The organism is Micromonospora sp. NPDC005163 (genome assembly GCF_053599835.1).
In genome coordinates this window covers 1-56179 of sequence record NZ_JBSFYP010000041.1, presented here as the reverse complement: position 1 = coordinate 56179, position 56179 = coordinate 1, and the positions used below count along the sequence as shown (strand labels likewise).

Below are 56179 nucleotides of genomic sequence, written 5' to 3'. Positions count from 1 at the left end.
CGCCTCGGTCTCGGCGACGACCCGGCCGACCAGCCCGGGAGGGGTACGCCGCTGGATCAGCGTGTGCAGCCCCACCATGGTCAGCGGCAGCGAGACGCCGGCCAGCAGCACCGCGGCGAAACCGAGCCGCAGATCGGGGTACGCGAGCGCGAGCGCGGCCGGCCCGAAGAACGCGACCCCGGCGGCCAGCGTGCCGACCTCGCCGAGCCGGCGGACCAGCGCCGGCGAACAGAGCCCACCGAGCAGCCCACCCACGCCCTGCACGGTGACCAGCACACCCACGAACGCGGCGTCCCGGCCCAGCCCCTGGTCGACGTAGGCGAAGATGAGCGACTCGCTGAAGCCCATCACCAGCGACCCGAGCCCGTAGCCGAGCAGGGCACGGCGCAGGGCCGGCTCGCCGGCCAGGTGTCGCAGCCCGGCACCCAGCTCGGCCGGCCAGCGCAGCCGTACCGTCGGCGGCGCCGGCTGCGGGGTGGGCAGCGCGGTCACCACGGCGGCCGCGGTCAGGAATCCGACCACGCCGATCCCGGCCAGCGCCCACCCGCCGACCGCCGCGTAGAGCGCCGCACCGACCAGCGGGCCGACCAGCCGCAGCCCCTGGCGTACGGTCTGCAGCACGCCGTTCGCCTCGGCCAGCAGCTCAACCGGCACCAGCTGCCGGATCAGCCCGCTGAGTGCCGCGCTGAGCGTGATGTGGGACAGGCCGTACAGGGCTGCCACCGTGTAGACGAGCCAGACGTCGCCCGCGTCCCGGACGGTGAACAGCGGGGTGAGCAGCACCGCGGTGACCAGGTTCGCGGCCACGAAGAAGGGCCGGCGCGGGTAGCGGTCGACGAACCAGCCGACCAGCGGCGCGAGCGTCATCGGGGCGACGACGGCGAAGATCGTGGCGCCGGCGAGCCCGTCGGAGCCGGTCAGGTCCTTGACCCAGATCGCGAGCGCGAGCAGCAGGATCGACTCGGCGGTCATGCTGGCCAGCAGGCCCCCGAAGAGCAGACGGAAATCGGATCGGCGCAGGACGGTGCGCATGGGTCCCTCCGGCGGGGATGGCGCGCCCGGGCGGGCGTGGTCGACGGGGCCGCGACCTCGGGGCCCGCCGTGGTCGGCGTACCAAAGGTCCATTTTTCGCAAGACACGCCCCCGCCGGAACCTCCAACGCCGGCCGCGCCGTCCATACTGACCGTGGGGGGCGAATTTCATACAGTTACCGTCGCGTCTGCGGCGGTCGACGGGAAAGAGGACACGTGCCTCCTGCCGCACCCAGCCCGATCCTGCGTCGTCGCCGGTTGGGCACAGAGCTGCGCCGCCTGCGCGAGGCCGCAGGCCTCACCGGCGACCAGGTCATCGAGCGGATCGGCTGGGCCTCCGCGTCGAAACTGTCCCGGCTGGAGAACGGGCGCAGCCGACCCGACCCGCAGGACGTCGGGGTTCTGCTCGACCTCTACGGTGCCGACGCGGCACTGCACGAGGAGCTGCTCGGGATCACCGGCGAGGCCGGTGACATGCGGGGCTGGTTGAAGAACTTCCCGGTGATGACGCAGCAGCAGCGCAGTTGGGCCGAGTTGGAGGCGGGCTGCGCGGAGATCTCCGAGTACAACCCGGTGCTGGTGCCGGGGCTGTTGCAGACCCCCGGGTACGCGCAGGTCCGGATCGTCTCGGCCCGTCAGGTGGCCGAGGGCGCCGGTGAGCCGGAGCCGGGCGAGGAGCCGGAGACCGAGGTGCAGGCACGGCTGGCCCGCCAGACGCTGCTCACCCGGGAGCCCGACGCGCCCCGCTACACCGCCGTACTGGAGGAGGCGGCCCTCGGCCGCCGGGCCGGCCCGCCCGAGGTGCTGCACGAGCAACTTCGCCAGCTGTGCGAGCTGGCGCTGCTGCCCAACGTGACGCTGCACGTGCTGCTCCGGGACACCCAGATCGGCAACTGGTACCTCCCGCCGACCGCGTTCTCCCTCTACCGGTTCGCCGATCCGCTCGATCCGGAGACGCTGACCATCGAAGGGGGGTTCACCGACGTCATGTCGACCGAGGCAATCGCGCTAAATCGCTATAAAGTGGTGTTCGAGTGGCTATGCACGGCGGCACTTACCGCCTCGGACACCCTCTCCTGGCTGATCGAGGCGACGGGACGGCTGACCGAGGCGGTGCCCCCTTCCACAGTGGCGTTCGGGCCGGCAACGGCGCCGCCCCAACGCCGCCGGGCCTCGGGGCGGCTGACGGAACGGTGATCCACGGGGGACCCTCCGTCGGGGCGTGCGGCACCACTTGTCCCATCGGAGCGGTTCACATCAGGAGCAGAACCATGAACGACATCCGCAACACGCCGTCTGTCCCCGCCCACCGGCTGTCGGACGCCCCGTGGCGTACCAGCACGCGCAGCCAGACCTCCAACTGCGTGGAGGTCGCTCCGCTGGGCACCGGCCCGTCCGCGGTCGCGCTGCGCGACAGCAAGGACCGGGGTGGCCCGGTGCTGCTGTTCAACCGGGCGGGATGGCTCGGCTTCATCGCCGGAGCGAAGAAGGGCCAGTTCGATCCGAACTGATCCGGTGACCGGGACGGGGCCGTCGGCGCGCTGCCGGCGGCCCCGTCGCGTTACCCACCGCCGACCCCGCTGACCAGGCATCCGCCGATCGGACGAGGCTCGAAACCAATAGGCGCGTTTCAGTTGCTGGGACGAACACGCGGCGTAACATGGCGATCGAGTACGTGGAACTTCCACACCGACTCATTCGTCGCGGTTCATCCGGAGACCCTCATGCGGTTCCTGATCGTTCGCACCGACATCCGCGCCGTCGCCGACGGGGACATCGCCGCCGCCTGGGCGGACGGCCACCGACTCCGCGACGAGACGACCGCCCCCGAGCCACGCCGCCAGATCGTGCACGCCGAGGACCGGGACGCCGCGCTGCTGCTGGCCCGGGCACTCGCCACGGTCGGCGCGGTCCGCGCCGGCAGGCAACGGGTCAAGGTCCTGCCGCTGGGCGAAGCCCGACCCACGTTCCGACACAGACCGGGCCGCACCAGCACCTGACCCACGAGACGTCCGTCGTGGTCGGAACGGCTCCCCCGCCGCGTTTTCGCCCCAGCCGACCACGACGGCCCGTGTTCCCGGCCCGTGACCGCCGCGGCAACGGCGGCCACGGGCCGGGACCGTGTTCACCGGTCGGCGTCCACCCAGCCGTCCAGCCAGCGGTGGATGAGGAACAGCGCGATCGACGACGGCGGCGGCAGGATCAACTGGGCCCCGTCACCCACATCCACGGTCTTCCCGGCCAGCGCCGCCCCGATCTCCCCCCGGGTGAACCAGCGGGCGTACGCGATCTCGGACGGGTCGACCTGCACCGGATCGGTCGGGTCGGCGGTGGCCAGGAAGCCCAGCATCAGCGAACCGGGGAACGGCCACGCCTGGCTGCCCACGTACCCGACCCGCTCGACCCCGATGCCCACCTCCTCGCGGACCTCGCGCAGCACGGCGGCCTCCGCCGACTCCCCCGGCTCCACGTAGCCGGCCAGGCAGGAGTAGCGCCGGCCGCCCGGGGTCCCCGGCCAGCCGGCGTTGTTGCCGAGCAGGCAACGCCCGTCCGGGCCGTCGACGCCGTCGTGCACCAGCACGATCATCGCCGGGTCGGTACGCGGCCAGATCCGCCCGCCGTTGCGGTCCACCCGGGACCAACCGGCCTCGTCCATCTCGGTCGGTGCTCCGGTGGCCGCCGAGTAGCCGTGCCGGGTGTGCCAGTTGACCAGCGCCAGCGCGGTGGTGAAGAGGCCGGCCTCCCGGTCGCCGAGCAGATGCCCCACCTCGCGCAGGCTGACCGCCCGTGTGCCCGGCAGCACCGGCAGCGGCGTGTCGACCGCAAAGACCGGCACCCCGTCCGGCTCGACACCGAGGAACATCGCGATCGACTCCGACCCGACCGGCACGTCCGCCGCCCCGAACAGCACCAGCGCCGGAGGTGACGCGTCGGTGTGCGCCAGCGTCCGCCCCTCGTCCGTCGAGTCGAGCAGCAGCACCCGGGCACGCAACCACGCCTCGGTCAGCCACCGCGAATCGCCCCGCCGGTGCGCGGCCCGGTCCAGCGTGGACCGGGCCAGCGGTGGCGCCGTCTCCCCACTCACGCCGCACCCTCCGCAGCCGGCGCGGACGTCCGGCTCACTGCCGCACCGGCTCGGTCCGGACCGCGGTCAGCGCGGCCAACCCCGGAGCGACCCGCTCGGCGTCGCCGAGCACCACGACCGCCGCCCGAGCTGGCGCGAGGTGGTGGGCCGCCACCCGCGCGACGTCGTCGGTGGTCACCTTCGCGAGCCGGGACGCGTACTCGGCGAGGAAGTCCAGGCGCAGGCCGTTGCCGGCGTACGCGCTGGTCAACGCGGCCAGCCCGGCCTGGGTGGACATGCCGAGCTGGAGGGTGCCGAGGGCGTACTGGCGGGCCTGCTCCAGTTCCTCGGGCTTCGGCGGCAGCGACGCCAGCCGACCCAGCTCGTACGTCGTCTCCAGCAACGCCGGACCGGTGACCTCGGTGGCCACCTCGGCGCCGGCGACCAGTACCGACCCGGCCACCGAGTGCTCGATCACCGAGTGCGGGCCGTACGTGTAGCCCTTGTCCTCGCGGATGTTCTCCACCCACCGGGAGGAGAAGTAGCCGCCGAAGATCAGGTTGGCCAGTTGCAGCGGGGCGTGGTCGGGATCGGTGCGCGGCACGGCCGGCAGCGCGATCCGCACCGAGGACTGGACCGAGCCGGGCCGGTCGACGAGCAGTAGCGGCCCCGACTCCAGCGGCGGGGTGGCCGGCAGCTCGGCCGTGCGCCCCGCGCCGGCCCAGCCACCGAGGGCCCGCTCGGCCGCGTCCAGGGCCCTCTCCGGCTGCACGTCACCGACCAGCACCAACTGCGCGCCCGCCGGGTGTACCCGCTCCGCGTGCAGGGTGCGTAGCGCCGCCGGTCGGACGGCGCGGATCTGGCCCAGCTCCGGCGTCTGCGTCGCGTACGGGTGGCGGCCGTAAATCCGCTTCAGCAGCGCCTCCCGGGCCAGGTGCGCCGGTTGGCTCTGCGCCACCTGTATCCGGTCGACCAGCCGGTCCCGCTCGATGGCCACCTCCCCGCTGGGGTAGCTGGCCCCGGTCAGCACCTCGGCCAGCAGCTCCAGCATCCGGTCCAGCCCGGTGACCAGGCCGGCGCCGGAGAGCATCAGCCGGTCCGGATCGACGCCCGCCGAGAGGCCTCCGCCCACCTTCTGCAACTCGGCGGCGATCTGCACGCTGGTCATCGATTCGGTGCCGGAGAGCATGGTCTGCGAGAGCATCGCGCCGCGGGCCAGGTGGGCCCGGCCGAAGGGAACCCAGAGCCGCAGCTCGACCAGGGGCACGGCGGGCCGGCGTACGGCGATCACGGTGAGGCCGTTGCGCAGCGTGCGTTCGGCCTGCTTGGGCACCTTGAGCTTGCGGGTGGGGCCGAGCGGGGGCAGCGTACGCGGCCCGGTGGGGACGGTGGTGGCGGCGCTCATCGGGCACCTCCGGCGATGACCTCGACGGCGGCGCGGCGCTCCGGGCGCAGGGTGGCCGCGGCGGCGCGCACCTGCTCCTCGGTGACCTCGCCGACCAGCCGGGGCAGATCGTTGAGCAGACCCGGCTCGCCGCGTTGCTGTTCCAGGACGGCCATCCGCAGCGCCCGGCCGAGCACCGCGTCGGTGTCCCGCAGGAGGTGGGTCGCCATCCGGGCCTGGGTCCGGGCCAGTTCCCCCTCGGTCAGCCCGTCGGTGGCCAGCCGCTCCAGTTCCTCGTCCATGGTGCGCAGCACCTTGTCCACGTCGCCACCGGGCGGCAGGTGCGCCTGGAGCAGCAGCGCGGTCGGGTCGCGCACGTCGAACGGGTCGCCCATGAAGCCGAGGTATCCGCCGAGGCTGGTCACCGTCCGGTCGCGCTGGACCAACCGCTCGACCAGTCGCGACGCGTCGCCGTCGGTGAGCACCTCGGCCAGCACCACGTACGGCAGGTAGGCAGCGAAGTCGGTGACCGGGTCCGGCACCCGCCAGGCGCCGGCCACCGCCGGCAGCGGCGCCAGCGCGTCGGTGTACGAGGTACGCCGCTCGGCGGTCAGGTCGGGCTCGGTGAAGTCGGGTCGCCGCGGCGCCGGACGGGCCGGCACGTCGCCGAAGTGGCGGGTGACCAGCTCGGTCGCCTCGGCCACGTCGATGTCGCCGCTGACCGCCAGCACCGCGCTGCCGCTGGCGTAGTAGCGACGGAAGAAGTCCGCGGCGTCGGCGACGGTCGCCGACTCCAGGTCGTCGAAGGAGCCGTAGCCGTCGTGCGCGTTCGGGAATGTGTCGAACATGACCGGCGGCAGCGTCAGCCACGGGAAGCCACCGTACGGCCGGTTGAGCACGTTGACCCGGATCTCCTCCTTGACCACGTCGACCTGGTTACGCAGGTTCTCCTCGGTCAGCCGGGGGCCGCGCATCCGGTCCGCCTCCAGGAACAGCGCGCGTTCCAGCGCGTTGCTCGGCAGCGTCTCGAAGTAGTCGGTGTAGTCCAGGTGGGTGGAGCCGTTGAAGGTGCCCCCGGCGCCCTGCACGTGCCGGAAGTGGGCCAGCTTCTCCAGGTTCTCCGAGCCCTGGAACATCAGGTGCTCGAAGAGGTGGGCGAAGCCGGTGCGCCCCTCCGGCTCGGAGCGGATGCCCACGTCGTAGACCACCGCCACCCCGATCACCGGAGCACTGCGGTCGGGGGTGAGCACCACCCGCAGGCCGTTGTCGAGGGTGAACCGCTCGACCGGGTACTTCGTCGCTGGAATTCTGGATCTCCGCGCCGCCACGGGATCGACCCTAGCGCGTCGGCACCTCCACCACCGGCGACCTCCGCGGAGCCGCCTCCACCGGATCGGCCACCAGGGGCAGCACCTTCCGGCCCGAACTTCGGATGCCCTAGCAAACTGGTGGGAGATGCCGACATATCTGGGACGCGCTGTCCCGGCATGTGGATGAGTCTTGACGCTGCGTGCGGCCTGCCCCAGTCTTCCTACCAAGTAAGTAGGAATACTGCGGATTGGACGGACGATGAGGCGGCTCCCCCTGCGCCGGATGGTCAGCCTGGCCACCCTCGCCGTGGTCGGCGCGGCGACCCTGGGCAGCACCGCCGCGTGCGGCGACGACAGCGAGGCCGCGGGCGGCGGCTCCGGCCCGGTGACGCTGCGCCTCGGCTACTTCCCCAACATCACCCACGCGCCGGCGGTCGTCGGCGTGGAGAAGGGCATCTTCGCCGAGAAGCTCGGCGCCAACGTGAAGCTGGACCCGAAGACGTTCAACGCCGGCCCGGCCGCCATCGAGGCCGTCTTCTCCGGTGCGCTGGACGCCACCTACATCGGTCCGAACCCGACCGTGAACGCGTTCTCCAAGTCCAAGGGTGAAGCCGTCCGGGTCGTCTCCGGCGCCGCCTCCGGTGGCGTGGCGCTGGTCGTCAAGCCCGGCATCAACGGCCCGCAGGACCTGAAGGGCAAGAAGGTCGCCACCCCGCAGCTGGGCAACACCCAGGACGTGGCGGTCCGCTACTGGCTCAAGCAGCAGGGGCTCACCACCACCAAGGAGGGCGGCGGCGACGTCAAGATCGTGCCGCAGGAGAACGCCCAGACGGTGGAGACGTTCAATAGCGGCGCGATCGACGCCGCCTGGGTGCCCGAGCCCTTCGTCTCCCGGCTGGTCAACGCCGGCGGCAAGGTGCTGGTCGACGAGCGCGGCCTCTGGCCGGACAAGAAGTTCGTCATCACCAACCTGCTGGTCAGCACGAAGTTCCTCAAGGCACACCCGGACGTGGTGCAGAAGCTGGTCGACGGCCAGGTGGCCGCGAACGAGTTCGTCAACAGCAAGCCGGACGAGGCCCAGCAGGCCATCTCCGACGCCATCGGCAAGATCACCGGCAAGCCGCTGGACCTGAAGCTGATCAAGCAGGCGTGGACGACGTTGGAGTTCACCAACGACCCGATCCCCAGCTCCCTCAAGGCCGGGCTCGACCACGCCGTCGAGGTGAAGCTGACCGACCCGGTGGACCTCAAGGGCCTGTACGACCTGACGTACCTCAACAACGCGCTCAAGGCGCAGGGCAAGCCCGAGGTCATCCAGCCATGACGTCGACCACGACGGCGCCGGGGAGCGCGACCACCGCGGTCGCGCTCTCCGACGTGACAAAGGTGTACGGACGCGGAGGGAACGCCGTACTGGCCCTGGACGGCGTGTCCCTGGACGTGGCGCCGGGCGAGTTCGTCTGCCTGGTCGGCGCCTCCGGCTGCGGCAAGAGCACCCTGCTCAACCTGGTCGCCGGGCTGGATCGGCCCAGCGGTGGGCAGATCGCCCTGGCCGGCGACGCCAGCGCCGGGCTGATGTTCCAGGAGCCGGCGCTCTTTCCCTGGCTGACCGTCGACGGCAACGTCGAGGTCCCGTTGAAGCTGCGCGGGCTGCCCCGGGCCGAGCGGCGCGCGCGGGTGGCGGAGCTGCTGCGCACCGTGCACCTGGCCGACTTCGGCCGCAAGCGCCCGCACGAGCTCTCCGGTGGGATGCGGCAGCGGGTCGCGCTGGCCCGCACGCTGGCCCTCGACACCCCGGTGCTGCTGATGGACGAGCCGTTCGGCGCGCTGGACGCGATGACCCGGGACATCCTGCACGACGAGCTGGAACGGATCTGGTCCGAGCGCAAACTCTCGGTGCTCTTCGTGACGCACAACGTCCGCGAGGCAGCCCGGCTGGCCGACCGGATCATCCTGCTTTCCAGCCGACCCGGTCGGATCATCTACTCCACCACTGTGGACATCCCGCGCCCACGGCGGATCGACTCCCCCGAGGTCGCCGCCATCGCCGCCGAGGTCACCGAGCGGCTCCGTACGGAGGTGGGCCGCCATGGCCAGTGACACCCTCACCAGCACGGCGCGCACCGACGCGCAGATCTCCGGCCTCGACGCGCTGGAGATCGTCGGCCGGGAGAAGGAGATCTCCCGGGGCACCCGGGTCTGGGCCGCCACCTGGCCCAAGCTGGCCGCGCTGGCCATCGTCATCGCGGCCTGGCAGTTGGTGGTCTGGTCGGGTTGGAAGCCGCCGTACTCGCTGCCGGGGCCGCTGGTCGTCGGCCGCGAACTGCTGACCCAGGCCCAGGGCCCACAGCTCTGGGAGGGCCTGCTCACCACGCTGCGCCGGGCCGCCGTCGGGTACATCTTCTCGGTCGCGGTCGGCCTGCTCCTGGGCCTGGCGGTGGCCCGGTCCACGGTGCTCCGGGCCGCCATCGGCTCGATGATCACCGCGTTGCAGACCATGCCGTCGATAGCCTGGTTTCCGCTGGCCATCCTGCTGTTCGAGCTGAGCGAGAAGGCGATCTTCTTCGTGGTGGTGCTCGGCGCGGCGCCGTCCATCGCCAACGGCGTGATCTCCGGCGTGGACTACGTGCCGCCGCTGCTCCTGCGCGCGGGCCGCAACCTGGGCGCCCGAGGGCTCAACCTCTACCGGTACGTGATCGCACCGGCCGCGCTGCCGGCGATCGTCGCCGGGCTCAAGCAGGGCTGGGCTTTCTCCTGGCGGAGCCTGATGGCCGGCGAGCTGATCGTGGTCGGCATCTCGCAGACCTCCCTCGGCGCCCAGCTCACCTACTCCCGCGAGCTGTCCGACGCGCCCTGGCTGCTCTCCACCATGATCGTCATCCTGGTGCTCGGCCTGGTCGTGGATGCCGCGTTCGGTGCGGCGGACAAGGCGATCCGGCGCCGCTGGGGTGTGCTGGACCAGGCTGGTCAGTGACGTGTACGTCTCCGCGCGCAGCGACTACGCCCTCCGGGCCATGCTCGCCGTCGCCGCCGCCGCCGCTGCCGCTGCCGCTGAAGGTAGCGGCGGTGGTGGTGGTGGCGACGGTGGTGGTGGTGGTGGTGGTGACCTGGTGAAGGCGGCCAGCCTGGCCGAGGTGCAGGAGATCCCGCTGAGTTTTCTCCAGGGCATCCTGCTGGACCTGCGCCGCGCCGGCCTGCTGCTCAGCCATCGCGGCACCGAGGGCGGGTACGCGCTCGCCCGATCGCCCGACGAGATCAGCGTGGGGGACGTGCTGCGCGCCGTCGGCGGCTCGCTGACCACGGTACGCGGACTGCCGGCCGAGCGGGCCGGCTACCACGGGGTGGCGGCCGGGCTGACCGACGTCTGGCTGGCCGTGCACGGGGCGATCGCCACGGTGGTGGACAGCACGACCCTGGCCGACCTGCTCGCCCGCGACCCGACCGGCCGCGCCCCCGCCGCGTCGTGACCATCCGACACCGACGGGGTGCGTTCGCCAACAGGTTGCGGCGTGGTCGGGCCGGTGCCCCGCCGACCCGACCACGCCTCGTACCGATCCTGACCGGGCCTGCCCCTCCGCCGGCACCGGTCGGTCCGGCCGCTGCTCAGCTCACGTGTGCGACCGTCGGGCCGGAGCCCAGGTCGCCGGGGCTGTGCAGCTCCACCAGACCGGCGGGAGCGTTGCCCACCGGGGTGGCGTGCCAGGGCGCGAAGGCCGCAACCATGGCGAGCAACAGCCCGGCGAGCGCGACCGCGACCACCAGGATCAGTTCGCGCAGCGCCCCCGAGCCGGCTTCGCCCGCCATGGTCACCCCTTCCGTGCCGGGCCCCCGCCCGGCTCCCCCCGCTGGCCAGCTTCGACCAGATGCGGCCGGGGCGCAGTCGGCCAAACGACCAAGCCGAGGCTGATTACCGACTCAAAGGAACACCCGGGCAGCGCCAGAACCGGGCCAGCACCAGGGCCGGGCCAGCGCCAGAGGGCACCTGCTCTGCCACCTTTGCTCTGCTTCAACCCGCGCAACAGCCGGTGTCCGCTATCCGGACAGTGCCCGTTGCGTGGGTTGAAGCAGAGCAAAGGCAGTCACAGAGGGCCGGTTGCTCACCCCGGCACGGCCGCGCGTGCGCCTGCGGCCGCTGGTGCCGCAGACAGACCTGCCACAGACAGAACTGCCACAGACAGACCGACCCGCCCAGCCGAAGCGGAGCGGGTCGGTCGCGGTGCGGGAGATCAGACGGTACGGGGACGGCGCGGGCGGCGGGACCGCCCCGACGCGCGGTGCGCCGGGCGGGCGGCACCGTCGGCGACCGGGCCGCCGGATCCACCGGCGGTGCGACCCCGACCAGCGGGCGCCGGCGGGGCGGCGATGGTCACCGGCACGCCGGAGGGCTCGCGGGCACCGGTCACCCGGGCCAGCGCCTCGTCGCCTGGGCGGACCTGGACCGACTCGGGCCGGATGCCGGCGGTGGCCATCAGCCGGGACACGTCCCGGCGCTGCTCGGGCAGGACCAGGGTGACCACGGAGCCGGACTCACCGGCCCGGGCGGTCCGGCCGCCCCGGTGCAGGTAGTCCTTCGCCTCGGTCGGCGGGTCCACGTTGACCACCATGTCCAGGCCGTCGACGTGGATGCCCCGGGCCGCGACGTCCGTGGCGACCAGGGCGGTCACCTGGCCGTTGCGGAACTGCTCAAGGATCCTGGTGCGCTGCGGCTGGGACTTGCCGCCGTGCAGCGCGGCCGCGCGTACCCCCTTGGAGAGCAACTGGCGGGCGAGCCGGTCGGCGCGGTGCTTCGTACCCATGAACAGGATCGTGCGGCCCTCACGGGCGGCGATCCGGGTCAACGCGTCGGGCTTGTCCACCGCGTCGACGTGCAGCACGTGGTGGGTCATCGCGGTGACCGTCGCGGTGCCCGGGTCGACCGAGTGGGTCACCGGGTTGCTCAGGAAGCGGCGGACCAGCCGGTCCACGCCGCCGTCCAGGGTCGCGGAGAAGAGCATCCGCTGCCCCTGCGGCGCGACCTGCTCCAGCAGCTTGGTGACCTGCGGCAGGAAGCCCATGTCGGCCATCTGGTCGGCCTCGTCCAGCACGGTGATCTCGACCTGGTCGAGCCGGGCGTCGCCGCGGTTGATCAGGTCGTGCAGCCGACCGGGGGTGGCCACGACCACCTCGGCGCCGGCGCGCAGGGCGTCCGCCTGGCGCTGCAACGACAGCCCGCCGACGACGGTGGCGCAGCGCAGCCCGACAGCGCGGGCGTACGGGGACAGCGCGGTGGTCACCTGCTGCGCCAACTCCCGGGTCGGCACCAGCACCAGGGCCAGCGGGCGACCCGGGCGGGCCTTGCGGCCGGCGGTGCGGGAGAGCAGCGGAAGCCCGAAGGCGAGGGTCTTGCCGGAGCCGGTGCGACCCCGGCCGAGCACGTCCCGACCGGCGAGCGAGTCGGGCAGCGTGGCCGACTGGATCGGGAACGGCTCGGTGATGCCCTGCGCGGTCAGCGCGGTGAGCAGCGCCGGCGCCAGACCGGTATGGGCGAACGAAGGAATAACAGAGGTCACGCAGAAGCCTTCCTCGACGCGGCACGTGTCGAGGGAGGGCGCCGAAGACGGCGCTGTCGCCAGCGGAAAAGGCCGCCAGGACTCACAAGCACGAACCGAAGGGGGTACGGGCCGGCCCGCCGCCGGGTCGCCGCCTGCGTAAGCAGGTCGACGACGGGGCGGGCCGGTCCCGTCACCGCCGCACCCGGAGGGCGCGACAGGTAATGCTGGCCGATCCGAAGATCAGAGCGGGCGGATGTTCTCCGCCTGCGGGCCCTTCTGGCCCTGGGTCACCTCGAACTCGACCCGCTGGTTCTCGTCCAGGCTCCGGTAGCCGGAGGACTGGATCGCCGAGAAGTGGGCGAAGACGTCAGCGCCGCCGCCGTCCGGGGTGATGAAGCCGAAGCCCTTGTCAGCGTTGAACCACTTCACGGTGCCAATAGCCATGTGTTTCGTCTCCTTGACGGAACGTCGGACTCGCACTTGTTGCGAGCCCGAAGAGGAGCGCTCCGCGCGGGAATGCGCGAATCGCCTGTCGCTTCTGGTCGCCCCGCCCGGAGAACTCCGGACACAACAAAGAGCGCCTGGGGCCACAATCCCGCCAGGCGCACACAGAGTCTCTGGTAACCAAAACTGCAACCCGTTCAACCTACCACGGATTTTCGCGCCATGGTCAATGTTGGACGGAATCTTCTGGCAGCTTGGCGATCAGGGCCGTGAGCCCGGTCACCTCCAGCAGGTCCGCGGGGCGGACCGTCACCCCGTGCCGGACGTAGTGGAACGCCGCTCCCACCCGGTCGACCGGCACGCCGGCCAGCTCCGCCCATGCCAGCCGGTAGACGGCCAACTGCACCGCAGCCACCTCCGCCGCCGCGCCGGTCGGTTGCGCGCCGGTCTTCCAGTCCACCACGTCGAACCGGCCGCCCGGCCGGGCGAAGACCGCGTCCATCCGCCCCCGCACCACGACCCCGGCGATCACCGTGGCGAACGGCACCTCCACCTCCACCGGCACCCGGTCGGCCCACTCGCTGGCCAGGAAGCGCTCCTGAAGCTCGACGAGCGCCTCGTCCGGCGCGGCGTCCGCGTCCGCCGCGCCGGGCAACTCGTCCACGTCGAGCAGCCGGTCGGCGCCGAACCGCTGTTCCAGCCAGGCGTGGAAGGCGGTGCCGCGGCGGGCGTACGGGTTGGGCTCGGTGGGCACCGGGCGGCGCAACGTGCGGGCCAGCGCCGCCGGATCACGTCGCAACGCGACCAACTGGGTGACGCTCAGCTGCCCGGGCAGGGCCACCTCGACCGCGCCGGAGAGCCGGGTCAACTCGGCCCGCTCGGCCAGCAACAGGTCCGCCTCGCGCTGCCAGCGCGCCACCTCCGGATCAACCTCCGGCTCGACCGGCCCACCGGCGACCGCCACGTCCGCCGAGCCGTCGGTCATCAGGCGGCGGACCAGCGCGGCCGCCTGCGCCAGTGCCGGCCGACGACCGCCCAGCGGGTCGGCCGGCCACTCCGCGCGGAGCACCACCTCGGCGGTCGGGTTGGTCGCGTCCGGGGTCGGCTCCGGCGCCCACGCGTCGACCAGGTGCCCCGGGCCGCCGTCCAGGCAGGCGTCGTACACCTCGCGCAGGAAGAGTGACGGGCCGCGCGGACGCTTGGTCCCCTCCCCCCACCAGTAACCGGAGCAGAGCAGCAGCCGGCGCGGCCGGGTCACGGCCACGTACGTCAGCCGCCGCTCCTCCCTCTCGTCGTGGGCGCGCCAGGCGTCGGTGAAGTCGGTCACCGCCCGGGCCACGGCCCGCTGGTCCGCCGCCTCGTCGAGCGCCAGCTCAGGCAACCCGTCGGCGTCACCGCGCAGCGGGAACGGCAGCACGCCCAGCCCACCCAGCCAGTGGTCGGAGTTGCGCACCGGCCCGGGCCACAGCCCTCGGCTCAGCCCGGCCACCGCCACCACGTCCCACTCCAGGCCCTTCGCGGCGTGCGCGGTCACCACCTGCACCGCGCCCTCCACCACCTCGACCTCGCCCGGGGCGAGACCGCGCTCCTCATCCTCGGCGGCTGCCAGGTAGGACAGGAAACCGGAGAGCGTCGCGCCGGGCGTCTCCCCGCTGAACCGGGCCGCCACGTCGCCGAGAGCGTCCAGGTGACCCCGGGCCAGGCCGGCGTCGCCCGCGCCGTCCCGGCCGGCCCGCACCGCGACCTCCACGTCCAGGCCGATGGTCCGCTCGATGTCCGCGATCAGGTCCGGAAGTGCCTGGTCCAGCCGGTACCGCAACAGCGCCAGCTCCCGGCCGTACGCGCGCAGCCGCGCGAAGCCCTCCGCCGAGTACGCCTGCGCCGGGCCGAGGTCGGCCAGCGCCTCCACCAGGGTCGCCTCGTCCAGCAGGTCGGGGGTGATCGCCGAGGTGTCGTCGGCGGCGACCTGTCGCCGGGCGTTGGCGATGGACCGGGCCCGCCGGTGCAGTGCCACCAGATCGCGCGGCCCGATCCGCCAGCGGGCGCCGGTGAGCAGCCGCAGCAGCGCCGCCCCGTCGGTCGGGTCGGCCAGCACCCGCAGCGTGCAGACCACGTCGCGTACCTCGGGGGTGTCCAGCAGGCCGCCCAGCCCGACCACCTCCACCGGAAGGCCCCGCTCGCGCAGCGCCGACTCGATCGCCGGGATCTGGCTGCGGACCCGGACCAGCACGGCCGTGGTCGGCCGCTGCGCCACCGGGATGTGCTCGGGCACCGCGCCGGGCATCCGCGCCGCGCCGCGCCAGGCGGCGAGCACGCTGTCGGCGATCCAGTTCGCCTCGTCGGCGTACGTCGGCAGCAGCGCGCAGTGCACCGTGCCGCCGGCCGCCCCACCCGGGCTGCGGTGCGGGATCGGGTCCCGGACGGTCTGCGCGGAGCGCAGCTCCGGCACCCGGGCGCCGGCCGCGCGCAGCGGGGTGGACAGCGCGTTCGCCACCCGGAGGATCTCCGGGCGGTTGCGCCAGCTGGTGGTGAGCCCGAGCGCCTCGGCCGGCCGGCCGTCGGCCCGGGCGAACTCGGTGGGGAACCGGTCCAGCGTGCCGGCGCTCGCCCCCCGCCAGCCGTAGATCGACTGGCACGGGTCACCTACCGCGGTCACCGGGTGCCCGCCGCCGAACAGCGCGTTGAGCAGCACCACCTGGGCGTGGCTGGTGTCCTGGTACTCGTCCAGCAGCACCACCCGGTAGCGGTCCCGCTCGATCTCGCCGACCCCCGGGTGGTCCCGGGCCACCCGTGCCGCGCGGGCGAGCTGGTCGGCGAAGTCCATCGCCTCGAAGTCCTCCTTGCGCCGGGCGTACGCCCGCACCAGCGGCAACAGACGCAGCCGGGTCTGCTGGAGGGCGAGCGCCTTGCGCACGTCGGCGTAGACCCGGCCCGGTCGGGACTGCACCTCGGCGAAGAACCGGCCGGTCCAGGCGGCCAGCTCATCCGGGGCGACCAGGTGTTCGTCCAGCTCCCCGGCGAGGGCCAGCACCGCGTCGGTGATGGTGCTCGGCATCCGGTCCACCTCGGACATGTCGCCGTCGTAGTTGCGCACCAGCAGGTCGACCAGCTGCCAGCGGGACGCCTCGGTGAGCAGCCGGGTGGACGGCTCGTAGCCGGCCCGCAGCCCGTGCTCGGTCACGATCCGCCCGGCGTACGAGTGGTACGTGGAGACGGTCGGCTCGCCGGCGAGTGGGTCGTCCAGCGGGTCCCGCCCCTGACGGCCGAGCCGGCGGATCAGCTGGTCGAGCCGCGTTCGTACCCGGTGGGCCAGCTCGCCGGCCGCCTTGCGGGTGAAGGTCAGCCCGAGGATCTGCTCCGGGCGCACGTACGAGTTGGCCACCAGCCAGACGACCCGCGCGGCCATCGTCTCGGTCTTGCCGGACCCGGCCCCGGCGACCACCAGCAGCGGCTCCACCGGGGCGGCGATGATCGCGGCCTGCTCCCGGGTCGGCGCCGGCAGCCGCAGGAGCTTGGCCAGCTCCACCGGGGTGTACCGGGGGCCGGCGTCGGCGAGTCGGGGCGCCGGCGCCGGACCGGTGCCGAACAGGGCGGGCTGGGTCACGGTGACGTCGTTCGTGACTGCGGGAATCGCACGCTCACTCCTCGCCCTCACGGCTGCTCCGGGTGGTCGGCGGCTCGACGACCTGGCGCCCCTGCCCGGAGACCGGGCAGCTGGTGCGCACCGGGCAGACCCGGCATTTCGAGTTCGCCACCGCGGCGAACGTGGCAGCGGCCATCGTATCGGCGGTCCGTCGGACCAGCGCGGTCGCCCAACCAGCCGCCGGTCCCTCGCCGACCGCCGGCTGGTTCTGCTCGCGGGCGTCCTTGGCGAAGGTGCCGAGCTGCACCAGCGCGGCGCCCCCGGACTCGTCGCCGAACTCGGGGAACGCCCCCGCCTCCACCGCCGCCTGGTAGGCGCCGAGCTGCGGATGCTCGGCCAGGTCGGTGCCGGTGACGGCGGTGGACTTACCGGTCTTCAGGTCGATCACCACCAGCCGCCCGTCCTCGTCGACCTCCAGCCGGTCGACCCGGCCGGCCAGGTCGACCGGCCGGTGCGGGTCGTCCAGGCGGACCGCGAACTCGTGCTCGATGGCGAGCAGCCGGCGCGGGTTGGTGGCCAGCCAGCGCAGCAGCTTGTCGACCATCGCCTCGGCGCGTTCCCGCTCCGGGCCGGCCATCCACCGGGCGGCCAACTCGATCGCGTCGAACCGGGCGGCCACGTAGTCGAGCAGGGCGCCCCGGTCGGCGCTGGCGTCCTCGGCGAGCATCGCGGCGGCGTGCACCAGGTTGCCCACGCCCTGAGCGGTGCTGGCCGGGCCGCTGCCGCCGTGCCGTTCCAGCAGCCAGCGCAGGCTGCACCGCAACGCGCTCTCCATCGCCGACGGGGTGACCCGCACCGGTTCGCCGTCATCGATCAGCGGCCGGTCGTCGGAGAGCGCGCGTAGACCCCACCAGTCGTCCGGATGCGCGCCGGGCACACCGGCGGCGGCGAGCCGGGCGAGCTCGGCCGCCGCGGCGCGCCGCCGGAACGTCGGTGCGGCCGGGTCGGTGATCGCGGTACGCAACTCGGCCACCAACGCCGGCAGGGTGAGCGCCCGCGGCGGTCGGGTGACCGGCAGCGCGCCGGGCCGGTCCGGCTCACCGTCCTCCGTCACTTCGCGGTCACCGGACACGGCGTGCGGGGAGCCGTTTCCGGTTGCGCCGTCGGTGACGCCAGCGCCGGCCGCGCCGTCGCCACTGGGCGCGGCCTGCGGCGGACCGCCGGCGGGATCGTTGGTCGGGCCGGTACGTGGACCGGGCGGAGTGGGTGGCCCGTTCGGCGGGGTGGGCGGCGCGGCCGGCGGCGCGGTGGGCCCCAGCTCGTGCAGGAACCGGCTCGGCTGCTCCTCGTGGTCGTCGCCGCCCACCGCGGCCGACGCCACCGCGGTGACCAGCAACCGGTGTCGGGCCCGGCTGACGGCGACGTGGAAGAGCCGGCGTTCCTCGTCCAGCAACGCCGAGGTCTGACCCACCACGTTCGCCGCGGTGGCGCCGCCGACGGACCGACCGGCCAGCACGTCGACCAGTCGCTCCGAGCCGAGCAGGCTGCCGCGCAGGCGCAGGTCCGGCCAGATGCCCTCCTGCACCCCGGCCACCGCGACCAGGTCCCACTCCAGACCCTTCGCGGCGTGCGCGGTGAGCAGCCGTACGGCCGCACCCCGGTCGGCGGTCGGGGCGATGGTGTCGGCCGGCAGGTCCTGACCGAGCACATGGTCGAGGAAGACCTCAGTGCGGGCGCCGGGAAGGCGGTCGGTGAAGCGGGCCGCCGCGTCGAAGAGCACCAGCACGGCGTCCAGGTCCCGGTCGGCCGCCTCGGCCCGCCGCCGCCGGGCGAGGTCCCCCTCACCGGCCTCCGGCCGCCCCTGGCCGATCGCTCCGGCCCAGCGTTCGGCGAGCCCGCTGGCGTGCCAGACGGCCCAGAGCACGTCCTCGGCGGTCGCGCCGGGCCGCGCGGCGGCGGCCCGGGCGGCGGCCAGCAGCCCGGCCACCGCCTGCGCCGGCTCCGCCCACCGCCGCTCGATGCCGGCCAACTCGGCCGGGTCACGCAACGCCTCGACGATCAGCTCCCCGGACGGGCGCCGGTCGCCGCCGGCCAGTGCCAGCGCGCGCAGGCCCTGCCGCAGCCGCCGCTCGGCCAACGGGTCCGCCCCGCCCAGCGGCGAGTGCAGCAGCGCGACGGCCGCCTCCTCGTCCAGGCTGTCCGGCTCCAGCGCGCAGCGCAGCAGGAGCAGCAGCGGGGCCACCGCCGGTTGCAGGTGCAGCGGCAGGTCCTCGCCGTGCACCACGGTCGGTACGCCGGCGGCGTGCAGCGCCCGTTGCAGGGTGGGCAGTTGCAGCGCGGTCGACCGCACCAGCACCGCCATCCGTGACCAGGGCACGCCGTCGAGCAGGTGCGCGGAGCGCAGCGCGTGAGCCAGCCAGGCGGCCTCGCTGGTCGCCGAGCGGAACGTGTGCACCTCGACCACGCCGGTCGGGGCATCCGGCAGCGGGTGCAGCCGGCGGTGCGCCGCCGGACCCCGCAGTCGGCGGCCCAGCCGGGCGATCGCGACGAGCAGGCCCGGCCCGGCCCGGTAGGACGTGGTCAGCAGCGCCTGCGCGGCCGGCGCCCCCGAGGCGGTCCGGAACCGGTGCGGGAAGGTCGTCACGCCGGCCGGGTCGGCGCCACGGAAGGCGTACGTGGAGGAATCCGGGTCGGCGAAGGCGACCAGCGTCTTGCCGCCACCGGCGATCACCGACAACAGGTCGAGCTGGGCGGGGTCGGTGTCGGCCAGCTCGTCGACGTACACGTGGGCGAGCCGGCGGCGCTCGGCGGCCAGCAGCTCCTCGTCGTCGCGCAGCAACCCGGTGGCCGCACGGACCAGCTCGGCCGGGTCGTACGCGATCGACCCCCGGTTGCTGACGTCGCGCAGCGCGAGCACCGCCACGTACTCCCGCAGGAAGCGCGCGGCGGCCGGCCAGTCGGCGCGGCCGAGCTTCTCGCCGAGCCGGGCCAGGTCGGCCGGGCCGATGCCCCGCTCGGCGGCACGCATGAGCAGGTCGCGCAGCTGGCCGGCGAAGGCGCGGGTCCGCAGGGCCGGCCGTAGGTCCGTCGGCCAGCCGACCGGATCGTCCTCGGGCTCCTCGCCCACCACGTCCAGCAGCTCGCGGATGATCAGATCCTGCTCCGGGCCGGTGAGCAGCCGGGGCGACGGCTCGCCACGTTCGGCGGCGGCCCGGCGGAGCAACCCGAAGGCGTACGCCGGGAAGGTGCGCACCAGGGGCTCCCGCAGCACGCGGTGGCCGTCCTGCGCCACCCGGGCCTCGATGCGCTGGCGTAGTGCGGTGGCGCCTCGACGGCTGAAGGTCAACACCAGGATCCGTTCGGGATCGACCCCCTCGGTCACCCGGGCGGCGACCGCCTCGACCAGGGTGCTGGTCTTGCCGGTGCCCGGCCCGCCGAGCACCAGCATCGGCCCGTCGGTGTGCCCGACCACCTCCGCCTGCACCGGATCGACCCGCCGGCCGGCCCCGGGCCCGACCGCCCGCTCGTGCCCGACCGCCCCGACCCGGCCGGTCAGCGCAACCCCACCGGCGGGCACGGCGCCGCCCTCGGCCGCGCCGCTACCGGCGGGCACGGCGCCGCCGACAGGCACGTCCCCGTCCCCCCGCGCCGGCCCCTCGGGCCGCCGCACCAACCGGTACGCCTGCATCAGCTCATCCCATCACGCCCATACGACACCCCACCCCGCCCGGGCCCGCCCACCCTCTCACCCCACCCCACCAGCCCGTCGATCATGGAGTTGGCGGCGCGACACGCCGACGGCAGCGCCGCCAACTCCATGATCGGCGGGGTGGGAGCCCGGGGGCGGGGGTGTGGAGCCGGGGGTCAGGTTAGGTGGGATTCGAGGGCGTCCAGGGCGGTGGGGATGGTGGTGGCGACGGTTAGGAGGCTGAGGCCGGCTGGTTTGAGGAAGTGCTGGTCGGCCAGCGTGCCGAGCCAGTCCAGCAGCGGCCGGTAGAAGCCGTCGGTGTCGATCAGCACCATCGGCTTGGTGTGCAGGGTGAGGGTGGCGGTGGTCCAGACCTCGAACAGCTCGTCCAGGGTGCCCAGCCCGCCGGGCAGGGCGAGGAACGCGTCCGACTTGTCGATCATCACGTTCTTGCGGGTGGCCATCGAGTCGGTCACCAGCAGCTCGTCCGAGGCCAGGTCGGCGACCTCCAGGTCCACCAGCGCCTGCGGGATGACGCCCAGGGTGCGCCCTCCGGCGGCCCGGGCGCCGTCCGCCAGCGCGCCCATCATGCCGACGCAGCCGCCGCCGCTGACCAGCGTGTGCCCGCGCCGTGCCAGCTCCGCGCCGGTCTCGGCGGCCAGGTCCAACCAGCGCTGGTCGAGGGTACGGGAGGAGGCGCAGAAGACGCAGATCGCCGCCATCAGCTCTCCCGCGGCTGCTCGGCAGCCTGCTCGGCGGCGGCCTGCTGGTCAGCGGCGGTACGGGCGACGGCCTCGTCGCGGACCGCCTCCTGCTCGGCGGAGAGCGTCGCCTCGGCCTCGATGATGTGCCGGACCGCCGCGTTGACGTCGTCGGTGAGGCAGATCAGGTCCAGGTCGACGGGGCCGATCTTGCCGTCGGCGGCCATCGTGTCACGCATCCAGTCGAGCAGCCCCTGCCAGTAGGCGACCCCCATCAGCACCACCGGGAACCGGGTGACCTTGCCGGTCTGCACGAGGGTGAGCGCCTCGAACAGCTCGTCCATGGTCCCGAACCCGCCGGGCAGCACCACGAACGCCTGCGCGTACTTGACGAACATGGTCTTACGGGCGAAGAAGTAGCGGAAGTCGATGGCCAGGTCGACCCATTCGTTGATGCCCTGCTCGAACGGGAGCTCGATGCCGAGCCCGACGGAGAGCCCGCCGGCCTCACTGGCCCCCCGGTTGGCGGCCTCCATCACCCCCGGCCCACCACCGGTGATCACCGCGTAGCCGGCCCGGGCCAGCGCGCCGCCCAACTGCTCGGCCAGGCGGCACTCGGCGGTGTCCGGGCCGCTGCGCGCGGAGCCGAAGACGCTGACCGCGGGCGGCAGGTCGGCGAGCGTGTCGAAGCCCTCAACGAACTCGGACAGGATGCGCAGCGCCCGCCAGGCGTCCCTGGTCTTCCAGTCACCCCGCCCGCGCGAGTCCAGCAGCCTCTGGTCCGCGGTGCTGCTCGGAATCGCTCCCCGGCGCAGCGTCACCGCGCCCCGATGCCGCTCCTGTCCGGGACCGCGGCTGGCCTCCCGCCCGTTGCTCTGGCTCATGGAGCAACCGTAGTGGTCCACCCGGCAGTTGCTGGGGCGGGTCGCGGACGCAGAGAAATAGTTCGAGATCTTGGGCAACTATTCGGCTCGCTCGTACGTCTTACTATTCACATACCGGGTATGCCCCGGCGCGCGCCTTCGGGGGAGGAGACAGCGTGATCAGCAACAGCGAGATGATCCGGATCCGTCGCCAGATGCAGCGACGGATCCGAGACGTGGTGGCCGAACGCCGCCGCACCCGCCAACTGGACGAACCCCTCTCCCCCACCCCATCCGGAGCTGATCAAGAGGTTTGCGTCGCCGACAACGGGCCCGGCTGACGCAAACCTCTTGATCACCGGAGCGGGCGGCCGGTGGGCGCCCGGCGCGGGGTCAGACCAGGGCCAGCCAGCGGTGCAGGGTCGCGGCCCCGTCGCGGATCTTGGTGATCTCGACGTGCTCGTCCGGATGGTGGGCCAGGTTGGGGTCCCCCGGGCCGAAATTCAGCGCTGGGATGCCCATGGCCGCGAACCGGGCCACGTCCGTCCAGCCCAGCTTGCCGATCGGCGCCGCGCCGACCGCCGCCAGGAACTCCTTCGCCGGGGCCGCCTCCAGCCCGGGCAGGGCGCCGGCCGCCGCGTCGGTCACGACCATGTCGAAGCCCGCGAAGACCTCCCGCAGGTGCGCCTCCGCCTCGGCGGGGGTGCGGTCCGGAGCGAACCGGTAGTTGACCTCGATCTCACACCGGTCCGGGACCACGTTGCCGGCGACCCCGCCGTGGATCCGCACCGCGTTCATGCCCTCGCGGTAGTCGCAGCCGTCGATGGTGACCCGGCGCGCCTCGTACGTCTGGAGCCGGCGGAGCACCTCGCCGGCGGCGTGGATGGCGTTGACCCCGTGCCAGGATCGCGCCGAGTGGGCCCGTACCCCCGTGGTGGTGACCATCGACCGCATGGTGCCCTGACAGCCCGCCTCGACGATGCCGTACGTCGGCTCCAGCAGGACGGCGAAGTCCGCCTCCAGCCACTCCGGGTACGCCTGCGCGACCAGGTTCAGCCCGTTGTACTGGGACTCGATCTCCTCGGCCTCGTAGAAGAAGTAGGTCACGTCGTAGCGCGGCTCGGGCAGGGTCACCGCGAGGTGCAGCGCGTACGCGACGCCGGACTTCATGTCCGAGGTGCCGCAGCCGTACATCAGGTCGCCGCGCATGGTCGACGGGAAGTTGTTGTTCAGCGGCACCGTGTCCAAATGTCCGGCCAGCACGACGCGCTGCGAGCGACCCAGGTCGGTGCGCGCCATCACCGTGTTGCCGTGCCGGTGGGTGGTCAGGTGCGGTACGCCCCGCAGCACCTCTTCGACGCAGTCGGCGATCGCCTTCTCGTCGAGGGACACGGACTCGATGTCGACCAGAGCGCGGGTCAGCGCCACCGGATCGGCGAGGACCTCGGGGGTCAGCGGGTTCTCCATGGTTCGCACGGTACCTTCAGGCTTGTCAGCGCGAGGAGTGAGCTTGCGAGCCCCGCCGTCGTGAGCAGAGGCCGGTCCGGCCGCGACCGAGAGGTGCAACAGTGACGTCCGCAGATTCCGCCTGGGGCATCGGCCTGGCCACCGTCACGGCCGACGAGCAGGTGCTCGACACCTGGTACCCGACCGGCAAGCTGGGCCTGGGTGAGCTGCCGCTGGTCGCCGGTGAGGACGAGACGGACGTGCTCGACCTGCCGCCGGCCGCGCTCGGCGACCGGCCGCTGCCCGGTCTGCGTACCGTCCAGGTGGTCACCGTGGTCGGCTCGCTGGACGACCCGATCAAGGACGCCCCGGACGCGTACCTCCGGCTGCACCTCCTCTCCCACCGCCTGGTCCGGCCCAACCAGCTCAACCTGGACGGCATCTTCGGCAAGCTGGCCAACGTGGCGTGGACCTCCGCCGGGCCGTGCCCGCCGGAGCGGGTGGACGAGCTGCGGGTGATCGAGCGGGCCGCCGGCCGCCACCTGGCGGTGTACGGGGTGGACAAGTTCCCCCGGATGACCGACTACGTGGTCCCCGCCGGTGTGCGGATCGCCGACGCGGACCGGGTCCGCCTCGGCGCCCACCTGGCCGCCGGCACCACGGTGATGCACGAGGGCTTCGTCAACTTCAACGCCGGCACCGTGGGCACGTCGATGGTGGAGGGTCGGATCGTGCAGGGCGTGCTGATCGGCGACGGCTCCGACATCGGCGGCGGCGCTTCGATCATGGGCACCCTGTCCGGCGGCGGCACGGAGAAGGTGAGCATCGGTGAGCGGAGCCTGATCGGCGCGAACGCCGGCGTCGGCATCTCGCTCGGCGACGACTGTGTGGTGGAGGCGGGCTGCTACATCACCGCAGCCTCGAAGATCAGCCTGCCGGACGGCCGGGTGGTCAAGGCCCGTGAGCTGTCCGGGGTCGACGGCCTGCTGTTCTGGCGCAACTCGGTGACCGGCGCGCTGGAGGCCCGGCCGCGCACCGGCCGGGGCATCGAGCTGAACGCCGCCCTGCACGCCAACGACTGACGGCCCCCGCCGGGTCCGCGGCGCTCGGCCGCGGACCCCACGGGGTACGCCTCAGCGCAGCCGGTACGCCTGGATGATCCGTTCGGTCACCGTGTTGCCGGCGGCGTCCCGGCCGGTGGCCCGCAGGGACGCGTAGCCGGGCCCGGCGGGGTGCCGGACGGTGGCCGTCCAGCCGTGCCCGCCGTGCCGGACCTGGGCGGGTTGCCAGCTCCGGCCGCCGTCGTACGAGACGTCGACGGTCAACCCGGTCACCCGCGACCCGGTGGCGCCGGGCTGCCGCTGCACCTGCACCTGCACCTGCACCTGCACCTGCACCTGCACCTGCACCTGCACCGGGATGATCAGGGTCCGGCCGGCCGGATGTCGGTACGCCCGGGGCCGGGACGTACGGCGGCGGACCCGGACGCGGTGACGGTGACCCGGTCCCCGGAGAGCAGGGTGACGGTGGTGGTCGAGGACGCGGCGTCGGTCGACGTGCGCCCGACGACGTCCGGGGTGGCGGCGGTGGTCGACGGGGCTACCACGGCGACTGCCGGACTGCCCAGCACGAGGGCGACCACGGCTGCCGCGGCCATTCTGCTACTTCGATGCAACGGATCCTCCTTGATGGAGCGTCGTTACGAACAGAGACGCATTGACCACCGTCAGAGTTGCATACCGCGTATGCATAAAGAAGTCGAGAAAATGACGGACCAACCAACCCTTACCCGGTCGGAACGGCATCATCGACGGGTGACCTCCATGAAGGACCGGATGCTCGCCGGAGAGCCCTACCTCGCGGACGATCCCGAGATCATCGCTGACCGGGACCAGGCCGCCCGCCGGATGGAACGCTTCAACAGCAGCTCCGCCACGAACGAGGAGGCTCGCCTCGCGGCGCTGCGCGAGCTCCTCGGCGAGCTGGGCGAGGGCGCCTGGATCCGTCCACCGTTCTACTGCGACTACGGCTGGCAGGTCCGGATCGGGCCGCGGAGCTTCGTCAACTACCACGCGGTCTTCCTCGACGTCGCCCCGATCACCCTCGGCGCGGACGTCCAGGTCGGACCGAACGTGCAGCTGCTCACTCCGACGCACCCGGTGGAACCCGAGCCGAGACGCGACAAGTGGGAGGCGGCGAAGGCGATCACCATCGGCGACAACGTCTGGCTCGGCGGCGGCGCGATCGTGCTGGCCGGGGTGACGATCGGGGCGAACACCGTCGTCGGCGCCGGCGCGGTGGTGACTCGGGACCTGCCCGCCAACGTGGTCGCGGTCGGCAACCCGGCCCGGCCGATCCGCCAACTCAACTGATCGGCGCAGCGCCGGCACGGCGCTCCGGTCAGGGCGAGGGCGGCTCGGGCAGGCGCACCACCAGGTCGGCGCCGTCAGCGGTGCCAGTGACCAGGGAGGCGTTGGACTCGTCGCTGCCCAGCGCCCACGCCCGCGCCTGCTCCAGCGACCGCCCGAACGCCTCGTGCCGGGCGACCAGCCGGCGCTGCCGCACCTCGGCGTCCAGATCGAGGAACCAGGCCTCGTGCAGCAGCGACCGGATCTCCTGCCATGGGAAGTCCGGCAGCAGCAGGTAGTTGCCCTCGGTCACCACCAGCCGGACCGAGGGCGGCACCTCGATGGCCCCGGCCACCGGCTCCTCCAGGGCCCGGCGGAACTCCGGCACGTAGACCGAGGTCGGCTCCAGCCGGTGCAACCGGCGCAGCAGCGAGACATACCCGTTGGCGTCGAAGGTGTCCACCGCGCCCTTGCGATCGGCGCGGCCCAGCCGGACCAGCTGTGACTGCGCCAGGTGGAAGCCGTCCATCGGCACCAGCCGTGCGGTCGGACCGACCCCGGCGACGATCTGCTCGGCCAACGTGGACTTCCCGGCGCCCGGCGCCCCGGCGATGCCGAGCAGTTGCCGCGGACCGGCCTCAGCCAGCACGCGCGCCCGCGCCACCAGCTCGTCGACGGAGAGCACCCGGGCCGGCGGCATCAGTCCAGAACCGGGTCGCTGATGGTGAACCGCGCCCGCACGGTCGCCTGCACGGTCTGTGGCTGCGGGTCCAGCTCCAGCTCCGGCCCGCCGCCGCCCCCGTCGTACGCCGCGCGGGCGAACATCGGCCGATCGCCCGGGCCGGCGTCGGCCAGCTCGATCAGCGAGGTGACCCGGGCGCCCAGCGCCTCGGCGTACTCCCGGGCACGCAGCAGCGCGTCGGTGATCGCGGCGTGCCGCGCCTCGCGGTGGGCGGGGCTGTCCGGGCGCAGCTCCCACCAGGGACCGGCCACCTCGACCTGGTCCTGGTCGGCCAGCCGGAGCATCAGCTCACCCAGGGCGGTGAAGTCGGTGACGGTGACCGTGGTGGTGACACTCCCGTGCCAGGCCACCACCCGCTCGCCCGAACGCCGGGTCTCCGGCCGGACCCGCAGGTCGCCGGTCTCCCGCCGGACCACGACCGGCTCGGAGCTGTCCAGCAGAACCCGGACGGCGGCGGCCCGCTCAGCGAGCCGGGTCAGCGTGGCCTCCCGGTCCCGGTCCCGGGCCGTCGCGGTGACCGAGAACCGGGCCAGCTCGGGCGGCACCTCCCGGTACGCCTCGCCGCGCACCTGCACCACCGGGCCATCCACCGCCATACCTCTGAGCCTAGTCAGCCGAGGGAAGCCACGCGGTGTAGGAGACCGTTGTCGCTCCAACCCGGCACCCGGTCAGGTGCCCGCCCGCCTCGCCCAGCCCCCACAGCCAGGTCACCTCCGCGGAATGGTCGCCGTCGGCCGGGAACTCCCGGTCCCGCCCGGCGTACCGGGGGTCGAGCAGCGCCGACCGGGCCGCGGCGGCCTCCGCGTACCGAGCGGTGAGCGCCGCGGCGTCACCGGCCCGCAGCGCCGCCGCCAGCCCGTCCAGGAATTCGCTCACCTCGGCCAACTCGTGCAGCACCCGGGCCCGGTTGCCGAGCAGCATGTTCGCGGTCCGCTCCGCCGGGGTGCCGGCGACCCGGGTGCCGTCCCGGAAGCTGCCGGCGGCGAGCGCCAGCACCGCGTCGCGCAGCGGCGCCCGCTGCACCGCCCCGGCCAACGCCCCGGCCAGCAGGTGCGGCACGTGCGAGGCGAGCGCGGCCGCCGAGTCGTGCGCCGGCGCGGACATCGGCACCACCCGGGCACCGAACAGCTCCACGAGCAGCCCGGTCAGCCAGCGGAAGGCGTGCGTCGCCGCGCCCGGCGCCGGGCAGAGCACCCAGGCGGCGCCGGCCAACAGCGTCGTGGAGGCGGCGGTCAGGCCGGCGGACTCCGCGCCGGCCATGGGGTGCCCGGGCACGAACCGGTCGGTGAGCCCGAGCCGCTCGGCCGCCTCGGCCACGTCGACCTTGGTGCTGCCGACGTCGGTCAGCACACAGCCCGGCGCGGTCGCGGCGGAGACCTGGGCCAGCGTCCCGGGCAGGGTGGGCAGCGGGCCGCTAAGGAAGACCACGTCCCGGCCGGCCACGGCCTGCTCGACCGTGTCCGGCGCGACCAGCCCCGCGGCCCGGGCCCGGTCGCGGGTCGCCGGGTCGGGATCCCAACCGGCCACGTCCAGGCCGGCGTCGGCCAGGCGCAGCAGCACCGAGCCGCCGATCAGGCCGGTGCCGACCACCGCCGCCCGCACGCCGGCGTACCGCCCGGTCGCCTCGCCGGTCATCACCGGGACCCGGGGTCAGGCCCGCAGCCGGCCGGCGACCGCGGCGACGTGCTCGTCGGACTCGGTCAGCGCCACCCGGACGTGCTGCCCGGCGGTGGGGCCGTAGAAGACGCCGGCCGCGACCAGGATGCCGCGCCGGGCCAGCCAGTCGACCGTCTGCCAGCAGTCCTCACCACGGGTGAGCCAGAGGTAGAGGCCGGCCTCCGAGTGCTCGACCGTGAAGCCGGCGCCGGTGAACGCGGCGGTCAGCACCTCACGTCGGGCGCGGTAGCGCTCCCGCTGCTCGTCGGCGTGCCGCTGGTCCTGCAGAGCGGCCACCATGGCCGCCTGCACGGGAGCGGGCACGATCATGCCGGCGTGCTTGCGGACCTTCAGCAGCTCGGCGACGAGCGCCGGGTCGCCGGCCACGAATCCGGCCCGGTAGCCGGCGAGATTGGACCGCTTGGAGAGCGAGTGCACGGCGAGCACCCCGGCGTAGCTGCCGCCGCAGACCTGCGGAGACAGCACCGAGACCGGTTCGGCCGACCAGCCGAGCGGCAGGTAGCACTCGTCGCTGGCCACCACCGCGCCGCGTTCCCGGGCCCAGTCGACCACCTTGCGCAGGTGCGCCGCGGGCAGCACCCGACCGGTCGGGTTACCGGGCGAGTTGACCCAGACCAGCCGGACCCGGGAGGTCGGCCCGACCGCGGTGAGCGAGTCGGCGCGGACCACGGTGGCCCCGGCCAGCCGGACCCCGGCCTCGTACGTCGGGTACGCGATCGACGGCACCACCACCACGTCACCGGGACCGATGCCGAGCAGGGTGGGCAGCCAGGCGACCAGCTCCTTGGAGCCGATGGTCGGCAGCACGCCGAGACCATCGACCCCGGCGCCACAGGCCCGGGCGACCCACGCCGCGATCGCGTCCCGCAGCGCCGGGGTGCCGGCGGTCAACGGGTAGCCGGGAGCGTCGGACGCGTCGGCCAGCGCCCGCCGGATCACCTCGGGCACCGGGTCGACCGGCGTGCCCATGGAGAGGTTGATCAGGCCCTCTGGGTGCGCCGCGGCCAGGGTGGCCGCGGCGGCCAGGGTATCCCAGGTGTACTCGGGCAGCCGCGACGAGACCGGCGCGGGGCTGTTCAGTGGCCCTCGCCGCGCGGCGGCTGCGCGGCGACGAACGTGGCGTCCTTCTCCACCTTGCCGATCTTCGAGGCGCCCCCGGGCGAGCCCAGGTCCTCGAAGAACTCGTAGTTGGCGCCGGTGTAGTCCTTCCACTGCTCGGGGACGTCGTCCTCGTAGAAGATCGCCTCCACCGGGCAGACGGGCTCACAGGCACCACAGTCGACGCACTCGTCGGGGTGGATGTAGAGCATCCGGTTGCCCTCGTAAATGCAGTCGACCGGGCACTCCTCGATACATGCCTTGTCGAGCACATCCACGCACGGCTCGGCGATGATGTAGGTCACCGGTCTTCTCCTCCGCAAGACACGCCGCGATCTCCCGCGACGGTTAGAGCCTAGTATCTCGCCGGGGAGGGGGTCGATCGTGCTCCGACAGCAGGATGTGGGACACCGGATCGTGGTCCGCCGGATTGTGGGGATTCGCGAAGGCCGGCCGCTCTTCTCGGACGCCCTCGGCGAGCTGGTGGAGCTGAGCGAGACTCATCTCACGCTGGCCACCGCGCAGGGTCAGCTGCGGGTCCCGGTGGCGCAGGTGCACCGGGCCAAGCGGGTGCCGCCGACCCGCCGACCGACCGCCGCCGCGGTGGTGGCCCTCGAACGGGCCGCCGACGAGGCCTGGCCGGCACCGACGCGGGGTCGGCTCGGCGACTGGCTGCTCCGGGCCGCCGACGGCTGGACCGGACGGGCCAACTCCGCGCTGCCGATCGGCGACCCGGACCGGACGCTGCCGGCGGCGGTGGACGCGGTCGAGCGCTGGTACGCCGAGCAGGGCCGACCGGCGCTGATCAACACCCCGCTGCCGCTCGCCGCGCCGGTCGGCGCCGAGCTGGACACCCGCGGCTGGGGCAGCCGCCCGCCCACGCTGGTGCAGACCGCGCCGCTCCCGCTGGTCGACCTCGACCCCGGGGCCGGATCAGCAGCCGCCGGAGCCGACGTCGACCTGGTGGCCGCGCCGTCCACGGCGTGGCTGGCGATCGCCGCCGGGCGCAAGGGTGGCCTGCCGGACGCCGCCCGGCACGTGCTCACCGCCGTGGACCAGGTCCGCTTCGCCCACGTGTACGCGGACGGCACGCTGGTGGCCATCGGCCGGGGCACGGTGACCGGGCAGGGCCGCTGGCTCGGGTTGAGCCTGATCGAGGTGCTGCCGGAGGCGCGCCGTCAGGGGCTGGCGCGGACGGTGATCGCGGCGCTGGCCGACTGGGGCGGCTCGGCCGGGGCCACGCACGCCTTCCTCCAGGTGGAGCAGCACAACACCGCCGCGGTGGCGCTCTATCGGCGGCTCGGCTTCACGACCCACCACACCTACCTGACCCGGGTCGCTCCGCACTGAGCCGGCGCCCACCCCGGACGTGATCAACTCGGGTTCCCGGAAGTCGGGCCGTCCGCTTCGGCCGGACCCCCCGACTTCCGCGAAGTCGAGTCGATCACCGCCGCCGCCGGACGCGGACCGCCCCATCCGGACCGCCTGCCCGGACGGGTCAGCGGCGGACGACCCGGCGCGGCTTGGCGGCCTTGACCTCGGCGTACCGCTTGAGCTGCTGGGAGCGGTAGTCCCGCCCGAGCGCGGTGAGGACCAGGTAGCCGACCACCACTCCGGCGCCGGCGGCCAGCAGGTAGAGCCAGATCTGGGCGAAGAACGTCGCCGCACCGCCGGCGAACGGGTTGTGAGCGATCAGCAGGGGCCCGACCAGCACGGTCAGCGCCATCGCGACCAGCACCACGAGGGCCATGTCGGCCGCCCAGTCAGCCAGCGGCCGGCGGCGAGCCCACCGGAAGGCGACCACGGCCAGGATCAGCCCGATCACCGCGAACATCGCCAGCGACACCCGGTCGGCGGCGGTGTCGTCACCGTCGAAGCCGAACCGGATGATCAGCCGGGCCACCACGTTGACCGCGAACAGCGCTCCCGCGAGCACTCCGACGTCACGCCACCGTCCGTCCACCGCACGACCTCCTGCTGTACGCCCCGTCGAGGGGCACGCATCTCTGGCAGAGATATCTACCACCCGTACCTGGGTGGCGTCATCAGCCGCCCAGTGCGGGCGGAGCGGCGAGGATCTGCCGGAACCCCATCACCGCGAAGGTCATCGCCCCGGCGACGATCATGGCCAGGCCGACCCAGTTGTCGCCAGCCAGCAGCAGGTCGCCCTCGCTGGTCCGGACGGCGGCCACCGCCATCAGCACGAACCACGGCACCGCGGGCAGCGCCACCGCCCACCGGCGGCCGACCACCTCGTACGCGAACCAGCTCAGCGCGATGTTGGCCCCGACGGCGAGCAGCGCCGACACGCCGATCAGCTGCCCCCCGACCCGGACCGTGGAGAACAACAGCTCCAGCACCCCGGTCAGCACCCCGGCCACCACCACGACGATCGCGCCGGCCAACCGCAGGCCCAGGTCCAGCAGGCGCGGGGGCGGCCCCGCCGGAGGCGGAGCGTCCTGGCCTTGCACGACCGACATCGGGGCGACGGGCAGGGTCACCGGAGACCGGCCGCGACGACCGGGAGCCGGCCCGGGGCGCCCTCCTCGGACAGCCCGGCGAAGAGGTCGTCCTCCCAGCCGTACCGGCCGGCGCCGGGGCCCTTCTCGCCGACCGCGAGCGTGAAGAACTCCACGCCCATGAACTCGCCGCCGAAGTTGCCGGCGATCGAGTAGAGCCAGGAGGTGGCCGGGATCTGCGTGGCGTGCGCCCGCATCGCGGCCTCCTTCACGGTGTGCTGCTCCGTCGCGTCGATCCGGGCGGCGATCTGGTCGTCCGGGGTGCCGAAGGGCAGGTCGGCGATGTCCTGGATGCCGGCGAACGGGTTGTCCGAGGATTCGGCGAAGTGCGTCATTCCGGCCTCCAGCACGCTGCGCGGCATGGCCGTCCAGTAGACCTTGGCGGGGGCGCAGCCCTCGGCGGCGGCCAGCTCGACGGCGCGCATCGCCACCCGGTGCGCCTGGATGTGGTCGGGGTGGCCGTAGAAGCCGTTCGGGTCGTACGTGATGAGCACCTGCGGGCGGACCTCCCGCAGAATCTCCACCAGGTGCCCGGCGGCCTCGTCCAGGTCGGCCTGCCAGAAGGCGCGAAGGTGCTCGTTGGTCGCGAGCCCCATCATTCCCGAGTCGCGGTAGCGGCCGGCGCCGCCGAGGAAGCGGTGGTCGGTGACGCCGAGCGCGGCGCACGCGGCGGCCAGCTCACCGATCCGGTACCCGCCGAGCTGGTCGGCCCCGGCGGCGGCGAGCTGGGCCAGCTCCGGCACGTGGATCTCGCCCTCCTCGCCGAGGGTGCAGGTCACCAGCGTGACGTGGGCGCCGTTGGCGGCGTAGTGGGCCATCGTCGAGCCGGTGCCGATCGACTCGTCGTCGGGGTGCGCGTGGACCAGCAGCAGGCGGCGGTCGGGCAGCATCGTCACGACGGTCACTCTAACCGGCGGTTCCGGCCCGCGGCCGTAGACGCGTCCGCCCAGGTCGGCCACATCACGCCCGGCGCGGCTCTACGATTTGGCCTGTGGACTTTCCGGAGCTGGCCGCCCGCACCCGCCGGTTCAGCCACGGCGCGCCGCGTGCTGTCTCCGTGGCCGAGGACGGCTCCCGGGTGATCTTCCTGCGCTCCGGCGGCCCGGAGGATCCGGCGGACGCGCTCTGGCTGCTCGATGTGGCCACCGCCGAGGAGCGGCTGGTCGCCGACCCGGCCACCCTGCTGGGCGCCGACGGCGACGCCGGGGCGCTCTCCCCCGGTGAGCGCGCGCTACGCGAGCGGCTGCGGCTCAGCGCCGCCGGCATCGGCTCGTACGCCCTGGACGCCGCCGGTCGGGTGGCGGTGTTCGCGCTCGCCGGCCGGCTGTTCCGGGCCGACCTGGTGCACGGCGACGTGGTGGAGGTGGCCACCGTCGGCCCGGTGCTGGACCCACGGCCGGACCCGACCGGGCAGCGGCTGGCGTACGTGACCGACGCGGCCGAGGGAATCCGCCGGGGCGAGCTCCGGCTGATCGACGCCGACGGCACCGACACCCTGCTGGCCGGCGAGGACGCCGGTGTGAGCTGGGGGCTGGCCGAGCACATCGCGGCCGAGGAGTTCGGGCGGTTCCGGGGCTACTGGTGGGCGCCGGACGGCGGCTCGGTGCTCGCGGCCCGGGTCGACGAGTCCCGACTGGACCGCTGGCACCTGCACGACCCGGCCGATCCGGCGAGCCCGCCGACCGCCGTCGCGTACCCCCGGGCCGGTGGGCCGAACGCGGAGGTCAGCCTGCACCTGCTGGACCTGGACGACGGCTGGGTCGACGTGCACTGGGACCGGGAGACCTACCCGTACCTGACCGGGGTCAGCTGGGCCGAGGGCAGCCCGCTGATCACCGTGCTGCGCCGCTCGCAGCAGCACGGCCTGGTGCTCGCGGTGGACCCCAGGACCGGTGAGACGCAGGTGCACGCCGAACTGGCTGATCCGCGCTGGGTCGAGCCGATCGCCGGCACACCGGCGCACCTGCCGGACGGCCGGGTGCTGGTCGGTGGCGAGCTGGCCCACGACGGGTACGACGCGCGGTGCCTGTTCGCCGACGGCACCCTGCTCACCCCGCCGTCGCTGTACGTGCGGCGGGTGGTGGGCCGGCTCCCCGCCGGCACCGGCCCGGCCGACCTGCTGGTCGAGGCGAGTGACGGCGAGCCGAGCGAGCGGCACCTGTTCCGGGTCCGCACCACCATCGGCGGCGGGGTGGACGCCCGCCGGCTCACCACCGACTCCGGCTGGCACACCGCCGCCGTCGGCGGGGACGTGCTGGTCGTCGGGGTCGCCTCGCTGGACCACGCCGGGGTGCGGTGGACGGTCCGCCGCGGCGACCAGGAGTTGGCCGAGCTGCGGTCGCTGGCCGCCACCCCTCCGTATTCGCCACTGCCGCTGCTGGAACGGGTGACCGACCGGCGGCTGCCGGCGGCGGTGCTCTACCCGGACAACCACGTGACGGGCCGGCGGTTGCCCGTGCTGCTGGACGTCTACGGCGGTCCGGGGCACCAGGAGGTCGTGGCCGCCCGGGCCGCCTGGCTGGAACGGCAGTGGTGGGCCGACGCCGGGTTCGCGGTGGTCACCATCGACAACCGGGGTACGCCGGGAGTGGCCCCGTCGTTCGAGAAGGCGATCCACCGGCGGGTGGCCGACGTGATCCTGACCGACCAGATCGACGCGCTGACCGCGCTCGCCGGCAAGCACCCCGACCTGGACCTGGGCCGGGTGGGGGTGCGCGGCTGGTCGTTCGGGGGCTGGCTGGCCGGGCTGGCGGTGCTACGCCACCCGGAGCTGTTCCGGTGCGGGATCGCCGGCGCTCCGGTGACCGACTGGGCGTTGTACGACACCGCGTACACCGAGCGCTACCTCGGGATGCCGGAGGACGGGGCGGACATCTACGCGCACCACTCGCTGGTCGAGCTGGCCGCCGAGCCGGTCACCGGTCCAGACCAGGCCCGGCCGTTGCTGCTGGTGCACGGCCTGGCCGACGACAACGTGGTGGCCGCGCACACGCTCCGGCTCTCCGCGGCCCTGCTGAACACCGGCCGGCCGCACGCCGTGCTGCCGCTGACCGGCGCCACCCACATGGCCGCGAACGGCACCGCGGAGCGCCTGCTCCCTCTGGAACTCGATTTCCTCCGTACCCACCTGCTGTGAACTGTCGTGTTCAGAAAACCCCGAGGGCGATAGCGAGCTGGGTGATCGTCGTTGGGGCACCTGTTCGGTGTGAACGGCAAGGGCCCCCTTCCGACGACGCTGTCGGGAGGGGACCCTGCCTGCCTGCGATGTGACTTACGGCTTGACGTGCGCGTCGACAAACGACGGGTAGCCGAAGACGCTGGAGATGAAGACGCCACCCGCCTTGGACCCGTGCACCGCGTAGGCCACGTCGACGAAGAGCGGCACCACCGGGGCCTGCTCCTTCATGATCCGCTCATCGAGCTTGGCCCACTCAGGCCCCTGAGCGCCCGGCTCGAGCGCGAGGATCCGGTCGATCTCGGTGTTGACCGCCGGGTCGTTGAAGTACGCGCTGTTGCTGTTGCCCTCGGCCTTGATGGTGCGGCCGTCGTAGAGCACCGGCAGGATCGACGCGCCGCTCGGCCAGTCCGCCGCCCAGTTGCCGATGTACAGGTCCCAGGGGTTGTTCTTCTTCTTGACCTCGTCGAGCTTCGCGTCGTCCGGGATGTTGCGAAGCGTGATCTTGAAGCCGGCCCGCTCCAGGTTGGCCTTGAGCTGGGCGCCCTGCTGCTGCTCCGTCGAGTTGTCGGCGACGCCGAGGACCAGCTCCGGCGTCTTTCCGCCGAGCAGCTCCTTGGCCTTGTCGACGTTGCCGTTCGCACCGGCCGGGTACGCGTCGTACGCCTTGAAGCCGATCGTGGCTGGCGGCATCAGCGTGGTCAGCGGCGCGGCGATGGTCTGCCCGCCCATCGCCTTGATCAGGCCCTCCCGGTCGATGGCGTAGTTGAGCGCCTGGCGGACCTTCAGGTCGGTGACCCGCTGGTTGTTGATCAGGAGCTGGTTGGTGCTCGGCGTCGGGGAGAGGATGGTGCGGGACTTCAGCGCCGCGTCCCCGGCCACCTTGGCGACCAGCGAGGCCGGCACGTAGTTCCAGGCCAGCGCGCTCTGGTCGGCCCCGTTGTCGGCGATCACCCGGTTGTTGGCGGCGTCCGCGGTCGGGCCGAAGCTCCACACGAACTGGTCCGGGTACTGGTGGCGCACCGCGTCGGTGGCCGGGTCCCAGTTGGGATTGCGGTCCAGGGTGAGCTGTACGCCGGTCTGGTTCTTGGCGATCTTGTAGGGACCGGAGGAGAACGGCTTCTGGTCCAGGTTGACGCCGGTGTCCTTGTCCGGAGGCAGCGGCGCGGTGGTCGGCAGCGAGACCGCGAACGGCAGGTCACAGCGGGGCTTGGCGAACTCGAAGCGCAGCGTCTTCTCGTCCGGCGTGGTCAGCCCGGGCGGCAGCGACGTCTTGTTCTTCTTGAAGTCCCACTTGGTGTCGAACTGGGCGGTGTCGGCCAGCCACTCCTGAATGTAGGTCGGGCCACCGGAGAGGTCCGGGTCGAAGGAGCGGGCGATGCCGTACGCGATCTCCTTGGAGGTGATCGGGCGGCCGTCCTCGAACTTCACCCCGTCCTTGATCTTGAATTCCCAGACCTTGCAGTCCTTGTTGACATTGGTGCCCGGCGTCTCGGCCAGGTCACCGACGAGAACGAGGCCGCCCTTGCCGTCGTCCTTCCAGGTGGTCAGGTAGCGAGCGAAGAGCGGGTTCGCCATCAGACCGGCGAACGAGTACGTCCGCTGCGGGTCCAGGTGGGAGATCGGCGTCTCGCGGATGATGGTGAACGTGCCGCCCTTCTGGGCGCCGCTCACCTCGGCCGCCGGGCCCTGGGAGTCCTTGGGGTCGGTCGCGATGACCCCGGTCTGCTTCCGCTCGGTGTCCACCGTGGTGCCCTCGCCCGTGTTCTCCGAGCACGCACCCAATGCCACAACCAGAGCGATCGCGCCGCCTACGGCGGCCGCCACGCGTGGTCGCATGAAGTACCTCCTTCATCAATGTGCCGTGCGGTCCGTCGGGGCGAGAACCGCCGACGTCTCGAGGATCGTAAAGAAGAAAACCTACGAATTGTGTAACAGTTGTCGATAAATTTCGCCGCCATCCGGGTGGTGGACACCCAGATCGACGGCCGGGTTCAGTGCAGCCGGACCCGCGGGTCGATGGCCGCGTAGAGCAGATCCACCAGCACGTTCGCCAGCACCACGAAGACGGCCGCGATCAGCACGGTGGCCATGATGGTGGGCAGGTCGCCCGAGCGCACCGCATCCACCGCGGTACGCCCCAGCCCCTGGATGCCGAAGGTCGTCTCGGTGATGACGGTGCCACCGAGCGCGCCACCGACGTCCAGGCCGGCGATCGTCACCACCGGGGTGATCGCCGCGCGCAGCGCGTGCCGCCCGTACACCTTGGGTTTCGCCAGGCCCTTGGCCCGCGCGGTGCGGACGAAGTCCTCCGACAACGTCTCCAGCATCTGCGCTCGGGACAGCCGGGCGTAGATGGCCGAGAACAGGAAGGCCAGCGCGACCCAGGCCAGCACCAGCCCACTGGCCCACTTCCCCGGACTGTCGAAGATCGAGGTGTAGCTGGGCACCGGCAGCAGCCGCAGGTTGTAGACGAACACCAGCAGCAGCACCGCGCCCACGAAGTAGAGCTGCAACGAGGCGCCGGTCAGGGAGAAGCCGATCGCCAGCCGGTCCAGCCAGGTGCCCCGGCGCAGCGCGGAGACCATGCCCAGACCAACCCCGAGCAGCAGCCAGAGGATGGCCGCCGGGATCACGATGCTCAGCGTCACCGGCAGCACCCGGGCGATGGTGTCCGAGACCGCCTCGTTGGTGACGTACGACCAGCCCAGGCAGGGCGCGTCACACCGGCCGCCCTGGGCGCTGCCCAGGTCCCGTCCGGCCACGATGCCCTTCATGTAGCCGGCGTACTGGCTGATCAGCGGGTCGTTCAGGCCCAACTCGGTCCGGACCCGCTCCAGCCGCTCCGGGTTGCAGTTCTTCGGGCACATGCCGGTGACCGGGTCACGCGGCAGGGCGAAGAACATCAGGAAGGTCAGCACGCTGACCGCGAAGAGGGTCAGCGTGGCGGAGAAGAGCCGCTTGATCAGAAATCGCGCCATGGAAAACCCCTACCGGGACGACTTCGGGTCGAGCGCGTCACGCAACGCGTCGCCGAAAAGGTTGAAGGCGAACACCAGCGCGAAGATCGTGATGCCCGGGAAGAACACGTACGCCGGGTCGGTCTGGAGGAAGTCCAGACTGTCGTAGATCATCCGGCCGAAGCTCGGGGTCTCGTCGCTGAGGCCGACGCCGATGAACGAGAGCGCTGCCTCGCTGGTGATGAACTGCGGCACCGCCAGCGAGAACGAGACCAGGATCGGCGCCCAGATGTTCGGCAGCAACTGCCGGAAGAGCATGTGCCCGAGCCCGGCGCCGCTGGCCTTGGCCGCCTCCACGAACTCCCGCTCGCGCAGCGCGATCACCTGCCCACGCACCAGTCGGGCCGTACTGGTCCAGCCGAAGATGGCGAATACGGCGATCAGCACGCCCACCCCGAAGGCCGCCGACACCTGCCCCCGCTCGCCGTAGAAGCGCAGCGTCAGGGTGGGGGTGAGCGCCAGCGCGATGATCAGGAACGGCATGGCCAGGGTCAGGTCGGTGATCCAGTTGATGACCGCGTCGAGCCAGCCGCCCAGGTAGCCGGCGAGGGCGCCGAGCACGATGCCGATCGTCGCGGTGATCAGGGCCGCGGCGAACGCGATGAAGAGCGAGGTCCGCAGCCCATAGATCAACCGGATGAAGATGTCCCGGCCCAGCCCCGGCTCCAGACCGAACCAGTGGTCCCCGGTGACACCGCCGGCGTAGCCCAACGGCATGCCGAAGTTGTCCAACAGCTTCTGGAACTGGTCACGGGGGCCGACCCCGTAGACCATCTCGACCAGCGGGGCGGCGAGCGCCAGCAGAACGAAGAAGATCAGCAGCGCGCCGCTGACGATGGCCGTACGGTCGCGGCGCAGCCGGAGCCAGGCGAGCTGGCCGGGCGAGCGGCCGACCACACCCTTGACCTCCGGACCGCCCGCGCCCGTGCCGGACTCGATCTCGGCCAGCGCCACACCCTCCACCGGGGACAGGCTCACGGCGACACCTCCTCGACGATCGCGTCGGCGGCCTCCCCTGCGGGGGCCCCTCCCGCTTCCGGGAAGTGACACGCGGTGGCCTGGTCGCCGCCGTCGCGCGGCACCAGCGCCGGCTCCTCGGTGGCGCAGATGTCCTGCGCCTTCCAGCAGCGGGTGCGGAACCGGCAGCCCGACGGCGGGTCGAGCGGGGTGGGCACGTCGCCGGTCAACCGGATCCGGCCCCCCGGGCCGAGCCGGGTGACGTCCGGGATCGCCGAGAGCAGCGCCCGGGTGTACGGGTGCTGCGGACGCTCGTAGATGTCCGCCCGGTCGCCGATCTCCACAATCCGCCCCAGGTACATCACCGCGACCCGCTGACAGAAGTGCCGGACCACGGCCAGGTCGTGGGCGATGAACACGAACGCCAGGCCCAGGTCCCGTTGCAGGTCCCGCAGCAGGTTGACCACCTGCGCCTGGATCGAGACGTCCAGCGCCGAGACCGGCTCGTCGGCGACGATCAGCTTGGGCCGCAGGGCCAGCGCACGGGCGATGCCGATGCGCTGGCGCTGGCCACCGGAGAACTCGTGCGGGTACCGGTTGTAGTGCTCCGGGTTCAACCCGACCAGCTCCAGCAGCTCCTGCACGCGGGCCTTGATCCCACCCGGCGGCTTGATCCCGTTGACCTGCAGGGGCATCGCCACGATCCGGCCCACGGTGTGCCGGGGGTTCAGGGAGGCGTACGGGTCCTGGAAGATGATCTGAAGGTCCTGGCGCAGCGGGCGCAGCTCGCGCCGGCCGGCGTGCGTGATGTCCCGTCCATCGAACTCGATGCTGCCGGCGGTCGGCTCCAGCAACCGCACCAACATTCGACCGGTGGTGGTCTTGCCGCAGCCGGACTCCCCCACCAGGCCGAGCGTCTCGCCCGGGCGCACGTCGAAGTCGAGCCCGTCCACCGCCTGCACCAGACCGGTGGCGCGCAGCCCCTGGCGTACCGGGAAGTGCTTGGTCAGGCCGCGTACCCGCAGCAGCGGCTGATCGGTCATCGGGCCACCCCCACGGATGCGACGTCCTCGGCGTAGAGCGTGCTGCGCTCCTCGGCGGTCAGGTGGCAGGCGACCAGGTGGCCGTCCGCGCCGGCTGAGCCGGTTGCGCCCGCGGGGCGCAGCTCGGGCACCTCGGTGCGGGCCCGGTCCCCGGGGCGGTCCGCGTAACGGCAGCGCGGGTGGAAGGCGCAGCCGGGCGGCAGGTTGATGAGGCTGGGCGGGTTGCCCTGGATCGGCAGCAGGTCCGCGTCCGCGTCGCCGTGCAGCGACGGCACGCTGGAGAGCAACCCCCAGGTGTACGGGTGCTGCGGCGAGCGGAGCACCTGCTCGACGCTGCCGCGCTCCACGGCGCGACCGCCGTACATCACCAGCACCTCGTCGGCGACCTGGCCGACCACGCCGAGGTCGTGGGTGATCAGGATGATCGCGGAGTGGAACTCGGCCTGGAGGTCGGCGAGCAGGTCCAGGATCTGCGCCTGCACGGTGACGTCCAGCGCGGTGGTCGGCTCGTCGGCGATCAGCAGGGCCGGGTCGTTGACCAGCGCCATGGCGATCATCGCCCGCTGGCGCATGCCGCCGGAGAACTCGTGCGGGTACTGGTCGAAGCGACGCGCCGGCTGTGGGATGCCGACCCGGTCCAGCATGTCCACCGCCCGCTGGCGGGCCTCTCGCCGGCTGGCCTTCGGGTGGTGCACCCGGTACGCCTCGGCGATCTGCCGGCCCACGGTGTAGTACGGGTGCAGCGCGGAGAGCGGGTCCTGGAAGATCATCGCCATGTCGCGGCCGCGCAGCCGGCGTACCTCCTCGTCTCCGAGGCCCACCACCTGCCGGCCGCCGACCGAAATCTCGCCGGTGATGGTCGTCCGCTTGGGATCGTGCAGGCCGAGGATGGCCAGCGAGGTGACGCTCTTGCCGGAGCCGGACTCGCCGACGATGCCGAGGGTGCGACCCCGCTCGACGGCGAACGACACCCCGTCGACCGCGCGCACCACGCCGTCCTCGGTGTCGAACCGGACCCGCAGGTCGGTCACCCGCAGGTAGGCGTCCTGGTCGGAGCGCTGCACCGGCACGGTGGGACGGTCGTCCGGTTCCCCGGACGGCGCCGGATCCGAGCTGTCCACGGCCGCCTCCCTCAGTGACGAAGAGAACTTACAGGAAAGTCCCGAGGGTGAAAATAAGCTACAAAGTCGGCACCTGTCAGCGGGCCCGAGCGTAACGAGTCGGCATCGGCCTGAACACCCCTCACCTCGCCATCCATGGCCATTCATGCCGTGCTCGCACCTCAGGTGCGACCTCGGTGACGCCACCTCAGCTGCACTTGGCAGGTGCTACCCACGGGAATTGCCGACCACCCGCTGCCCTGGACCGAACCGGACTACCTCGCCCTCGGTGAGACGGCCTGCCGAATCGAACTCCTCGACGGCGGACTGCTCATCGGACCACCGCCGACCGTCATCCACCAGGTGATCGTCGGTGCCCTGGCAACAGCCTTGAAATCCGGGTGTGCCGCCGCAGATCGCACCCTGCTATCGGTGATCAACCTGAGGCTGGACGCGAGGCGGATCCTCAATCCCGACCTGGTGGTGACGGCGGAGCTCGACTTCACCGCAGCCTGCGTGCCGGCCAGCGCCGTCCTCCTGGTCGGAGAGATCGCCGCGCCACACACCGCGATCATTGACCGGGTGCTGAAGCCGCACGTCTACGCCGCCGCCGGGATCGAGTGGTACCTGCTCGTCGAGCAGGAGACCCTGACGATGCACCTCTATCAACGGCAGAACTCCCACTACGTGCAGCGGTCGACGACCAAGGCCGGCGAGGTGTTGGAGCTGACGGAGCCCGTGCGGGCCACCATCCGGCCGGAGGATCTGCTCCCCTGACGGGCGTCGGTCGGCTGGCCTAGGGTCGGTCGCATGACCGAGTTCGACGCGGCCACCGCCGCCGTCCAGGCCGCCCTCGACGCGGGCGCCCGATACGCCGACGCCCGGGTGATGCACCGCCGCTACGAGTCGATGACCGCGCGCAACGGCGACGTGGAGGAGCTGACCCAGGACGAGAGCATCGGGATCGGCGTCCGCGCGCTGGTCGGGGCGAGCTGGGGCTTCCATGCCGTACCCGATCTCTCGGATGCCGCCGCCCGCGACGCCGGCCGGCGCGCGGCTCGGATCGCCACGGCGAGCGCGCGGGTGCCCGGCCCGCCGGTCGACCTGGTGCCGGTCGAGGCGGTCACCGCGAGCTGGGCCTCGGGCTGCCAGATCGATCCGCTCGGGGTGCCCCTGTCGGACAAGGGCGACCTGCTGGTCGGCGCGACCCGCACGATGGCCGAGCACGGCGCCGACCTGGCCGAGGGGCTGTACCAGATCTGGGACACCGCCAAGTGGTTCGTCTCCAGCGAGGGCCACCGGATCGACCAGCGGATCCGCGAGTGCGGCGGCGGCATCTCGGCCACCTCGATCGGTGACGGCGAGACGCAGCGTCGCTCCTGGCCCAGCTACCGGGGGCAGTACGGCACCACCGGTTGGGAGCTGGTCGAGTCGCTCGACCTGGCCGCCCGCGCCGCGCAGATCGCCGAGGAGTCCCGGGCGCTGCTCACCGCACCGCCCTGCCCCGCCGGCGAGACGGATCTGATCCTCGGCGGCGAGCAGTTGGCCCTGCAGATCCACGAGTCGGTCGGGCACGCCATCGAGCTGGACCGGATCCTCGGCTGGGAGGCCGCGTTCGCCGGCACGTCCTGGCTGGACCTGGCCCAGCTCGGCTCGCTGCGCTACGGCTCCGAACTGATGAACATCACCATCGACCCGACCATCCCCGGCGCGCTGGGCAGCTTCGGCTTCGACGACGAGGGCTCCCCGGCGGTCAAGCGGGACGCGGTCCGCGACGGGCGGTGGGTGGGTGTGCTCGCCGGCCGGGACTCGGCCGCCATGGCCAGCCTGGACTACGGCGGCAGCGTACGCGCCGACGGGTGGGCCCGGCTGCCGATGGTGCGAATGACCAACGTGGGCCTCGAACCGGGCCCGCACACGCTGGACGAGATCATCGCGGCCACCGACGACGGGGTGCTGATGGACCTCAACCGATCCTGGTCGATCGACGACAAGCGCCTCAACTTCCAGTTCGGCTGCGAGGTCGGCTGGGAGATCAAGAAGGGTCGGCGCGGGCGGATGCTGCGCAACCCCACCTACACCGGGATCGGCCCGCTCTTCTGGCGCTCGATGGACATGCTCTCCGGCGAGACGGTGCCCTGGGGGACGCCCAACTGCGGCAAGGGCCAGCCCGGCCAGACCGGGCACACCGGCCATCCGGCCGCGCCCGCCCGCTTCCGCAACGTCCGGGTGGGGGTGTCGGCATGAGCGGGCCGACGGAGCTGGAGCTTGCCGCGCAGGTCATCGAGCTGGTCCGGCGTCTCGGCGGCCCGGCCGCGCAGGCCGAGGCGGTGGTGACCCGCGCCGATCTGGCGCTGACCCGGTTCGCCAACTCGGCCATCCACCAGAACGTCGCCGAGTCGACCGTCGGAATCCGGCTACGGGTGCACGTCGACGGGCGGACCGCCGCCGGCAGCGGCAGCGTCGTCACCGCCGACGGGTTGCGCGCGCTGGTCGAGCGCACCCTGGCCGCGGCGCGGCTCTGCCCGCCCGACCCGGGCTGGCCGGGGCTGGCCCCGCCCACGCCCGCGCCGCTCGCCCCGCCCGTCGACGAGGCCACCGCGCACGCCGAGCCGGATCAGCGGGCCGACCGGGTCCGCGCGTTCGTGGCCGCCGCCGGGGGTCTCACCACGGCGGGCTACTGCCGCACCGCGCACCGATCGTCGGCGTACGCCAACTCGGCGGGGCACACCGCGCACGGCCGCTCGGTGGAGGCGGCGATGGACGGCATCGCCCGCCAGGCCGGCGCGGACGGGGTGGCCCGGCAGTGCGCCGACCGGCTGTCCGACATCGACGGCGCCGAGCTGGGTGGACGTGCCGCTGCCAAGGCCCAGGCCGCGGCCGACCCGATCGAGCTGCCACCGGGGCACTACGAGGTGGTGTTCGAACCGGCCGCCGTGGCGGACCTGCTGCAGAACCTCTCCTGGTACGGCTTCAACGGCAAGCGGTACGCCGAGCGGCAGTCCTTCGCCGAGCCGGGGGCGGACCAGTTCGACCGGACGGTGACCCTGGTGGACGACCCGCTCAGTGCGTCGGGGCTGCCGTTCGACGCCGAGGGCACCGGCCGGCGGGCGCTGACCCTGGTCGAGGCGGGCACCACCCGGGCGGTGGCACACGACCGGCGCACCGCCGTCGAGGCGGGCGCGGAGTCCACCGGGCACGCGGTCGCGGGCGGTGCCACCTGGGGCCCGATGGCCCGCAACCTGCGCCTGTCCGGCGCGGTGGCCGGCCCCGCCAGCCCGGTGGGCCGGAGCACCACCGGCGCGGCGGCCGGCGCCGTCGTCGACTCGGACACCGCGGCGCTGGTCGCCGGCGTACGTCGGGGGCTGCTGGTCACCGACCTCTGGTACACGCGGGTGCTCGACCCGAAGAGCCTCGTCGTCACCGGGTTGACCCGCAACGGCGTCTGGCTGGTCGAGGACGGCACGGTGGTGCGGGCGGTCCGCGATCTGCGGTTCACCGAGTCGTACCCGCGGGCGCTCGGGCCGGGCGCGGTGCTCGGGCTGGGCGCGCGGCCGGTACGCCAACCGGACCGGGTGGACGGTGCCTGGTGGGCGGCGCCACCGGTGCGACTGGCGTCGTGGCACTTCACCGGGGGTGCCTCCGGCTGAGCGGGCGGGGCGGGACAGTGACGTTCTTAACACCGCGCCATTGACCGGCTTACCAGGGCTTTTCCGCAGGTCGGACACACGGGACGGTCCCTTGCGGGGACGGCTCGCAAAGATCGGCGTAACGTGTGTCACTTAGCTGCGCCGGTCGATCCGGCGTGGTTGTTGGTGTGCGCATGACGTGGCAGCGGGTGCGGGTTCGCCGGTCCGCGTGCCGACCGGAGAAGATCAGCCCGCCCGTACGGGCCCGTCGAGGAGACGACTCGAATGACATCAACGGCAACGAGGCCGCGGGGAGCGCGGGCGCGCGCCGCCATCGCGGCGAAGACGTTGCGTACCGACCGCTGGTGGTTCGCCCCGCTGATCACCGTGATCGGGCTGAGCGCCTGGATCGCGTACGCGACGGTCCGGGTCTTCATGCACGACTACTACTGGGTCGACGAGTTCCACTACCTGACCCCGTTCTACTCCCCCTGCGTCACCGAGCGGTGTGTGGAGGGCGCCTCGCACTTCGGCCGGTTCCTGCCCGGCTGGTGGATCATTCCGGACGCGGCGCTGACCCTGCCGTTCCTGCTGCTGTTCCGGCTCACCTGCTACTACTACCGCAAGGCGTACTACCGGTCGTTCTGGCTGTCCCCGCCGGCCTGCGCCGTGCCGGACGGTCACAAGGAGTACGGCGGTGAGACCCGCTTCCCGCTGCTCGGTCAGAACCTGCACCGCTACTTCTTCTACGCCGCCGTGATCATCTCGCTGATCAACACCTGGGACGCGATCCTCGCCTTCCACTCGCCGAAGGGCTTCGGCTTCGGTCTGGGCAACATCGTCCTGCTGGTCAACGTGGTGATGCTCTGGGCGTACACCATCTCCTGCCACTCCTGCCGGCACATCATCGGCGGCCGGCTCAAGCACTTCTCCAAGCACCCGGTGCGCTATCGGGCCTGGACCTTCATCTCGGCGTTGAACGTCCGGCACATGCAGCTCGCCTGGATCACCCTCGGCACGCTCGCGCTGACGGACTTCTACATCATGGCGATCGCCGCGGACTGGTTCCCCGACCTGCGGTTCATCAACTAAAGGGCCCCCGACATGACCACTACCACGCGAATCGAACGACACCACTACGACGTCGTCGTGATCGGGGCCGGCGGCGCCGGCCTGCGGGCGGCGATCGAGGCCCGGCTCGCCGGCAAGAAGACCGCGATCATCTCCAAGTCGCTCTTCGGCAAGGCGCACACGGTGATGGCCGAGGGCGGCGCGGCCGCCGCGATGGGGAACGTGAACAGCCGGGACAGCTGGCAGGTGCACTTCCGCGACACCATGCGCGGCGGCAAGTTCCTCAACAACTTCCGGATGGCCGAGCTGCACGCGAAGGAGTCGCCGCAGCGGATCTGGGAGCTGGAGACGTACGGTGCGCTCTTCGACCGCACCAAGGACGGCAAGATCTCCCAGCGCAACTTCGGCGGCCACGAGTACCCCCGGCTGGCGCACGTCGGTGACCGGACCGGCCTGGAGCTGATCCGCACCCTCCAGCAGAAGATCGTCTCGCTCCAGCAGGAGGACCACCGGGAGTTCGGCTCGTACGACGCCCGGATCAAGGTGTTCTCCGAGACCACCATCACCGAGCTGCTGCTGGACGGTGACCGGGTCGCCGGCGCGTTCGGCTACTACCGGGAGTCCGGGGAGTTCGTCCTCTTCGAGGCGCCGGCCGTGGTGCTGGCGACCGGCGGCGTCGGGCGCTCCTACAAGGTCACCTCGAACTCCTGGGAGTACACCGGGGACGGGCACGCGCTGGCGCTGCGCGCCGGGGCGACTCTGATCAACATGGAGTTCCTCCAGTTCCACCCGACCGGCATGGTCTGGCCGCCGTCGGTGAAGGGCATCCTGGTCACCGAATCGGTACGCGGCGACGGCGGCGTACTGAAGAACTCCGACGGCAAGCGGTTCATGTTCGACTACGTCCCGGACGTCTTCCGCAAGCAGTACGCGGAGACCGAGGAGGAGGCGGACCGCTGGTACACCGACCCGGACAACAACCGGCGTCCGCCGGAGCTGCTGCCCCGCGACGAGGTGGCCCGCGCGATCAACAGCGAGGTCAAGGCCGGTCGGGGCTCCCCCGCCGGCGGCGTCTTCCTGGACATCGCCAGCCGGCGCTCGGCCGACGAGATCCGCCGGCGGCTGCCTTCGATGTACCACCAGTTCAAGGAGCTGGCCGACGTCGACATCACCGCCGAGCCGATGGAGGTCGGGCCGACCTGCCACTACGTGATGGGTGGTGTCGAGGTGGACCCGGACTCCGGTGCCGCCTTCGGCCACGTTCGGGGGCTCTTCGCCGCCGGTGAGGTCTCCGGCGGTATGCACGGCTCCAACCGGCTGGGCGGCAACTCGCTGTCCGACCTGCTGGTCTTCGGCAAGCGGGCGGGTGGGCACGCGGCCAGCTACGCCGACGGGCTGGATGCCCGGCCGAAGGTGGCCGTGGACGCGGTCGAGGCCGCGGTGGAGACCGCGCTGGCCCCGCTGCAGCGGGACACGGGCGAGAGCCCGTACACCCTCCAGCAGGATCTCCAGGCGGTCATGGGGGATCTGGTCGGGATCATCCGGCGGGAGGGCGAGCTGGCCGACGCTCTGGGCCGGCTGGCCGAGCTGCGCGAGCGCGTGGCGAAGGTGAGCGCGGCCGGTGGCCGGCGCTACAACCCCGGCTGGCACCTGGCACTGGACCTGCGCAACATGCTGGTGGTCTCGGAGTGCACCGCGAAGGCGGCGTTGGAGCGGCAGGAGTCGCGCGGCGGGCACACCCGGGAGGACTATCCGGCGATGGAGCCCGAGTGGCGGCAGGTCAACCTGGTCTGCGCGCTGGACGGCGACACCGTGCGGCTGACCCGCAAGCCGCTGCCGAAGATGCGGCCGGAGCTGCTCGGCCTCTTCGACCGGGCGGAGCTGGCCAAGTACCTCACCGACGAGGAGCTGGCTGACATCGACGCCCTCGTCCCCGACGCTGGAGAGGCGGACAACCGATGAGCGCGAAGCGTCAGTTCCGGATCTGGCGGGGCGACGAGACCGGCGGTGACCTGCAGGACTACATGGTCGAGGTGAACGAGGGCGAGGTCGTCCTCGACATCATCCACCGCCTGCAGGCCACCGACGCGCCCGACCTGGCGTGCCGGTGGAACTGCAAGGCCGGCAAGTGCGGCTCGTGCTCGATGGAGATCAACGGCAAGCCACGGCTGGGCTGCATGACCCGCATGTCGACCTTCGGGGACGAGGAGACCGTCACGGTCACCCCGCTGCGCACCTTCCCGGTGATCCGGGACCTGGTCACCGACGTCTCGTTCAACTACGAGAAGGCCCGGGAGACGCCGGCGTTCGCTCCGCCGGCGGACGTGGCTCCGGGCGACTACCGGATGCAGCAGGTCGACGTCGAGCGCTCGCAGGAGTTCCGCAAGTGCATCGAGTGCTTCCTGTGCCAGACCGTCTGCCACGTGATCCGCGACCACGACGAGAACAAGCAGGCGTTCTCCGGGCCTCGGTACTTCATCCGGGCGGCCGAGCTGGACATGCACCCGTTGGACACCCGGACCGACCGCAAGGATTACGCGCAGGCCGAACAGGGCCTCGGCTTCTGCAACATCACCAAGTGCTGCACGGAGGTTTGCCCCGAGCACATCAAGATCACTGACAACGGGATCATCCCCATGAAGGAGCGGGTCGTCGACGGCAGGTACGATCCCCTTGTGTGGCTTGGTAGCAAGATCTTCCGCCGGGGCGAGACGCCCCAGACCAGCGTGACCACCGCCCGTCAGGGCTCGGCGACGTCGCCGAGTACGAGCCAGGGTGGCATGCACTCGCACGCGGGTGGTTCGCACGACCCGCAGGCTGAGGTGCAGGCGCAGAGCGGCGTCAACTGGCACCGGGAGGTGCCACACCCGACCGCGCCGGCGGTCGACGACCGGGGCAGGCTGCCGCTGACCGAGCTCACCTTCGACCGGGCCGCCGCGCCGTCGCCGTTCGGCGACGACGTGACCTTCCCGCTGCCTCCGGAGCACCTCAACTTCGCCCACCCGGAGCAGGACGACAAGCACTGAAAGACCACCAAAACGGGGGCTACCGGCACAACCGGTAGCCCCCGTCCCCATTTCCAGCGTTGATCATGAGGTTGGCGGGCGCTTCAGAGCTCCCCGAGCCCGCCAACCTCATGATCAACGGCTCGGTGGCCGGGGATCCGCGAGCAGGGGGCGGAGGGCGGCCACGATGGGGGCGTCGGCGGGGAGCCAGGTGACCGAGTCCAGTTCGTCGGCCGAGAGCCAGCGCAGCCCCGAGTGCTCCAGGGCCTGCGGCTGATCGTCGTGCAGCAGCCGGGCGGCGTACACCTTGAGCACCGAGCGGCCGTGCGCCATCCGCACGTTGCGGCCGACCCGGTCGCCGATCTCCACGCGTACGGCCAGTTCCTCCGCACACTCGCGGACCAGCGCGTCAATCTCGGCCTCCCCCGGCTCGACCTTTCCACCGGGAAACTCCCACATCCCCGCCACCTCTGGCGGGGCGGAACGGGCACAGGCGAGCACCCGCCCGTCCCGGATGATCGCCGCTCCCACGATCACCTTCAGGTCCCGTCGTTCGGTCTGCCCGCCACCATTAGCCCGTTCGGTCCGCACGGGCGTCCAGGGTGCCAGATCAATCGGCGGTTTGGGTACCGTCGCCGTCCGCTAGGCCAACAGAACACGGAAGTGTGGGCGTGGACACCCCTTCCGAGCGACGACAGACTAGAGGGCACCGACAAGACACGGGATGGCGACGATTTGGCCACAAGCCGGCAACGGCGCTTGGGGGGTGCGGTTATGCGCGTGCTGTTCAACAGCCGGGCCAAGCACGACTACCTTTCCGACGCGTTGACCTTGCTATCGGGTTGGACGCGTGAGGGCGAGCAGATCCGACGGACTCTGGAGATCGACGATACCCAACACGCGGCGCTGACTGAACGGGTGAAGGTCGTCGCCGACGCGCTGCGTCTTCGTCCCGAGATCAGCCGCCGGTCAGACAGTACCCAGATCCGGGTCGGGCACGGTAACGGCGAACCGTTGACCGAGGGCGAGGTCCTGCTGGCGGCCCGCATCGAAGACGCCTACCGCGCGGTCACCGAGTCCTGACCGCTCGTTGCGAGGCATTTTCCGTTAAGCACCGGCGCGGGCGTCCTGCGGATACCAGCGCAGCTCCACCGAGTTGCCGTCCGGGTCCCGCACGTAGATCGAGGTTGCCGAGCCGCGGGCGCCGAACCGGTTGACCGGCCCGGTCAGCACCGTGAAGACGCCCGAGTCGATCACCTGCGCCCAGTCCAGCGGCGCCACCACCAGGCAGAAGTGATCGACGTTCGTGCCCTGCGGGTCGCCCCGGACGAGGTCGATGATGCTCTCGGGACTGATCCGCACCGACGGGAACGGGACGGTTCCGGCCCGCCACTCATCGACCCGTACCGGCGCGAACCCGAGCCGGCCGCAATAGAAGTCCAGGGCCCGCTCCACGTCCGTGACGGTCAGCACCAGGTGGTCGAAGCCGGTTACCCGCACCGCGCTGCCGTGCCTGCTGGTTCGCTCGCTGCGCTCGCTCACGCCTCCTCCAGCGCGGCCGCCGCACGCAGCCAGTCGGTGAACAGGGCCGGGTCGATGTCCGCGACGCCGTGCAGCTTCACCACCGCCATCGCCCGCGCGGCGGGCACCAGTCGCCCGGAGGGGTCGGCGATCTCCTGCCCCCGCCACAGCCCGAAGGTGACGTAGGACCCGTACCCCTTGAGCAGGCAGACCGGGCGCTGACCGGGCCGGTCGCCCAGACTCCACACCGGGTGGCCGTGCCACATCGCGCCGGTCGCCCCGGGCAGGGCGTCCGCGATGACGGGCGTCAGCTTCTCCCCTATCTCGCGGAGCGGGCCGGCCAGGCCGGCCAGGTAGTCGTCGATGCTCATCTCGCAGCCTCTCAATCGGGCGGGTTTCCTTGCCGACTTCACGATCCGCCGACGGGGGCCGCGGACCAAGACCGGTTGCCGCTACGATCGTTGACCACAGGTCAACGGTGGGAGCGACGTGCTGGAGCGGTACGAGGTCGAGACGTTCCTGACCCTCGCCGAGGAGCTGCACTTCGGCCGGACCGCCGAGCGACTACGGGTCAGCACCGGCAGGGTCAGTCACGTCATCAAGAAGCTGGAGCGCCAGATCGGGGCACCGCTGTTCGCCCGGACCAGTCGGGTCGTCCGGCTCACCCCGATCGGGCGGCAACTCGCCGACGACCTGGCCCCGCACGTGGCCGGGATCGACGAGGCGGTCCGCCGGGCGGTCGACGCCGGCCGGGGCGTCACCGGGACGCTGCGGGTGGCGTTCCTCGGCGAGTGGACGGCGCCGGTGCTGCTCCGTGCGGTGGCCCTGTTCTCCGAACGGCACCCCGACTGCCGGGTGGAGGTGCACGAGGCGCAGTTGTCCACCACCCGGTCCGGCCTGCTCGACGGCTCGACCGACGTGCTGATCGCCTCGTACCCGTTCGACGGGATGGTCAACGGCCCGGCGCTGCTGTCCGAGGACCGGATGCTGGCGGTGGCCGCGGATCACCCGCTCACCCGGCAACGGTCCGTGTCGCTGGAGGTGCTCGCCGACCATCCCGTGGTGCAGTACCCGTCGGTGACGTCGGCGGAGTTCAAGCGGGACCGGACCCCGGAGAGCACCCCGTCCGGCCGGCCGGTGCCGAAGGGCCCCGCCGGGAACACCTTCTCCGAGATGCTGACGCTGGTGGCGATGGGCCGGGGCGTGCTGCCGGTGGGCGAGCACACCCGCCGCTACTACCCACGCCCCGACGTGGCGTACGTGCCGATCCACGACGCGCCACCCATCGAGCGAGGCCCGGTGTGGCTGGCCAGCAACACCACCACCCGGGTACGGGAGTTCGTCCGCGCGGCGACCGACGCGAACAACGCGGACCGATGAGACACGGCGAGTTCGGTCATCCCCGCCCGGTCCAGGTCTACGACGCCGAGTGCGCGTGGGGGCCGGACGACGACTTCTTCCGGGCGGTGGTCGACGAGACCCCGGCCGCCCGGGTCCTCGACCTGGGCTACGGCACCGGGCGCTGACGCCCGGCGGCTGATCAGGCTGCCGGACGGCGACGGCACGGTCAGCTTCACCCACCACTACCGCTTCGCCGACGGCGCGGAACTGCTCAGCTCGGCGTCGCTGCGCTTCCGCTCCGAAGCGCAGCTCCGCGACTCCCTGGCCGCCGCGGGTTTCACCGTGGACCGGATCCACGGCGGCTGGCACCGTGAGCCCGTCGGCCAGGGCGACGGCGAGTTCCTGGTCGTCGCCCACAGCAGCCGGCTGGCGCCGGTTGCCTAGCCTGGTCCGCATGGCGAACATCGCGTACGACCGCAAGGAGCAGGTCCAGCAGATCGAGAGTGGACTCCTCGACGGTGAGCAGATCATCGCCGTCTACGACGCTGTCGGCACCGGCACCGGATTCATCGGGCTGACCGACCGGCGCGTGATCATCCAGGACCGCTCGTTCGTCGGGAAGCGGCATGCGATCACCAGCATCCCGTACTCGAAGATCACCAGCGTGAGCGTGGTCAGCAACAAGTCCTGGGGCGGCACGTTCTTCTCCACCGGGGCGATCGCCATCCACGTCGGCACGCACACCTACGAGGTGGAGTTCCGTGGCGCGCAGAAGAGCCACCACGTGCACAACGTGATCCTGCACCACATCTCCTGACCAACCCGGTCTGCCGTGGCCCCGGCTGAGGTAAATGCCTTGCCGGGCCCGGCAGGCGCTGCTGTCTTGACTCGACAGCCGCGCGAAGGGAGCAGCCGCCATGCCCGACACAGCGAAGTCCCCCCGACCGAACGTCATCCGACCTGAGGAATCGAGACTTCGTGAGCACACCTGTTCCCCTGACCACGGCGCTGCTGGGCGCCACTGACACCAACCCCGGAGGCCGCTAATGTCGGTCTTCGACGATCCCGGCCTCTTCGGCCGGCTGTGGGCCGCCGGCTACGACGACGGCACCAACCCCGACCCGGCGCCCGCCGTGGATTTCCTGGCCGATCTGGCCAACGGCGGTCCGGTCCTCGAACTGGCGATCGGCACCGGCCGGGTCGCGCTGCCACTCGCCGGGCGTGGCCTCGGCGTGCAGGGCGTTGAGGCGTCCGAGGAGATGATGGCGCAACTGCGGGCCAAGCCCGGCGGCGACCAGATCCCCGTGGTGGTCGGTGACATGGCCGACGTAGGAGTGCCGGGCCAGTTCCAGCTGGCGTACCTGGTCTTCAACACGCTGTTCAACCTGGTGGACGCCGAGCGGCAGGCGGACTGCTTCCGCAACGTCGCCCGGGTGCTGTCGCCCGGCGGCGCGTTCGTCGTCGAGGCGTTCGTGCCCGACCCGCGCAGCTTCGACCGGGACGAGCAGGTGCAGGTCCGCGCCGTGACCGAGGACTCCGCGACGATCCGGCTGCACCGGTACGACCGGCCGGCGCAGCGGTTCATCCGGCAGACCATCACCTTCGACGGCGACGGCGTACACCTGAAGCCGTTCGCGATGCGATACGCCTGGCCGCACCAGATCGACGCGATGGCGCAGCAGGCCGGGCTCCGGCTCACCGAGCGGTACGCCGACTGGCACCGGCGACCGTTCGAGGCGGACAGCACGGCCCACATCTCCGTCTACCGAGCGGAGTAGCGGCGGTTGGTCGACTCCGGGGCCGGAAGCCGGTGGTGTCGATGTGTCACGGTGTCACTGACACCCGACCTCCACGGAACCGGAGTCGACCTCCGTCAGCGGAAGCGAGGTTCCCGCCATGAGCAGACGGACCCGCCTGGTCGTCAGGGCACTGTCGGTGATCCTGTTGGTCGTGGGCCTGGTCGTGGAGGGGTCCAACGACGGCCCGGTTTACTGGATCGGCTGGGGGCTGGTAGCCCTCGCCTGGGTGGGCGTCATCGTCGCCGGCATCCGCCCGAACCGCCGCGCCGCACGCGAGAACGCCCGCCTGCGGGCGGCGCTACTCGGCGGCGAGAGCCCACCGCGAGCAGACACACCTGCTGACCGTCCTCGCGTTGAGGACGACCACCCGGACCGGTGATCGCGCGCACCTGGGGGCCTGCGCCGCACTGGCCATGTCGTACCCGGCGGGCACGATGCGGAGCATGTCTGAGTCATCTGCGCACCAACACCACGCCATCGACTATGTGGAGTTCACGGTCACCGACCTCGACCAGGCCAAACGCTTCTACGCCGAAGCGTTCGACTGGCAGTTCAACGACTACGGCCCGGGGTACGCCGGCATCCGGAGCCCGCAGGGCGACTCCGCGCCCGAGGTCGGCGGCCTGCGCGTGGACCAGGCAGTCCGGGCGGGCGGCCCGCTGGTGCTGCTCTACTCGGCCGACCTCGACCGGTCGGTGCAGGCGGTGAAGGCCGCCGGCGGGCAGGTCGTCAATGGGCCGTACGAGTTCCCCGGTGGCCGGCGATTCCACTTCACCGACCCCAGCGGCAACGAGCTGGGTGCCTGGGCCGAGCGGTAGCACCGGGTCACCCGCGCGGCGGCAGCCCACGAGCTTGACCGGTCGCCTTACGATCCGCGCATGCACCGTGAGGAGATAGATGGAGTTACGGTCCTCCAACGAAATCTGCCGGGCATGCTGGCCGCATCGCTGACGTTCGGCTGTGGCACCCGCGACGAAGAGATCGACTCCGTCGGCCTGAATCATCTGGTGCAGCACCTGGTGGAATGGTCCGATCCTCACGTCGCGGAGAAATACTCGAACGACACCTGGGTGAACGAGACGTCGTTCCTCGCGGCCGGCACTCCCGAGCAGATCGCGGAACACTTCACCGCCATCTGCTCGGCTATCAGCGATCTTCCGCCGGAGGACCTGTCCGATGCTGTCGCGGACGTCGAGGCAGACAGCCGGGACATCTTCAACATCGACGAGGGCGTGCTCGACCCCTGGGGAGCACTGCTCGCGCGGCGTTTCGGGTCGCGCGGACATGGCCTGTCGCGCTGGCCCGCGGTGGATTACCGGCTCTTCACGGCTGACGAGATCAGACAACATGTGGAGAGGTTCTTCACTAGCGGCAACGCCGTCCTCGCCGTGACCGCCGAAGCGCCTGGGGCGATGCGACTTCGATTGCCCGCTGGTCCGCGAATCACCCACGGCACACACCTCGTGAACCACCAATCGGGTCCGGTCTGGTACGCCGATGAGGTTCGCGGGGTCGCGCTGGTCGTCGGTGCCGCACCCAGCGTGGAAGCGCTTCTGCTGATGCGGGCGCTGCAGTTGCGAGTCGGCCAAGCAGTACAGCGGGCCGGGCTCGGCAACGGCGCTGAACTCATGTTCGAGGTCGTCGACAGTACGCGGCACCAACTCGGGCTGAGGGTCACCCCGCAGGACGACAGGAAAGCCAAGAATTTCGAAGCTGCTACCGCGGCGGAACTGCTCTGGGCCGAGCTGCGAAGACTTGTGCACGAAGGGCTCGACCAGGTGGACATGGCCAACCCGGAGGCGATTAGGAACCTGGCCCTACCCGCGGTCCTCGTGCCCACGTATGAGGCGCTGGCCTGGATGCGGCCGATCCAAGAGCTCGAACCCGCGACCCACCTGGAGTTGTTCGGCACAACCGAGCATTACTACTCCGATTCACTCACCGAGCTGACTGGCCTCACTCCGACAGCGGCGCGGGACGTCATGTCGGACTGGCTCTCATCCGCCATGATCGTCGTGCCGTACGGATCGCGACCGGATCTTCTTGGCACCACCGATGTCTCCTGCCCCAGCACCCGCTTCGTGCCGGCAGGTGAGGTGGTCAGGCCGACGCTCATGAAGCGGTTCGGCAACAAGGGCTCGCTGATCATCGGCACGGACGCGATTTCCACGGTGGATGGTGACGGCAACGTGCACACCGTTCCGCTGTCTCAGGCGCTCGTCGCCGAGCGGGACGGCTCGCTCTGGCTCGCCCACATCGGCCATGGCTGCGTCACCGCCATCTCCGACTTCGCTCAGGCAGCCGACAAGCTCCGGTCCGTCCTGCCTCCGCGACGGTTCCGCCGAGCGACAGGGCGGGAGTCAGGATCGATGCGGCCGAGATAGCCGGTCCAGCCAATTCAGACGTTGAAGCGGAACATAGAGCCGCTGTCCCGACACCAGCAGGAACGGCCCGCGACACCTGCTCACACGGCGTCTCGGGCTGCCATCGTTGGTGACTGGTTGACGACGTTTGACAGTGTCTTGTGCCCCCTGTGTGCCCCACACTGACGGGATGCGGCAGCGCTTGCAGCGCCCCGGACCAGCGGATTAAGAGGCACACACCGAGCGATGGCCGTCGCCGTGTCGCCTCGCCTGCCGTGACGGCCGATCCCCGTCTGTGGCTGGTGCAACGCGCCTCGGTTGCTGTCGCCGTTGCTGTCGCCACGACCTATGCATTACGAGTCCGCCGCGGCCTGCTTGTCGGCGTGGCCCCGGTCCTTGTCGAGCTTCTTCTGACGTCCGCCAGTGTCCGCCACGACTTGCAGGCTTGGCTGCTCGGTTGGCTGCTTCGGGCACACGCGGTCTGGCTGTCCGTCATATCTTGGGTGCATGAAGGGCGTCAATGCCGATGGACCAACCAGACCGGAGGTCGGTGCCATCACTAGCGGATCGCAATCTCGCAACAACGAGATGGACGTCATCGAGATCGGGCCTCGTAGGCCACCCCTGCCACGGTGGCGGGGACGGGGAATCGCCGGCCCCATCGCTGTCGCGCTCGTCGTCGGGGCCATCACGGGATACCTCGCCGGCATCCGACGCGCCGAGACC

The 56179-nt window shown here is 72.1% G+C and carries 56 protein-coding genes (1 of these 56 cut by a window edge); 26 read left to right on the top strand and 30 right to left on the bottom strand.

Annotation, left to right across the window (positions count from 1 at the left end):
• Positions 1–1032, bottom strand: partial view of an MFS transporter gene (locus tag ACWD6N_RS25115; protein WP_387327681.1) — the 5' portion only. The gene continues 264 nt to the left of window position 1, outside the view; only the first 1032 of its 1296 coding nucleotides appear in the window; it begins with the start codon at positions 1030–1032; its stop codon lies off the left edge, out of view.
• A 215-nt stretch (positions 1033–1247) separates the two neighbouring features.
• Here ACWD6N_RS25115 and ACWD6N_RS25110 point away from each other — a divergent pair, with 215 nt between their 5' ends.
• The 3 genes from ACWD6N_RS25110 to ACWD6N_RS25100 all read left to right on the top strand — a co-directional run bounded on the left by ACWD6N_RS25110 (position 1248) and on the right by ACWD6N_RS25100 (position 3031).
• Positions 1248–2228, top strand: coding sequence for a helix-turn-helix domain-containing protein (locus ACWD6N_RS25110; RefSeq protein WP_354963723.1), 981 nt, complete (start codon positions 1248–1250; stop codon positions 2226–2228).
• A gap of 74 nt (positions 2229–2302) precedes the next feature.
• On the top strand, positions 2303–2542 hold the full coding sequence (locus ACWD6N_RS25105; RefSeq protein WP_354963722.1) for a DUF397 domain-containing protein: 240 nt from the start codon (positions 2303–2305) through the stop codon (positions 2540–2542).
• A gap of 213 nt (positions 2543–2755) precedes the next feature.
• Positions 2756–3031 carry a hypothetical protein gene (locus ACWD6N_RS25100; RefSeq protein WP_354963721.1) on the top strand — a complete coding sequence of 92 codons (276 nt, stop codon included), beginning with the start codon at positions 2756–2758 and terminating at the stop codon, positions 3029–3031.
• Between the two features lie 125 nt (positions 3032–3156).
• Here the strand turns inward: ACWD6N_RS25100 and nudC are convergent, their stop codons facing one another.
• The 3 genes from nudC to ACWD6N_RS25085 are packed head-to-tail and all read right to left on the bottom strand — an operon-like array spanning position 3157 to position 6807.
• Positions 3157–4116: an NAD(+) diphosphatase gene (nudC, locus tag ACWD6N_RS25095; protein WP_354963720.1), complete on the bottom strand. Its 960-nt coding sequence runs from the start codon at positions 4114–4116 to the stop codon at positions 3157–3159.
• 34 nt (positions 4117–4150) lie between these two features.
• Positions 4151–5500 carry a M16 family metallopeptidase gene (locus ACWD6N_RS25090; RefSeq protein WP_450005191.1) on the bottom strand — a complete coding sequence of 450 codons (1350 nt, stop codon included), beginning with the start codon at positions 5498–5500 and terminating at the stop codon, positions 4151–4153.
• The gene (locus ACWD6N_RS25085; protein ID WP_354963718.1) at positions 5497–6807 is read right to left on the bottom strand and encodes a M16 family metallopeptidase; all 1311 of its coding nucleotides are present in this window, start codon (positions 6805–6807) and stop codon (positions 5497–5499) included. The genes ACWD6N_RS25090 and ACWD6N_RS25085 overlap by 4 nt, the downstream gene beginning before the upstream one ends.
• Positions 6808–7048: 241 nt before the next feature.
• On the opposite strand from ACWD6N_RS25085, the gene ACWD6N_RS25080 reads away from it, so the two are divergent.
• From ACWD6N_RS25080 to ACWD6N_RS25065, 4 genes are read left to right on the top strand one after another with little or no spacing between them, the layout of a single operon-like run.
• On the top strand, positions 7049–8113 hold the full coding sequence (locus tag ACWD6N_RS25080) for an ABC transporter substrate-binding protein (RefSeq protein ID WP_354963717.1): 1065 nt from the start codon (positions 7049–7051) through the stop codon (positions 8111–8113).
• A complete protein-coding gene (locus ACWD6N_RS25075; RefSeq protein WP_354963716.1) occupies positions 8110–8889 on the top strand; it encodes an ABC transporter ATP-binding protein in 780 nt (259 codons plus the stop codon). Before ACWD6N_RS25080 ends, ACWD6N_RS25075 begins: the two co-directional genes overlap by 4 nt.
• On the top strand, positions 8879–9763 hold the full coding sequence (locus tag ACWD6N_RS25070; protein ID WP_354963715.1) for an ABC transporter permease: 885 nt from the start codon (positions 8879–8881) through the stop codon (positions 9761–9763). The genes ACWD6N_RS25075 and ACWD6N_RS25070 overlap by 11 nt, the downstream gene beginning before the upstream one ends.
• Position 9764: 1 nt before the next feature.
• On the top strand, positions 9765–10256 hold the full coding sequence (locus ACWD6N_RS25065) for an RrF2 family transcriptional regulator (protein WP_450005190.1): 492 nt from the start codon (positions 9765–9767) through the stop codon (positions 10254–10256).
• Between the two features lie 136 nt (positions 10257–10392).
• Here the strand turns inward: ACWD6N_RS25065 and ACWD6N_RS25060 are convergent, their stop codons facing one another.
• The 7 genes from ACWD6N_RS25060 to ACWD6N_RS25030 form a co-directional block, all read right to left on the bottom strand.
• Positions 10393–10593, bottom strand: coding sequence for a hypothetical protein (locus ACWD6N_RS25060; RefSeq protein ID WP_354963713.1), 201 nt, complete (start codon positions 10591–10593; stop codon positions 10393–10395).
• Positions 10594–11015: 422 nt separating this feature from the next.
• Positions 11016–12338: a DEAD/DEAH box helicase gene (locus ACWD6N_RS25055; protein ID WP_354963712.1), complete on the bottom strand. Its 1323-nt coding sequence runs from the start codon at positions 12336–12338 to the stop codon at positions 11016–11018.
• A gap of 222 nt (positions 12339–12560) precedes the next feature.
• Positions 12561–12764 (bottom strand): transcription antiterminator/RNA stability regulator CspE, encoded by a 204-nt coding sequence (cspE, locus tag ACWD6N_RS25050; RefSeq protein ID WP_007464836.1) that lies wholly within the window; start codon positions 12762–12764, stop codon positions 12561–12563.
• Positions 12765–12990: 226 nt separating this feature from the next.
• Positions 12991–16368, bottom strand: coding sequence for an ATP-dependent helicase (locus tag ACWD6N_RS25045; protein ID WP_387327694.1), 3378 nt, complete (start codon positions 16366–16368; stop codon positions 12991–12993).
• Between the two features lie 34 nt (positions 16369–16402).
• Positions 16403–20035 carry an ATP-dependent helicase gene (locus tag ACWD6N_RS25040; protein ID WP_387327697.1) on the bottom strand — a complete coding sequence of 1211 codons (3633 nt, stop codon included), beginning with the start codon at positions 20033–20035 and terminating at the stop codon, positions 16403–16405.
• Between the two features lie 176 nt (positions 20036–20211).
• The gene (locus ACWD6N_RS25035) at positions 20212–20757 is read right to left on the bottom strand and encodes an LOG family protein (protein WP_354963709.1); all 546 of its coding nucleotides are present in this window, start codon (positions 20755–20757) and stop codon (positions 20212–20214) included.
• Positions 20757–21620: an LOG family protein gene (locus tag ACWD6N_RS25030; protein WP_354963708.1), complete on the bottom strand. Its 864-nt coding sequence runs from the start codon at positions 21618–21620 to the stop codon at positions 20757–20759. Before ACWD6N_RS25030 ends, ACWD6N_RS25035 begins: the two co-directional genes overlap by 1 nt.
• Positions 21621–21775: 155 nt before the next feature.
• Here ACWD6N_RS25030 and ACWD6N_RS25025 point away from each other — a divergent pair, with 155 nt between their 5' ends.
• The gene (locus ACWD6N_RS25025; RefSeq protein ID WP_354963707.1) at positions 21776–21940 is read left to right on the top strand and encodes a hypothetical protein; all 165 of its coding nucleotides are present in this window, start codon (positions 21776–21778) and stop codon (positions 21938–21940) included.
• Between the two features lie 52 nt (positions 21941–21992).
• Here ACWD6N_RS25025 and dapE read toward each other — a convergent pair whose 3' ends face one another.
• Positions 21993–23066, bottom strand: coding sequence for a succinyl-diaminopimelate desuccinylase (gene dapE, locus ACWD6N_RS25020; protein ID WP_354963706.1), 1074 nt, complete (start codon positions 23064–23066; stop codon positions 21993–21995).
• A 101-nt stretch (positions 23067–23167) separates the two neighbouring features.
• Between dapE and dapD the strand changes: the two genes are divergently transcribed.
• The gene (gene dapD, locus ACWD6N_RS25015; protein ID WP_354963705.1) at positions 23168–24127 is read left to right on the top strand and encodes a 2,3,4,5-tetrahydropyridine-2,6-dicarboxylate N-succinyltransferase; all 960 of its coding nucleotides are present in this window, start codon (positions 23168–23170) and stop codon (positions 24125–24127) included.
• A 51-nt stretch (positions 24128–24178) separates the two neighbouring features.
• Here the strand turns inward: dapD and ACWD6N_RS25010 are convergent, their stop codons facing one another.
• Complete coding sequence (locus ACWD6N_RS25010) at positions 24179–24460, bottom strand: hypothetical protein (protein ID WP_387327702.1); 282 nt, start codon at positions 24458–24460, stop codon at positions 24179–24181.
• An 8-nt stretch (positions 24461–24468) separates the two neighbouring features.
• A complete protein-coding gene (locus ACWD6N_RS25005; protein ID WP_354963703.1) occupies positions 24469–24702 on the bottom strand; it encodes a hypothetical protein in 234 nt (77 codons plus the stop codon).
• A gap of 157 nt (positions 24703–24859) precedes the next feature.
• Between ACWD6N_RS25005 and ACWD6N_RS25000 the strand changes: the two genes are divergently transcribed.
• Positions 24860–25417, top strand: a complete 558-nt coding sequence (locus tag ACWD6N_RS25000; RefSeq protein WP_354963702.1) for a sugar O-acetyltransferase — start codon at positions 24860–24862, stop codon at positions 25415–25417.
• 28 nt (positions 25418–25445) lie between these two features.
• Here the strand turns inward: ACWD6N_RS25000 and ACWD6N_RS24995 are convergent, their stop codons facing one another.
• From ACWD6N_RS24995 to fdxA, 5 genes are read right to left on the bottom strand one after another with little or no spacing between them, the layout of a single operon-like run.
• Positions 25446–26093: a nucleoside/nucleotide kinase family protein gene (locus tag ACWD6N_RS24995; protein WP_354963701.1), complete on the bottom strand. Its 648-nt coding sequence runs from the start codon at positions 26091–26093 to the stop codon at positions 25446–25448.
• The gene (locus tag ACWD6N_RS24990; protein ID WP_354963700.1) at positions 26093–26731 is read right to left on the bottom strand and encodes an SIMPL domain-containing protein; all 639 of its coding nucleotides are present in this window, start codon (positions 26729–26731) and stop codon (positions 26093–26095) included. The genes ACWD6N_RS24995 and ACWD6N_RS24990 overlap by 1 nt, the downstream gene beginning before the upstream one ends.
• A 10-nt stretch (positions 26732–26741) precedes the next feature.
• Positions 26742–27770, bottom strand: coding sequence for a prephenate dehydrogenase (locus ACWD6N_RS24985; protein ID WP_354963699.1), 1029 nt, complete (start codon positions 27768–27770; stop codon positions 26742–26744).
• A 15-nt stretch (positions 27771–27785) separates the two neighbouring features.
• On the bottom strand, positions 27786–28892 hold the full coding sequence (gene dapC, locus ACWD6N_RS24980; RefSeq protein ID WP_354964002.1) for a succinyldiaminopimelate transaminase: 1107 nt from the start codon (positions 28890–28892) through the stop codon (positions 27786–27788).
• Entirely contained in the window at positions 28889–29215 is a 327-nt protein-coding gene (fdxA, locus tag ACWD6N_RS24975) for a ferredoxin (RefSeq protein ID WP_007464872.1), read from the bottom strand. Before fdxA ends, dapC begins: the two co-directional genes overlap by 4 nt.
• A gap of 79 nt (positions 29216–29294) precedes the next feature.
• Here fdxA and ACWD6N_RS24970 point away from each other — a divergent pair, with 79 nt between their 5' ends.
• Positions 29295–30260 (top strand): GNAT family N-acetyltransferase, encoded by a 966-nt coding sequence (locus ACWD6N_RS24970; protein ID WP_387327706.1) that lies wholly within the window; start codon positions 29295–29297, stop codon positions 30258–30260.
• A 148-nt stretch (positions 30261–30408) separates the two neighbouring features.
• Here the strand turns inward: ACWD6N_RS24970 and ACWD6N_RS24965 are convergent, their stop codons facing one another.
• The 3 genes from ACWD6N_RS24965 to mshB all read right to left on the bottom strand — a co-directional run bounded on the left by ACWD6N_RS24965 (position 30409) and on the right by mshB (position 32334).
• Positions 30409–30873, bottom strand: coding sequence for a hypothetical protein (locus tag ACWD6N_RS24965; protein ID WP_387327709.1), 465 nt, complete (start codon positions 30871–30873; stop codon positions 30409–30411).
• An 82-nt stretch (positions 30874–30955) separates the two neighbouring features.
• Positions 30956–31390: a hypothetical protein gene (locus ACWD6N_RS24960; protein WP_354963696.1), complete on the bottom strand. Its 435-nt coding sequence runs from the start codon at positions 31388–31390 to the stop codon at positions 30956–30958.
• A 17-nt stretch (positions 31391–31407) separates the two neighbouring features.
• Positions 31408–32334 (bottom strand): N-acetyl-1-D-myo-inositol-2-amino-2-deoxy-alpha-D-glucopyranoside deacetylase, encoded by a 927-nt coding sequence (gene mshB / locus ACWD6N_RS24955; RefSeq protein WP_354963695.1) that lies wholly within the window; start codon positions 32332–32334, stop codon positions 31408–31410.
• A gap of 86 nt (positions 32335–32420) precedes the next feature.
• On the opposite strand from mshB, the gene ACWD6N_RS24950 reads away from it, so the two are divergent.
• Positions 32421–34565, top strand: coding sequence for a S9 family peptidase (locus ACWD6N_RS24950; protein WP_387327711.1), 2145 nt, complete (start codon positions 32421–32423; stop codon positions 34563–34565).
• A 135-nt stretch (positions 34566–34700) separates the two neighbouring features.
• On the opposite strand, the gene ACWD6N_RS24945 is transcribed toward ACWD6N_RS24950, so the two are convergent.
• The 5 genes from ACWD6N_RS24945 to ACWD6N_RS24925 all read right to left on the bottom strand — a co-directional run bounded on the left by ACWD6N_RS24945 (position 34701) and on the right by ACWD6N_RS24925 (position 40694).
• On the bottom strand, positions 34701–36443 hold the full coding sequence (locus tag ACWD6N_RS24945; RefSeq protein WP_354963693.1) for an ABC transporter substrate-binding protein: 1743 nt from the start codon (positions 36441–36443) through the stop codon (positions 34701–34703).
• A gap of 155 nt (positions 36444–36598) precedes the next feature.
• Positions 36599–37585, bottom strand: a complete 987-nt coding sequence (locus tag ACWD6N_RS24940; RefSeq protein WP_354963692.1) for an ABC transporter permease — start codon at positions 37583–37585, stop codon at positions 36599–36601.
• A 9-nt stretch (positions 37586–37594) separates the two neighbouring features.
• Positions 37595–38602, bottom strand: a complete 1008-nt coding sequence (locus tag ACWD6N_RS24935) for an ABC transporter permease (RefSeq protein ID WP_354963691.1) — start codon at positions 38600–38602, stop codon at positions 37595–37597.
• Complete coding sequence (locus tag ACWD6N_RS24930) at positions 38599–39624, bottom strand: ABC transporter ATP-binding protein (protein ID WP_354963690.1); 1026 nt, start codon at positions 39622–39624, stop codon at positions 38599–38601. The genes ACWD6N_RS24935 and ACWD6N_RS24930 overlap by 4 nt, the downstream gene beginning before the upstream one ends.
• Positions 39621–40694 carry an ABC transporter ATP-binding protein gene (locus ACWD6N_RS24925; protein ID WP_354964001.1) on the bottom strand — a complete coding sequence of 358 codons (1074 nt, stop codon included), beginning with the start codon at positions 40692–40694 and terminating at the stop codon, positions 39621–39623. The genes ACWD6N_RS24930 and ACWD6N_RS24925 overlap by 4 nt, the downstream gene beginning before the upstream one ends.
• A 255-nt stretch (positions 40695–40949) precedes the next feature.
• Here ACWD6N_RS24925 and ACWD6N_RS24920 point away from each other — a divergent pair, with 255 nt between their 5' ends.
• The 6 genes from ACWD6N_RS24920 to ACWD6N_RS24895 all read left to right on the top strand — a co-directional run bounded on the left by ACWD6N_RS24920 (position 40950) and on the right by ACWD6N_RS24895 (position 48450).
• Positions 40950–41501, top strand: a complete 552-nt coding sequence (locus ACWD6N_RS24920; protein ID WP_354963689.1) for a Uma2 family endonuclease — start codon at positions 40950–40952, stop codon at positions 41499–41501.
• Between the two features lie 33 nt (positions 41502–41534).
• Positions 41535–42971: a TldD/PmbA family protein gene (locus ACWD6N_RS24915; RefSeq protein WP_387327715.1), complete on the top strand. Its 1437-nt coding sequence runs from the start codon at positions 41535–41537 to the stop codon at positions 42969–42971.
• Entirely contained in the window at positions 42968–44374 is a 1407-nt protein-coding gene (locus tag ACWD6N_RS24910) for a TldD/PmbA family protein (protein ID WP_354963687.1), read from the top strand. The genes ACWD6N_RS24915 and ACWD6N_RS24910 overlap by 4 nt, the downstream gene beginning before the upstream one ends.
• 264 nt (positions 44375–44638) lie before the next feature.
• A complete protein-coding gene (locus ACWD6N_RS24905; RefSeq protein ID WP_354963686.1) occupies positions 44639–45445 on the top strand; it encodes a hypothetical protein in 807 nt (268 codons plus the stop codon).
• A gap of 12 nt (positions 45446–45457) precedes the next feature.
• Positions 45458–47386 (top strand): fumarate reductase/succinate dehydrogenase flavoprotein subunit, encoded by a 1929-nt coding sequence (locus ACWD6N_RS24900; protein ID WP_450005189.1) that lies wholly within the window; start codon positions 45458–45460, stop codon positions 47384–47386.
• Positions 47383–48450 (top strand): succinate dehydrogenase/fumarate reductase iron-sulfur subunit, encoded by a 1068-nt coding sequence (locus tag ACWD6N_RS24895; RefSeq protein WP_354963684.1) that lies wholly within the window; start codon positions 47383–47385, stop codon positions 48448–48450. Before ACWD6N_RS24900 ends, ACWD6N_RS24895 begins: the two co-directional genes overlap by 4 nt.
• A gap of 114 nt (positions 48451–48564) precedes the next feature.
• Here ACWD6N_RS24895 and ACWD6N_RS24890 read toward each other — a convergent pair whose 3' ends face one another.
• On the bottom strand, positions 48565–49020 hold the full coding sequence (locus tag ACWD6N_RS24890) for a (deoxy)nucleoside triphosphate pyrophosphohydrolase (RefSeq protein WP_354963683.1): 456 nt from the start codon (positions 49018–49020) through the stop codon (positions 48565–48567).
• Between the two features lie 183 nt (positions 49021–49203).
• Here ACWD6N_RS24890 and ACWD6N_RS24885 point away from each other — a divergent pair, with 183 nt between their 5' ends.
• Positions 49204–49512, top strand: coding sequence for a 4a-hydroxytetrahydrobiopterin dehydratase (locus tag ACWD6N_RS24885; protein WP_089019073.1), 309 nt, complete (start codon positions 49204–49206; stop codon positions 49510–49512).
• A gap of 24 nt (positions 49513–49536) precedes the next feature.
• Here ACWD6N_RS24885 and ACWD6N_RS24880 read toward each other — a convergent pair whose 3' ends face one another.
• Positions 49537–49971 carry a VOC family protein gene (locus ACWD6N_RS24880; protein WP_354963682.1) on the bottom strand — a complete coding sequence of 145 codons (435 nt, stop codon included), beginning with the start codon at positions 49969–49971 and terminating at the stop codon, positions 49537–49539.
• Complete coding sequence (locus ACWD6N_RS24875) at positions 49968–50321, bottom strand: DUF1801 domain-containing protein (RefSeq protein ID WP_354963681.1); 354 nt, start codon at positions 50319–50321, stop codon at positions 49968–49970. The genes ACWD6N_RS24880 and ACWD6N_RS24875 overlap by 4 nt, the downstream gene beginning before the upstream one ends.
• A 118-nt stretch (positions 50322–50439) precedes the next feature.
• Here ACWD6N_RS24875 and ACWD6N_RS24870 point away from each other — a divergent pair, with 118 nt between their 5' ends.
• From ACWD6N_RS24870 to ACWD6N_RS24840, 7 genes are all read left to right on the top strand, one after another.
• On the top strand, positions 50440–51330 hold the full coding sequence (locus ACWD6N_RS24870; protein WP_354963680.1) for a LysR family transcriptional regulator: 891 nt from the start codon (positions 50440–50442) through the stop codon (positions 51328–51330).
• Positions 51327–51476, top strand: coding sequence for a hypothetical protein (locus tag ACWD6N_RS24865; protein WP_387327720.1), 150 nt, complete (start codon positions 51327–51329; stop codon positions 51474–51476). The genes ACWD6N_RS24870 and ACWD6N_RS24865 overlap by 4 nt, the downstream gene beginning before the upstream one ends.
• A gap of 269 nt (positions 51477–51745) precedes the next feature.
• Positions 51746–52108: a PH domain-containing protein gene (locus ACWD6N_RS24860; protein WP_007464929.1), complete on the top strand. Its 363-nt coding sequence runs from the start codon at positions 51746–51748 to the stop codon at positions 52106–52108.
• A gap of 229 nt (positions 52109–52337) precedes the next feature.
• Positions 52338–53069, top strand: coding sequence for a class I SAM-dependent methyltransferase (locus tag ACWD6N_RS24855; RefSeq protein ID WP_354963678.1), 732 nt, complete (start codon positions 52338–52340; stop codon positions 53067–53069).
• A gap of 118 nt (positions 53070–53187) precedes the next feature.
• Entirely contained in the window at positions 53188–53469 is a 282-nt protein-coding gene (locus ACWD6N_RS24850; RefSeq protein WP_354963677.1) for a hypothetical protein, read from the top strand.
• A gap of 64 nt (positions 53470–53533) precedes the next feature.
• Positions 53534–53908: a VOC family protein gene (locus tag ACWD6N_RS24845; RefSeq protein WP_354963676.1), complete on the top strand. Its 375-nt coding sequence runs from the start codon at positions 53534–53536 to the stop codon at positions 53906–53908.
• A 60-nt stretch (positions 53909–53968) separates the two neighbouring features.
• Positions 53969–55474, top strand: coding sequence for a hypothetical protein (locus tag ACWD6N_RS24840; RefSeq protein ID WP_354963675.1), 1506 nt, complete (start codon positions 53969–53971; stop codon positions 55472–55474).
• Positions 55475–56179: the final 705 nt, after the last annotated feature.

Bases quoted from the DNA above. Each gene is read 5' to 3' on its own strand.
- ACWD6N_RS25105 (WP_354963722.1), top strand. From the start codon at position 2,303: ATGAACGACATCCGCAACACGCCGTCTGTCCCCGCCCACCGGCTGTCG.
- ACWD6N_RS25100 (WP_354963721.1), top strand. From the start codon at position 2,756: ATGCGGTTCCTGATCGTTCGCACCGACATCCGCGCCGTCGCCGACGGG.
- ACWD6N_RS25090 (WP_450005191.1), bottom strand. From the start codon at position 5,500: ATGAGCGCCGCCACCACCGTCCCCACCGGGCCGCGTACGCTGCCCCCG.
- ACWD6N_RS25080 (WP_354963717.1), top strand. From the start codon at position 7,049: ATGAGGCGGCTCCCCCTGCGCCGGATGGTCAGCCTGGCCACCCTCGCC.
- ACWD6N_RS25075 (WP_354963716.1), top strand. From the start codon at position 8,110: ATGACGTCGACCACGACGGCGCCGGGGAGCGCGACCACCGCGGTCGCG.
- ACWD6N_RS25070 (WP_354963715.1), top strand. From the start codon at position 8,879: ATGGCCAGTGACACCCTCACCAGCACGGCGCGCACCGACGCGCAGATC.
- ACWD6N_RS25060 (WP_354963713.1), bottom strand. From the start codon at position 10,593: ATGGCGGGCGAAGCCGGCTCGGGGGCGCTGCGCGAACTGATCCTGGTG.
- cspE (WP_007464836.1), bottom strand. From the start codon at position 12,764: ATGGCTATTGGCACCGTGAAGTGGTTCAACGCTGACAAGGGCTTCGGC.
- ACWD6N_RS25040 (WP_387327697.1), bottom strand. From the start codon at position 20,035: ATGCAGGCGTACCGGTTGGTGCGGCGGCCCGAGGGGCCGGCGCGGGGG.
- ACWD6N_RS25035 (WP_354963709.1), bottom strand. From the start codon at position 20,757: ATGGCGGCGATCTGCGTCTTCTGCGCCTCCTCCCGTACCCTCGACCAG.
- ACWD6N_RS25030 (WP_354963708.1), bottom strand. From the start codon at position 21,620: ATGAGCCAGAGCAACGGGCGGGAGGCCAGCCGCGGTCCCGGACAGGAG.
- dapE (WP_354963706.1), bottom strand. From the start codon at position 23,066: ATGGAGAACCCGCTGACCCCCGAGGTCCTCGCCGATCCGGTGGCGCTG.
- ACWD6N_RS25005 (WP_354963703.1), bottom strand. From the start codon at position 24,702: ATGGCCGCGGCAGCCGTGGTCGCCCTCGTGCTGGGCAGTCCGGCAGTC.
- ACWD6N_RS24995 (WP_354963701.1), bottom strand. From the start codon at position 26,093: ATGCCGCCGGCCCGGGTGCTCTCCGTCGACGAGCTGGTGGCGCGGGCG.
- ACWD6N_RS24990 (WP_354963700.1), bottom strand. From the start codon at position 26,731: ATGGCGGTGGATGGCCCGGTGGTGCAGGTGCGCGGCGAGGCGTACCGG.
- ACWD6N_RS24985 (WP_354963699.1), bottom strand. From the start codon at position 27,770: ATGACCGGCGAGGCGACCGGGCGGTACGCCGGCGTGCGGGCGGCGGTG.
- ACWD6N_RS24960 (WP_354963696.1), bottom strand. From the start codon at position 31,390: ATGTCGGTCGTGCAAGGCCAGGACGCTCCGCCTCCGGCGGGGCCGCCC.
- ACWD6N_RS24945 (WP_354963693.1), bottom strand. From the start codon at position 36,443: ATGCGACCACGCGTGGCGGCCGCCGTAGGCGGCGCGATCGCTCTGGTT.
- ACWD6N_RS24940 (WP_354963692.1), bottom strand. From the start codon at position 37,585: ATGGCGCGATTTCTGATCAAGCGGCTCTTCTCCGCCACGCTGACCCTC.
- ACWD6N_RS24930 (WP_354963690.1), bottom strand. From the start codon at position 39,624: ATGACCGATCAGCCGCTGCTGCGGGTACGCGGCCTGACCAAGCACTTC.
- ACWD6N_RS24915 (WP_387327715.1), top strand. From the start codon at position 41,535: ATGACCGAGTTCGACGCGGCCACCGCCGCCGTCCAGGCCGCCCTCGAC.
- ACWD6N_RS24910 (WP_354963687.1), top strand. From the start codon at position 42,968: ATGAGCGGGCCGACGGAGCTGGAGCTTGCCGCGCAGGTCATCGAGCTG.
- ACWD6N_RS24905 (WP_354963686.1), top strand. From the start codon at position 44,639: ATGACATCAACGGCAACGAGGCCGCGGGGAGCGCGGGCGCGCGCCGCC.
- ACWD6N_RS24900 (WP_450005189.1), top strand. From the start codon at position 45,458: ATGACCACTACCACGCGAATCGAACGACACCACTACGACGTCGTCGTG.
- ACWD6N_RS24895 (WP_354963684.1), top strand. From the start codon at position 47,383: ATGAGCGCGAAGCGTCAGTTCCGGATCTGGCGGGGCGACGAGACCGGC.
- ACWD6N_RS24885 (WP_089019073.1), top strand. From the start codon at position 49,204: ATGCGCGTGCTGTTCAACAGCCGGGCCAAGCACGACTACCTTTCCGAC.
- ACWD6N_RS24875 (WP_354963681.1), bottom strand. From the start codon at position 50,321: ATGAGCATCGACGACTACCTGGCCGGCCTGGCCGGCCCGCTCCGCGAG.
- ACWD6N_RS24865 (WP_387327720.1), top strand. From the start codon at position 51,327: ATGAGACACGGCGAGTTCGGTCATCCCCGCCCGGTCCAGGTCTACGAC.
- ACWD6N_RS24860 (WP_007464929.1), top strand. From the start codon at position 51,746: ATGGCGAACATCGCGTACGACCGCAAGGAGCAGGTCCAGCAGATCGAG.
- ACWD6N_RS24855 (WP_354963678.1), top strand. From the start codon at position 52,338: ATGTCGGTCTTCGACGATCCCGGCCTCTTCGGCCGGCTGTGGGCCGCC.
- ACWD6N_RS24850 (WP_354963677.1), top strand. From the start codon at position 53,188: ATGAGCAGACGGACCCGCCTGGTCGTCAGGGCACTGTCGGTGATCCTG.
- ACWD6N_RS24845 (WP_354963676.1), top strand. From the start codon at position 53,534: ATGTCTGAGTCATCTGCGCACCAACACCACGCCATCGACTATGTGGAG.
- ACWD6N_RS24840 (WP_354963675.1), top strand. From the start codon at position 53,969: ATGCACCGTGAGGAGATAGATGGAGTTACGGTCCTCCAACGAAATCTG.